This is a genomic window from Alloalcanivorax profundimaris, assembly GCF_015265435.1.
GTDB lineage: Bacteria > Pseudomonadota > Gammaproteobacteria > Pseudomonadales > Alcanivoracaceae > Alloalcanivorax > Alloalcanivorax profundimaris.
The window spans coordinates 337,144-381,542 of record NZ_JABJWH010000020.1; the positions used below are offsets into that span (position 1 = coordinate 337,144).

Sequence of the window (44,399 nt, forward strand, 5' to 3'; positions counted from 1 at the left end):
TCCTCGCCGGCCAGGGATTCGGCGGCGCGCAGGCCGGTCTGGCGGGCCAGCGCCTCCAGCTGGACCCGCTGCTCGGCGGCCAGGCGGGCGGAAAAGTGCTCCAGGAAGTAAACGCCGATCACCAGCGCCACCAGCAGCATCAGCGCCAGCTCCCACAGCAGCCGTTTCTCCCGCCGCAGCCGCGGACGCCCTTGTTCCCAAAGCTGTTGCCACAGGGCCATGCGCTGCCATCCTCGCTTGGTTCAATGGGCGCCGAGTATAACCCGCCCAGGCGCCCTCCGGCTTGGCCGGGGCCTCAACCCGCGCCGCTTTTCTGGTAATCTTGGACGCCGTTCCATTCTGCCACCCACGGCCCCCAAGGAGAGCCCCAGAGCGTGCGCGAGATCATTCTCATCCAAGTGTCCGGCAACGACCGTCCCGGACTCACCGCCGCCTTTACCCGTATTCTGGCCCGCTACCATCTCAATATCCTGGACATCGGCCAGGCGGTGATCCACGACACCCTGTCGCTGGGCATCCTGGTGGAAGTGCCGCCGGGGGCGGACGCCTCCTCCATGCTCAAGGACCTGCTGTTCGAGGCCCACAAGCGCGACACCTCGGTGCGCTTCCGGCCCATCGACGAGGATCGCTACGAGCAGTGGGTGTCCGGCCAGGGCAAGGACCGCCATATCATCACCCTGCTGTCGCGCAAGATCACCGCCGAGCAGCTCGGCGACGTGACCACGGTGGTGGCGGAAAACAACCTCAACATCGACAGCATCGCGCGGCTATCCGGCCGGGTGCGGCTGGAAGGCGAGAACGGTGACCCGGACGGGCGCGCCTGCGTGGAAATCTCGGTGCGCGGCGAGCCCCGCGACACCGCCGCCATGCGCGCCGCCTTCCTGGGCATCGCCAACGACCGCAATCTGGACATCGCCTTCCAGCGCGACAACGCCTTCCGCCGCAACCGCCGGCTGGTGGTGTTCGACATGGATTCCACCCTGATCCGCTCCGAGGTCATCGACGAGCTGGCGGTGGAGGCCGGCGTCGCCGAGCAGGTGAGCGCCATCACCGAGCGGGCCATGCGTGGGGAACTGGACTTCAACGAAAGCTTCCGTGCCCGGGTGGCCCTGCTCAAGGGGCTGGACGAGAGCGCCCTGGAGCGGGTGCGCGACCGCATCGAGCTCACCGAGGGCGCGCGCCGGCTGGTCAGCACCCTGAAGGCGCTGGGCTACCGCACCGCCATCCTGTCCGGCGGGTTCACCTGGTTCGGCCACTGGCTGCAGGGGCTGCTGGGCATCGACTACGTCTACGCCAACGAGTTGAAGATCGAGGACGGCCGGGTCACCGGCGAAGTGGCGGAACCGATCGTCAACGGCGACCGAAAGGCGGAGCTGTTGCGCGAGATCGCCTCCCGGGAAGGCATCGACATGGAACAGGTGATCGCCGTGGGCGACGGCGCCAACGACCTGCCCATGCTGGGAGCCGCCGGCCTCGGCATCGCCTTCCGCGCCAAGCCGCTGGTGAAGAAGAACGCCGAGCATTCCATTTCCACCCTGGGACTGGACGGCATTCTTTATCTGATCGGCGTGCGGGACAAGGACCAACAAGAACTACTTAAGTAGTGAATAGTTAACAGTGAACAGTTAACAGCTAAACCAAGCGCGGGCCCGCGGCCCGCGCGTGACTCTTGCGCTATTAACTGTTAACTGTTCACTCTTAACTGCTCTCTCCTCATCCTTCGGTGGTTTCCGCCACCTCCAGCCGGTCCATGGGCGCCTGCAGATAGTAGCCTTGCAGATAATCCACCCCGCCCAGGGTCCACAGGGTCTGCATCTGGGCGGCGGATTCCACGAAACCCACCAGGGTGCGCCGGCCGCTGCCCTGCACTTCCTGAATCAGCTCCGCGAAACGTTCGCGGCTTTCCGCCTTGCCCAGCTCCTGGGTGAACGAGCCCTCGAACTTCACCATGGTGGCGGGGATATGCTCGAACAGCTTGAACGGGTCCAGGCCGCCGCCGAAGCGGCTGATGGAGAGCCCGCAGCCCTGCTTGCGCATGGTCTCGGCGAAGGCGCCGGCCTGCTTGAGGTAATTGACCGCGTCACCCTCGGAGAACTGGAAGATCACCTGCTCACCGGACAGGCGCGCGGCGCGCATGGCCTTGGTGAGCCATTCCGCCAGCCCGCTCTCGCCCAGCGAATAGCCGCTCAGATTGACCAGCAGGGTGACCTTCTCGTCCTGGGCGGCGGCGGCGCGCATGGCGTTGAGCACCACCCAGCGATCCACCTTGCCGGCCATGCCCAGCTCCGCGGCCACCGGCATGAAGTCCGCCGCGGCCAGGTCGTCGCCCTGCTTCTGGGGCATGTGCACGAACACCTCGAAGATCTGCTCGCTTTCGTCGCGCAGACTCATCAGTGGCTGGTACTTGAGGCGGAAGCTGCCCTTCTCCAGGGCCTGGCGGATGCTCAGGGCGACCGCTTCGTTGGAGCCGGCGGCGACATCGTCCATGGGGTCGTGAATCTTGATGGCGTTGCCCTGCTCGTCGTTCTGCCGCTGGGCCTGATTGCAGCATTTGAGCGCCTTGGTGAGGATATCCTGGCTGCTGCGCGCGTCCTCCCGGGCGAAGGCCACGCCCAGGCTGGCGGTGATGTGCACGGTGCGCGCCGCCACCTCCGGCATCAGCGTTTCGATTCCGGCGCGCAGTTCCTCGGCCAGGGTCGCCGCCTCGTCGATGTCGGCCACCGGCTTGAGCACCGCGAAGTCCTCGCCGTCCACCCGCGCCAGCTTGCCGTCGGCGCAGTGGCCGCGCAGCCAGTCCGCCACCGCGCGCAGGGCGTCGTCGGCGCCCTCCATGCCGAGGCTGGACTGGTGGTGCTCGAAATCGTCCAGACGCAGGTACAGCACCGCCGCCAGTTCTCCCTGGCGGGCCGCGTCGCTGACCGCCTGATCCAGTTGCTCCATGAACCAGGAGCGACTGTAGAGCCCGGTCACCTGGTCGGTCTGGCTGATCTCGTGGAGCCGCTCCTGGAGGGCGTTTTCGTCCAGGCCGGTGGCGCGGATCACGATCTGGGTGCAGGCCTCGCCGTCGAAGGTGCTCGGCGAGAAAATGAAGTTGGCGCCGAACTCGCCGTTTTCGGTGTGCACGCCCCGGCATTCCAGTTCATTGGTCTGGCTTTCATCCTGGGCGCGGCTGCGCAGCAGCTTCTTGAGGCGGTCGTGGTCCTCGGCGGAGACCATGTCCATGATCGGCACGCCGGCCAGTTCGTCGGCGTCTTCGTAGCCGAACATGCGCGCGTAGTTTTCGTTGGCGTGGATGTGCATGCCGTCCAGCACGTAGGCGATGGCGTCGCGGCTCTGGTCCATCAGCAGGCGCAGGCGTTTCTCCGCCTCGTGGCGGCTGATCTCGGAATGCTGCAGCTCCTTGCGCAGGCGCAGGAACTCCATGAGCCGGTCCACGCACTGCATCAGCAGCTCGCGGTCGTCCTTGGGCGCCACCGCCCGGGCGCCGGCGTTGTAGGCTTCACGCACGATCTCGGCGTTGTAGTCATCGCTGAGCAGCACCACCGGCAGGGCCTTGCCGAGCCGGTTGATGTGCGCCATGGCGCCTTCGAAGGTGCCGTCGCCGAAACTCGGCCGGCACAGCATCAGTTCCCAAGCGCCGCCCTTGAGCGCGCGCACCAGCTCATCCTCGTTCAGCGCCAGTTGTGCCCGGGTCGCCCGCCCCGCGTTACGCAGGGCATTCATCAACTGTTCGGCTTCATCCTGGGAGTCATGGGCGATCAGCAAGCGAAGGGTATCGAGAGCGTATGTCATCGGCGCCGGTGCTCATCCGTTATTCGTAGAGCGTCCATTGTGCCTGACGGCGCTGCGTTCGCCAAAGACCTGGATCAATGCGCCGCCGGCCTGAGCGGTCAATCGGGACGCAAGGAGAAGCGCGCCACGTCCGGGGAGACAGCCACCCGGATGCCCAGCCGGGCCAGCCGGGGCGGCCCTTCCCAGATGGTCACCCGGGCGCCGGCGCGGAACCCGGCGGTGGGCACCAGCAGGGTTTCCGTGTCCATGTCCACGCCGGCGGGCACCAGCAGGGCCGGCACCGGCAGGGTGTCGCCATAGCCGTGGCTGAGCCGCACCGGCCGGGTGCCGGCGGGCCACAGCGCCACGCCCAACTGAGCGCCGTCGCCGTGGCGGGCCACCCAACGCACCTCGCCCACCCGCCAGGCGCCGGTGTCCGGGTCGCGCACCGCCACCGGGCCGCCGGTGCGCAGGGCCCGGGGGGTGGCGCCGGCCCAGGCCAGCCGGCAACCGCCCTCGGCCCGGTCCAGCCAGCGCACCGGGTGCGGGTCGAGCTCGCCGCCGGCGCGCTCCAGGCCGTCGTGGGCCGCTTTCAGGCCGACCAGCAAACCCGACTCGCCGCTGGCCGCGCGGCGCGGCCGGGCCCGGTCCGGGGCCGCCAGCCAGACCGCGCGCAGTTGGTTCAGCAGAATGTCGCCGAGCGGGCTAGCGGCGCCGTCGCCCGCCAGCGCCTCGGCCAGGGGGCGGGGGTCGAAATAGAGCTGGCCCGGCGGGTCGCCCCCGGCCACCGGGCGGGGGCCCTGGTCGCTTTCCGGGTCCACCCGGAAGCGCGCCTGACGGCGGTCGCCGTGCAACACCAGCCAGCGCGCCCAGTGCCCGGCGGCCCGGTACAGGGCGAGCAGCGCGGAGGGACGCAACCGGTTGGGCTGGGCGCTGGCCACCAGCAACAACCGGGCGTAGGTCAGGTGCACCGAGCCCTCGCGCCCGGGCAGCAGCGGGTCCGCCACGGTCACCGCCTGCAGGGCGTGGCGTTCGGCGGTGGCGTGCAGGCGGTGCAGGCGCCGCCACAGACCTTCCGGCACCGGGGTGTACAGCAGCCAGGCCAGGCACAGACGCTGGGCCAGGGCCTCGGCGGCGCGCTGCAGGGCGGTGGCGGCGGCCTGCCGTTCCGGGCGCCCCAGGCGCTCCTTGAGCAGCGCCACGGCCACCGCCTGGTAACCCAGGGCCAGCCCCTCGAACAGCGCCCGGGCATGGTCCGCCGCCGCGCGGCTGCGCGCCGGCGGCACCAGGGGCTGATTCAGGAAGTCGGCTTCCAGGGCCTGGGCCAGCTGGTGGACGCCGGGGCGGACCTCTTCCAGCAGCGCCAGGCGGCGGCGGGCATCCACCCGCAGAAGCGCCAGTTCCTCCAGGAGCCGCAGCAGCGGCAGAACGCCACGCGCCGGGTCGGCCATGGGCTCGCCGAGGGACAGCGTCGCCAACCAGGCGCGCAGGCGCCGGGGGCGGGCGCTGGCCAGGGACAGTTTTTCGATCGGTTTGCCGGCATCGGGCGGCAGCGCCCATGCCAGATCCGTTGGCCAAGCCTCGTGCATCGGTGTCTTCCCTCACCGACGGGCGGCGATTGCCCGTTATTTTTGCGAACTGAATCACAAAACCGTACGGGAAAACCGACTGATTGTAAATTAACCAGCCAGCACTGTTTTGGCCGCTTCGCCGGGCTCTTCCCGGGCCAGCCGGGGCACCAGAAAGCCCGGCAGACGAGCGCGCAGAGCGGCATGCAGGGCCCGGGCACGATGGTCGGGAACGGCGAAGTGGGCGGCCCCGGCCACCGCGTCCAGTTGGTGCAGGTAATACGGCAGCACCCCGGCGTCGTGGAGCCGGTCGGACAACGTCGCCAGGGTGTCCGCGTCGTCGTTGACGCCGGCCAGCAGCACCGCCTGGTTGAGCAGGGTGACCCCGGCCCGGCCCAGGGTCCGGCAGCGGGCCGCCAGATCGGCGTCGATCTCCCGGGGGTGGTTGGCGTGCAGCACCAGGGTGGCGCGCCAGCGCGGCGCCTCCAGCAGCGACAGCAGGCCGTCGTCGAGGCGCTCGGGGATCACCACCGGGGTGCGGCTGTGCAGCCGCAGCCGGTCGAGATGGGGAATCGCCGCCAGTTCTTCCAGCAGCGCCGCCAGCCGCTCATTGCCCAGGGTCAGGGGGTCGCCGCCGCTGAGGATCACCTCGCGAATGTCGTCGCGCTCGCGCAACCAGGCCAGGGCCTGCTTCCAGCGTCCGCCGGACAAATGGGTCTGGTAGGGGAAATGGCGGCGGAAGCAGTAACGGCAGTGCACCGCGCAGGCCCCGGTGACCACCAGCAGGGCGCGGCCATGGTACTTGTGCAGCAGCCCCGGCACCGGCGTGTGCTCGGCCTCCTCCAGGGGATCGGCGCCGTAACCGGGCACGGTTTCCCGCTCCCGACCGCTGGCCAGCACCTGGCGCAGCAAGGGGTCGTCCGGGTTGCCCGGCTCGATGCGGTCCAGATAGCGGCGCGGCACCCGCAGGGGGAAATCGCTGTCGGCGTCGACGCCATCGGGCAGCCGCGCCGGGTCCAGGCCCAGGTGCTCGCACAAGGCGGCTACGTCAGTGATCAGGTCCGCCTGCAGGCGGCGCCAATCGGGCACCTGCCAACCGTCGGCCTCCTGCGTTATCATGGCCAGCCTTTTCAACGCCATCCGGTAATTCCCGCAACAGTGGATCAGTGTCTATGGCCAGCTATTCTACCAATGAATTCAAGTCCGGCTTGAAGGTCATGCTCGACGGCGACCCGTGCGCCATTATCGAAAACGAGTTCGTGAAGCCCGGCAAGGGCCAGGCCTTCAACCGCGTGAAACTGCGCAACCTGAAGACCGGCAAGGTGGTCGAGCGCACCTTCAAGTCCGGCGACAGCCTGGAAGGCGCCGATGTGCTGGATATCACCATGCAGTACATCTACAACGACGGCGAATTCTGGCACTTCATGGACCCCAACACCTTCGACCAGAAGCCCGCCGGCAGCGACGCCGTGGGCGACGCCAAGCAGTGGCTGAAGGAAGAGGACATGTGCGAGATCACCCTCTACAACGGCGAGCCGCTGATCGTGAACCCGCCCAATTTCGTGGAGCTGGAGATCACCCAGACCGACCCCGGCCTCAAGGGCGATACCGCCGGCACCGGCGGCAAGCCGGCCACGCTGAGCACCGGCGCCGTGGTGCGCGTGCCCCTGTTCGTGCAGGAAGGCGAGGTGATCAAGGTGGACACCCGCACCGGCGAATACGTGGGCCGCATCAAGAACTGAGCCCGCCCATGAGCGATGCATCCTGGCTGCCCACCGCCGCCCACGATGCCCTGAAGGCGCGCGCCGACCTGCTACGGTCGGTGCGCGCCTTTTTCGATGGGCGCGGGGTCATGGAGGTAAGCACCCCGCTGCTGGCCGCCCACGGGGTCAGCGACGAGCACATCGATGCCATCGAGGTGCCCGGCCACGGCTGGCTGCAGACCTCGCCGGAATACCACATGAAACGGCTGCTGGCCGCCGGCAGCGGGCCGATCTATCAGATCGCCCGGGCCTTCCGCCACGGCGAGGCCGGCGCCCGCCACAATCCGGAATTCACCCTGCTGGAATGGTACCGCCCGGGCTTCGACCTGGAGGCCCTGGTGGACGAGTGTCTGGCGCTGCTGGGCCCGCTGTGCGGTGCCGGCGCCGAGCGCCGCCGCTTCCGCGAGCTGTTCGCGGCGGTCACCGGGCTGGACCCGCTGACCGCCCCGGCGGCGGATCTGGCCGCCCGGGCGGAACGGGCCGGCGCCCCGACCGGCCTGAGCGGGCCCCAGGCGGTGGACTATCTGATGGCCGTGGACGTGGAGCCGGCCCTGGACCCGGCGGTGCTCACCGTGGTCACGGATTTCCCCGGCTGGGCGGCGGCCCTGGCGCAAACCACCGAGGACGGGGACGGCGCCCGGGTGGCGCGGCGCTTCGAGATCTACCACCGGGGCCTGGAGCTGGCCAACGGTTACCAGGAGTTGCTGGACGCCGACGAACAGGCGCGCCGCTTCGAGCGGGACAATGAAAAGCGCCGGGCCGCCGGCAAACGCACCATGACGCCGGACCCGTACCTGCTGGCCGCGCTGGCGGCGGGGCTGCCGCCGTGCAGCGGCGTGGCGCTGGGGCTGGAGCGGCTGCAGATGGTGCTCAGCGGCGCCGAACGCATCGACCGGGTGTGGCCGTTTCCCGTTGAGCGTGCATGATGCGCTGGACGCCGGACGCTAAAACCCTGCACGGAAACGAATGGCGTGTTTGCTGTCAGGCAGCACCTTCCTGCCAGTAACGCCCCAGGAACTCCAGGCCCGGGTTGAGCGTCCGGCGTCAGGCGCCCACCGCCACCGCTTTCTCCACCTCCACCCGCTGGCAGTTGCCATCAATCAATTCCACGATACGTGGCTGCACCGACGGCGGCAGGTCGTGGCCCATGCCGTCGATGATGGTCAGCCGGGCACCGGGGATGGCCCGCGCCGAGGCCTTGCCGCCGGCGGGCCGGATCAGCGGATCGGCGCCACCGTGGACCACCTGCACCGGACACCGCACCGCCTTGAGCCGCTTGGTCAGGTTGCCGGTGGCCAGGATCGCCAGGAACTGGTTACGGATGCCACGCGGGTTGAGACCCCGCTCCCAACTGCGCCGGAACATGTTCTCCAATTCATCGCGGCCCTGGTCCAGGGTGCCGCCCAGCTTGGCCATCATGTCCAGGCCGAAGGCCACGTACTGATCCACGGTCTCGATTTCCGTGCGCGGCGCCACCAGGGTCTTCAGCGCCGAAGGGCGCGGCGGCGGCAGCAGCGGGCTGTTGGTGCTGGACATGATGGAGGTGGCGCTGAGCACCCGCTCCGGCCGGGTGGCCGCCGCCAGCTGCACGATCATGCCACCCATGGAGGCGCCCACCAGATGCGCCTTGGCGATGCCCAGGGCATCCAGCAGGCCCATGGTGTCGTCCACCAGGTCGTTCAGGGTGTAAGGGGCGTGAACCTTGAGGCCCACCAGATGGCGCAGCATCGCCTGCACCGGCCCGTACTTGAACGGCTTGCGGATGCGGGAGGACTTGCCGGCGTCCCGGTTGTCGAAGGCGATCACCCGGTAGCCCCGGTTCGCCAGGGCGTCGAGCAGCCCCTCGGGCCAGAACACCAACTGCGCCGACAGCCCCATGATGAACACCAGCGGTTCACCGTCTTCCGGGCCGCGGGTTTCGTAGAACAGTTCGATGCCGTTGCTGTGCACCGTGCCGGTGGCCATGGGCGTTTCCTTCTCTTGCCGGGGGAGTGAAATCAGTGGCCCAACATAGAAAAGCCCGGCGGCGCCCACAAGCGCCGCCGGGCATTCTGGCCCGTCGGGCCGGCCAAAATTGCCGCCGTACGCCTACAGCACTTCCACGATGGTGGCGTTGGCGGTGCCCAGCCCCTCGCAGATGGCGAGCAGGCCATAGCGGCCGCCGCGCCGCTTGAGCTCGTAAATCAGGGTGCCCATGAGCTTGGCGCCGGTGGCGCCCAGCGGATGGCCCAGGGCCTGGGCACCACCGTTCACGTTGAGGCGGTCGTAGTCCGCGTCCAGGGCGTTGCGCCAGGCCAGCGGCACCGAGCCGAACGCCTCGTTGACCTCGTAGAGATCCAGGTCCGCCAGGGTCATGCCGGCGCGCTGCAACACCTTCTCGGTGGCCGGGATCGGGCCTTCCAGCACCATGGTCGGGTCGGAGCCCACCACGGACAGGGCGTGCACCCGGGCCAGGGGCGTCAGCCCGTGCTCGCGCACCGCCCGTTCGCTGGCCACCAGCACCGCCGAGGCACCGTCGGTGATCTGGCTGGCGTTGGCGGCGCTGATGATGCCGTCCTCCGCCAGCGGTTGCAGGCCGCTGATGGCGTCCAGGTCGGCGTCCCAGCGGATGCCCTCATCCACGTCGTGGCGCAGGGTTTCGCCATTTTCCTGGGGCACGTCCAGGGGCAGGATCTCCTGCTTGAAGCGCCCGGCCTCGGTGGCGGCGGCGGCGCGGCGGTGGGATTCATAGGCGAAGCGGTCCAGGTCCGCCTTGCTGACGCCGTACTTCCTGGCCATGCGCTCGGCGCCGGTGAACTGGCTGAAATTCTCGCCCGGATAACGGCGGCCGATCTCGCCGCTGAACGGATTGCCCAGCTCCTTGGCCACGGTCACCGGCGAACCGATGGGCACCTGGCTCATGGACTCCACGCCACCGGCGATCACCAGGTCCTGGGTGCCGCTCATCACCGCCTGGGCGGCGAAGTGAATGGCCTGCTGGGAGGAACCGCACTGGCGGTCGATGGATACCCCGGGCACCGATTCCGGCAGCCGCGAGCTGAGCACGGAGGTGCGGGCGATGTTGAAGGTCTGCGGGCCGATCTGGCTCACGCAGCCGTAGATGACGTCGTCGATGCGGCCCGGCTCCACGCCGGTGCGGTCGAGCACCGCGTCGATCACCTTGCCGCCCAGATCCGCGGGGTGCACCCGGCTGAGCCGCCCATTGCGGCGGCCGCCGGCGGTGCGTACCGCTTCTACGATGTATGCCGTGGTCACGTCGAGTCCTCGCCTGACTGATAAACGGACCGTCAGGCTACGCCGGGGCCGGCGGGCGGCTCAATGACCGAACGGCTCAGCGCGCCTGACCGGGGAAGGCAGGCGCGCCGGAGCGGGTTACTCGCTGATCTCGGTAATGGAGAGCCGCGCGTTCTCGATCTGCTCGCGGGTGAACGGCACCCGGTGCCATTGCTTGCGCGAGTAGGCCTCGGTGTAGTCCGCGTAGTGCGGGCTGGTGGGGTCGGTGGACTCGCCATGGGAAAGCAGCGTGTAGGCCCGTACCGGTTCACCCTCGGGGAAGTCCACCACGTGCAGATAGGTGTTGCGCAGCACGGTGAAGTAGCCCTCGCCGCCCTCGCCGCCGTATTGCGGAATGTCGGTGCCGGCCTTGGCGTAGGTCTGCACCTCGCCCAGGGGAGCGTCCAGGGAGTCCGCCTGGTCGAAGGCCAGGAAGTTCTGGAAGGACTGGGTGTTCTCCAGGTTGATGTCGCGCAGGGTGATGCCCCAGGGCGGCAGGTTGGGGTTACCGAAATTGATCATGGGGCCGTATTCGGAGCGGTACAGGGTGCGGGTCTCGGGCACCAGGGAACCGTCCGGCTGTTTTTTCTGGATGGTGATTTCCACCGCCTCCAGGGCCTTCTCCTCGCCGTCCTTGCGATAATGCGTGGCGTCGACCATATCCAGCGCATAGGGCGTGAAGCGGCGCGCCGTGGACACGGTGTGCGCCCAGGCGATGTCGTTGTTGAAACCCAGCAGCACCATGGGCGCGCCCATGATGGAGACGCCGGACACGTTCAACTCGCCGGGGATGGTCATCTGCAGCTGGTAGAAGCGGTCCACGCCTTCCAGATACCAGTGCGGGTTGGCGAACAGCAGGCCGCCGCCGGATTCGGTGGCATCGCCGCCAAACGCCAGGGTGTTACTGCCGATGCCTTCCTCGCCGCCGACCCAGAAGCGGTGCTCATCATCGGCCTGTTCACCGCCGGCGCGCGTCAGGCTGGTGGCGCTGGCGGAAGGCGGTTGGGCGTTGACGATTTCCTCCAGCAGGTTGGAGCTGCTGGCGGCCAGGTTGAGGGCCACCAGGCGCCGGAACACGTCCTGCTCGGTGATCGGCGCCAGCCAGGGCTGGTCCCGACAGGTCAGGTGGCGGCCGGCGTGCTCGCCGCCCTTCACTTCCCGCACATAGCGGCTGAAACCGGCGGCGAACCCCCGCGACAGCTGACGCACGTCGGACGGTTGGGCATCGCGGAACGCGGCCACCTGGTCATCGTTGACCACGAAGCGGAAGAAGAAATCGGCCTCCCGGTTGGTCGGCGCGCCGAAGGTGCCCATGGGCGCCGCCAGGGCGTCCGGCCCGAAGTAGCGGGACCCGTCGCCCCGGAAGGTGACGTAGGCGGAGGCCAGCACGCACAGGTTGTCCTCGGCGATGGCGTAGCCGTGGCCGTAGCCGGCGCCGCCGTAGCCGTCGGCGGTGATGTGCGGAATGCCGTAGGTGGTGCGCTCGATGGTGGCGCTGTAGCCGTCGCCGTCCGGCGACGACGATGAGGAAGAGGAACTGTCGCCGCCGCAGGCGGCCAGGACCACGGCGACGCCAAGCACGGCGCCCCGCGACCACACGGAGGGTCGGAACAGGGTTTTCATGTAAATCTCCCGAGTTCTTGTTATTTCGGACACCGCCACGGGCATCCAGTCGGGAAAGCCTAGGCCAACAACGCCGCCGGCACTTGAACGCAGCGGCTATTACAGCATGCGCACGCCCATGCCACGGGCCACGAAGGACGGTGTCAGGCCGAAGAACTGCTTGAGGGTGCGGGTCAGGTGAGCGGCGTCGGAGAATCCCACATCGTGGGCCACCACGGACAGGGATTCGCCATGGGCGATCAGCTCCACCGCGCGGCGCATGCGCGCCCACAGGGTGTAGCTCTTGATGGAAATGCCCAGCTTGTCGGAGAACAGGTGGCGCAACCGGTGGGCGGACACCCCCACTTCGGCGGCCAGTTCCTCCAGGGTGCTGGTGAGCGGCAGCTCCTTCTTGATCTTCTGGGCGATGTGAATCACGCGCATGTCCATGGGCATGCGGATCGGCCGGTAGCCGCTCAGCGCCCGGGGCAAGGCGGTGGTGAGCCGGAACAGGCCGGCGGCGTCCAGGGTGCCTTCCGGGCGGCGCGCAGCGTGGCCGCCTCGATGCGCCCCGGGGTGACGATCACCGGCCGCACGGCCTGGCGGCCGAGCATGGCGGCCAGGCAGTGGTACTCGTAACTTTGCGGATCGAAATTCATGGATAACAGGGGCGCGCGGCTGGCGTCCAGGGAACGGGCGGTCTGGTTACCGATCAGCGCCGCCGGATAGTCGGTGACGCGGCCCTGCCCGTCGCCGAGACGGAAACCGGCCTCGCCCAGGGATACCAGCAGGGTAACGGTGTGCCGCTGGGTGAGCCCGGACACGATGCCCTCGGTGAGGTACAGGAAGCGGTCGTCCCACACATAGAGGCGATTCTGGTACGCCATGGCGCGTTTCCCGAGTCGTTGTTATTCGAATTTCGGTGACGGGCGGCGTTTCAGCGCAGACGGATACCGGCTGGCTCGATAACGATCTCGCCGTCCTTGTACAGTTTGCCGATGGCCTGTTTGAAGGCGTTCTTGCTGCAGCCGAAGGCGGCACGGATGTCGTCCGGCGGGCTCTTGTCGCCCAGGGGAAGAAAACCGTCTTCCCGACGCAAACGCTGCAGGACACGCTCCGCCACGCCTTCCCGCTTGGCGGCGCCGGGCGGATCCAGCGACAGGCTCAGCCGGTGATCGTCACGCAGACGTTTCACATAACCGGTGAGCCGCTGGCCGGGCTTAAGCGCGCGATCGGCCGTCACATCCAGCAGCCCCCAGTAGCGGTCCGCCACCGCCACCTTGTAGCCCAGCTCGGTGCGCTGCACCACCACCAGCGGCACCGCCTCGCCCTGGGCGAAGGCGTCGCAGGTGTCGTCCAGCCAGCGGTCCAGCCGGGCGCTGGCGAACAGGCGCCCGTCGCGGTCGCGCACCACGCGCACGGTCTGCCAGCGCCCCGGTTCCGGCCGGTTGCCCTGCTCCGCGAACGGCAGCAGCAGGTCCTTGGGCAAGCCCCAGTCCAGGAAGGCACCGACCCGGTTCACGGAGGCCACCCGCAGGCGGCCCACCTGGCCGGGCAGCAGGCGCGGCAGCCGCGCGCTGGCCCGGGGGCGCCCGTCGCCGTCCTCGTAGACGAACACCCGCAGGGACGCAGGCGGGGCGTCGTCGCCCAGTTCCCGCGCCGGCAGCAACAGCTCGCCCAGGGCGCCGCCGTCGAGCAGCAGGCCGGCGCGCACGCGGCGCAGCACCGGCAGCACCGCGACGGTGCCGATGGCGGGTTCCATGGTATCGGCGCTCACCACATCAGGTCGTCGGGAATCGGGTAGTCGGCGTAGGGATCGTCCCCGTCGTCGCCGTCGCCCTTCTCGTTGAGCAGCAGCACCACCTCCGGGTCGCGCTGGCGGATCTTGTCGGCGATTGCCGCCGGCACCAGTTCGTAGCCTTCGCCGAGCAGAACGATGGCGATCAGGCCCCGGGCCAACTGATCCTGCTGCTTGCCGGTGACGTTGAGCTTCTTGATCTTCTTGTCCTGCACGAACTGGTAGCTGTGATCGCCGTTGCCGCGCTCCAGGCGGTGGGTCTCGATCAGCTGGCGGATCTGCGCGGCGATTTCCCGCTCGCGCTGGCGCTCGTGGCGCTCCTGCTCCAGGGCGCGGTCCCGCTCGGCCTGCTCGGCGCGCTGGCGCCGGGCCCGTTCCGCCGGGTCCTCGAACTCGATTTCGCCACGCTTGGCGCGGTTGGCGTCCTCGCGTTTCGCCTGTTTGGCGCGGCGCGCCTTCTTTTTGTCCGCCAGCCCCGCTTTCATGAGCTGGTCTTGCAGTGAATTGGCCATCATGAATCCATGCATAGAGTTGCTAACGGCATGAGCATAAAGGAAAGCGTGCGCCTTTGCCCATCCGGGAAAAGCAAAGGTAAAACCGTTGTTAAGCGGCTTTGTCCGAGCCGGCGGCGGTGCAATACTGGCCGCCATTCGAATCAAAAGAAGGACCGGGAACCATGAAGCGTCTGACTCTGATCGCCGCCCTGGCGGCGGCCGCCCCCGCCACCCAGGCCGCGCCGCTGGTGGACATCTACGCCGGCGGCTACAGCTGGGACACGGAAACCACCGGCACCATCGCCTCCGGCAGCAGCGACATCGACATGGAGGACGACCTGGGCTTCGACGACACCGACCAGACGGTGCTGTTCGTCGGCGTGGAGCACGCCGTGCCGATTCTGCCCAATGTGCGCCTGCGCCATATGGACCTGTCCGATGACGGGCGCAACACCCTGATCGACCCGGTCACCTTCAACGGCGAAACCTTCACCGGCGACGTGGCCTCAGAGTACGACCTGGACATGCTCGACGGCACCTTCTACTGGACGCCCCTGGATAACGTGGTGAAGCTGGATCTGGGTGTGACGGTGCGGCGCATGGACGCGGAGGTGACCATCCGCTCCGACAGCTTCGGCAATGCCGCCACCGAGAAAGCGGACGAGACCTTCCCCATGGGGCACCTGGCGGTGCGCGCCAATCTGCCGCTCACCGGCGTCTACGTGGGCGGCGAAGTGAACGCCATCGAATACGACGGCAGCGGCATGCGGGATTACTCGGCGCGCGTCGGCTGGCGCTCGGACTTCCTGCTGGGCGTGGAAGCGGGCTATTCGCGCATGGAGATCGAACTGGACGACGTGGGTGGCCTGGATTCCGATCTGGAAATCGGCGGGCCCTACATCGCCGCCACCCTGGCGTTCTGACGCCGCGGTTGATCGCGACTAAAGCGGTACGCCGCCCGGTCGCTCCTACAGCAACCATGTAGGAGCGGCTTTAGCCGCGATAACGGCTTGAGCAAACGCCTACCGGTCGCTCTCCGTCTGCTCCATCAACGCCTGGATACGGGCGTCCTTCTCGGCCCACAGGCCACTGACCCACTTCTGTACCCGCGCACGAAACGCCCGATCCTCCTGGTAGTCACCCTGCCACAACCAGGGCTCCAGCTTGAGCGTGCGCACGTCCACGATCACCCGGGGCAGCTGGCCACTGAGCAGGGCCCAGAAGCCCGGCGGCTTGCCGTCCGGGTAGACCACGGTGACGTCCAGCAGCGCGTCCAGGTTCTCGCCCAGGGCCGCCAGCACGAAGGCCACGCCGCCGGCCTTGGGGCGCAGCAGATGGGCATAGGGCGAATTCTGGCGGGCTTGTTTTTCCGGTGTGCAGCGGGTGCCTTCCAGAAAATTCACCACCGTCACCGGCATATCACCGAACTTTTCGCAGGCCGCCTTGGTGATTTCCAGATCCTTGCCCTTCAGGTCGGGCCGCTTTTCCAACTGGCTTTTGGTGTAGCGCTTCATGAAGGGGTAATCCAGGGCCCAGAACGCCAGCCCCAGAAACGGCACCCAGATCAGCTCCTTCTTGAGAAAGAATTTGAAGTACGGGGTTTTGCGGTTGAAGGTCTGCACCAGGGCGGCGATGTCCACCCAGGACTGATGGTTGCTCACCACCAGGTAGGAGGTGTCGCCGCGCAGATCCTCGTCGCCGCGAATGTCCCACCGGGTGGGCGTCATCAGCGCGAAGATCGCCTTGCAGATCTCCGCCCAGGTCTCCGCGATCCACATCACCCAGGCGGAGAGGCGGGCCCTGTTGCCCGCCCCCGGCACCACCAGCTTGAGCAGGGCCACCAACATCATCGGCCCGATCAACACCAGGGTGTTCAACAACAACAGCAAGAAAGTAACGATACCGGTCAATAGGGCCCGCATCCGCCGACGCTCCTTTTCCTCACATCAAAGCGGATGATAGCCAAGATTCCGCTCACTCACCGCGCCGTTCCACCTCAAGCACGTCCACGTTCTGGAAGCCCCGCGGCAGCTTGGCCCCGCGCCGGCCCCGCTCACCCAGGTAGTGCTCCAGATCACCGGGTTTGAGGCTGAGATGGCGCTTGCCGGCGCGGATCACCAGCAGGTCGTCCGGGCCCAGCACCTGAACGTCCTGAACGAACTCGGCGCGCTCCGCCACCCGGGCGGACGGGATCGACATCATCTTGTTGCCCTTGCCGCGCGCCATTTCCGGCAGGTCGCGCACCGGGAACACCAGCAGCCGGCCCTCGTTGGAGACCAGCGCGATCAGATCGCGCTCCGCGTCGCGCACCGGCCGGGGCAGTTGCACCTTCGCGCCCTTGGGCACGGTGAGCACGTTCTTGCCGGATTTCTTGTTGGCCAGCAGATCGCCGTAGCGGACGATGAAGCCGTAGCCCGCGTCGGTGCTCATCAGGAAGGCGTCTTTTTCCTGGCCCATCACCGTCGCCATGAAGCTGGCGCCGGAGGGCGGATTCACCCGGCCCGACAACGGCTCGCCCTGGCCCCGGGCGCTGGGCAGGGTGTGCGCCGGCAGCGAATAGCTGCGCCCGGTGGAATCCAGGAAGCACACCGGCTGGTTGGACTTGCCCTGGGCGGAGGCCAGGTACTTGTCGCCGGCCTTGTAGTTGAGGCCGGCGGCGTCCACGTCGTGGCCCTTGGCGGCGCGAATCCAGCCCTTCTCGGAAAGCACCACGGTGACCGGATCGGCGCCCACCAGGTCCGCTTCGTCCAGAGCCTTGGCGTCGGCGCGCTCCACCAGCGGCGAGCGGCGGTCGTCGCCGTACTGCTCGGCGTCCTCTTCCAGCTCCTTGGCGATCAGCTTCTTCATCTTGGCGTTGGAGTCCAGGGTCGCCTGCAGGTGATCCCGTTCCGCGGACAGCTCGTCCTGCTCGCCTTTGATCTTCATTTCCTCGAGCTTGGCCAGGTGGCGCAGTTTCAGCTCGAGGATGGCTTCCGCCTGGCGGTCACTGAGCCCGAAGCGCTCCATCAGCACCGGCTTGGGGGCGTCCTCCCGGCGGATGATCTCGATCACCTCGTCGATGTTGAGGTAGGCGATCAGCAGGCCTTCCAGGATGTGCAGCCGCTCCAGCACCTTGTCGAGACGGTGCTGCAGGCGCCGGCGCACGGTGACCATGCGGAACTGCAGCCACTCGTTGAGAATCATGTCCAGGCTTTTCACCTGGGGCCGGCCGTCGATGCCGATCATGTTCAGATTGACCCGGTAGTTCTTTTCCAGGTCGGTGGTGGCGAACAGGTGGTTCATGAGCTGTTCCACGTCCACCCGGTTGGAGCGCGGGGTGATCACCAGGCGCGTCGGGTTTTCGTGGTCGGACTCGTCGCGCAGGTCGCTGACCATGGGCAGCTTTTTCTTCTGCATCTGGTCGGCGATCTGTTCCAGGACCTTGGCGCCGGACACCTGGTAGGGCAACGCCGTGATCACGATGTCGTTGTCCTCGCGCTCGTAAATGGCGCGCATCTTGAGCGCGCCGCGCCCTTCCGCGTACATACGGATGATGTCGTTGCGCGGCGTGATCACCTCCGCCTCGGTGGGGAAGTCCGGGCCCTGGATGTACTCCATCAGGTCGTCCAGGGAAGCGCCCGGGTCCTTGAGCAGGTGCACGCAGGCGCGCGCCACTTCACGCAGGTTGTGCGGCGGAATGTCCGTGCTCATGCCCACGGCGATGCCGGTGGTGCCGTTGAGCAGCACGTTGGGCAGCCGCGCCGGCAGCAGCTTGGGCTCGTCCATGGTGCCGTCGAAGTTGGGCACCCATTCCACCGTGCCCTGGCCCAGCTCGGAGAGCAGCACTTCCGCGTAGGGGGCCAGCTTGGATTCGGTGTAGCGCATCGCCGCGAACGATTTGGGATCGTCCGGGCTGCCCCAGTTGCCCTGGCCATCCACCAGCGGGTAGCGGTAACTGAACGGCTGGGCCATCAGCACCATCGCCTCGTAGCAGGCGGAATCGCCGTGCGGGTGGTACTTGCCGAGCACGTCGCCCACGGTACGCGCGGACTTCTTGTACTTGGCCGTGTTCTTCAGGCCCAGCTCGCTCATGGCGTACACGATGCGCCGCTGCACCGGCTTCAGGCCGTCGCCGATGTTGGGCAGGGCCCGGTCAAGGATCACGTACATGGAATAGTCCAGGTACGCTTTTTCGGTGTAGTCCCGCAGGGACAGGTCTTCGAAATCGTCAGCCATCTTTCATTCGCTTCGCTTATTGCTTCGCGGCCAACGCCGCGAATGATCAAACCTCGGCGAGGTTGCCCTTGGTTTCCAGCCAGTCGCGGCGGTCGGAGGCGCGCTTCTTGCTGAGCAGCATGTCCATCAGCTGGTGGGTGTCGTCGGCGCCGTCCACGCTGAGGCGCACCAGGCGGCGGGTGTCCCGGGCCATGGTGGTCTCGCGCAGCTGTAGCGGGCTCATTTCACCGAGCCCCTTGAAGCGGGTAACGCTGACCTTGCCGCGTTTTTTCTCCGCCTTGATGCGATCCAGCACGCCGGCCCGCTCTTCCTGGTCGAGGGCGTAGTAGACCTCCTTGCCCACGTCGATGCGGTACAGCGGCGGCATCGCCACATACACATGGCCGCCGCGCACCAGCGCCGGGAAGTGGCGCAGGAACAGGGCGCACAACAGGGTGGCGATGTGCAGGCCGTCGGAGTCCGCGTCGGCGAGGATGCACACCTTGCCGTAGCGCAGGCCGGTGAGGTCGTCGCTGCCCGGCTCGATGCCCAGGGCCACGGCGATGTCGTGGATTTCCTGGCTGCCCAGCACCTCCGCCGGATCCACTTCCCAGGTGTTCATGATCTTGCCGCGCAGCGGCATGATCGCCTGATAGGTGCGGTCACGGGCCTGCTTGGCGGAGCCGCCGGCGGAATCCCCTTCCACCAGGAAGATCTCGGTCTGCGCCGGGTCGTCGCTGGAGCAGTCCGCCAGCTTGCCGGGCAACGCCGGGCCGCTGACCACTTTCTTGCGGGTGACTTTCTTGGCGGCGCGCAGCCGCTTCTGGGCGTTGTTGATGCACAGCTCGGCCAGGCGCTCCGCCTCGTCGGTATGCTGGTTCAACCACAGGGAGAAGGCGTCCTTGACCACCCCGGACACGAACGGCGCGGTCTGCCGGGAGCTGAGCCGCTCCTTGGTCTGGCCGGCGAACATGGGGTCCTGCATCTTCACGCTGAGCACGTAGCAGGCCCGGTCCCAGATGTCCTCCGGGGTCAGCTTGACGCCACGGGGCAGCAGGTTGCGGAACTCGCAGAACTCGCGCATCGCTTCCAGCAGGCCGGAACGCAGGCCGTTGACGTGGGTGCCCCCCTGGGTGGTGGGGATCAGGTTTACATAGGATTCGGCGACCAGCTCGCCGCCCTCCGGCAACCACAGCACCGCCCAGTCCACGGCCTCGGTGTCGCCACTCATGGCGCCGTCGAACGGCACCTCGGGCACGCTTTCCCAGCCACGGGTGCTGTCCTGCAGATATTCCACCAGACCGTCGGCGAACTGCCAGGTTTCCGGCTCCTCGCCGCTCTGTTTGTTTTCCAGGGTCACGCTCAGCCCGGGACACAGCACCGCCTTGGCGCGCAGCAGGTGGCGCAAACGGGATACCGAAACCTTGGGCGAGTCGAAGTATTTCTCGTCCGGCCAGAAGCGCATCATGGTGCCGGTGTTGCGCTTGCCCACCGTGTCCACCACTTCCAGGTCGGCGGTCTTCTCGCCGCCGGCGAATTCAATGCGGTGCAGCTGGCCGTCCCGTTTCACGAACACTTCCAGCTTGCGCGACAGGGCATTGACCACCGACACGCCGACCCCGTGCAGGCCGCCGGAGAACTGGTAGTTCTTGTTGGAGAACTTGCCGCCGGCGTGCAGGGTGGCGAGGATCACTTCCACGCCGGGCTTCTTTTGCACCGGGTGCGGATCCACGGGCATGCCACGGCCGTCGTCCTCCACCTCGATGCCGCCATCGGCGAGCAGGGTCACGCGGATGCTCTTGGCGTGGCCTGCCAGGGCCTCGTCCACGGAGTTGTCGACCACTTCCTGGATCAGATGGTTGGGACGGCTGGTGTCGGTGTACATGCCCGGGCGTTTGCGCACCGGTTCCAGGCCCGAGAGGACCTCGATGTTCTCGGAGGTGTAGGCGTTGCTCATAGATTTCCTAAAAACGCTGGCCGTCCGGCGACGCCGGACGCATTACAGCTCTATTCCGCAAAAGCGCAACACTAGCGGAATAAAGGCGTCGAAGTCATCAAAGCCGTGGCTGCCGCCCAGTCCCCGGTAGAGGTGACAGTCGGCGTAGTATTCCCAGCCCTCGCGCCAGTCCAGGGACTCATCGCCGGTCTGGGCGAGCAGCAGCAGCTGTTCGGGTTTGCCCGGCTCCGGCACCGCGTAGTGGCGCAGTTGCTCCACCCAGGCCGGATCCAGCTCATAGGCTTCGCCGGTGTGATAGTTATGATTGATACCTGTGTATTTGTCCAGTAGTCGCCAGGGGCGCACCGCCGGATTCACCAGCACCGCGCGCAGATCGTGGTGCTCGGCCAGCCAGGTGGCGTAGAAACCGCCCAGGGACGAGCCCAGCAGCGCGCAGGGGCCGGCGGCAGCCAGGGTAGCTTCCAGCGTCGCCATGGCGCGGCGCGGTTCCGGCGGCAGCGCCGGGGTGTGCAGGCGGTCGCCGGCGCCGGCGCGCTCGAAGACGTCACGCAGCACGCCGGCCTTGAACGACGCCGGCGAACTGTTGAAGCCATGGATGTAGACGAGGGAGGGGGCGGGCTGGCTCATGGCGGCTCCATCTGGGCGGCGGGTTCGATGACGGGCTCCAAGGGTACCCGGCGCGTCGGCGGCGGCCAATGCCGGCGACGTGTTATAACCATTCGATGACCATCCGAAGGAACGGGAGGCCGACAACGCCATGATGACCCTGTTGCATCTGATTTCCGCGGTGGCCCTGCTGGTGTGGGGCACCCATATCGTGCGCACCGGCGTGCTGCGGGTGTACGGCGCGCGCCTGCGCCGCTGGCTGGGCGGGCGCCTGAACCGGCCGCTGGCGTTCGCCGCCGGCACCGGCGTCACCGCCCTGGTGCAGAGCAGCAACGCCACCGCCCTGCTGGCCAGCGGCTTCGTCGCCGACCGGCTGATGCCCCTGGCCACCGCCACCCGGGAAGTGCTGCGCATGGGCGACATCGTGGAGGGCATGCTGGCGGCCATTCTGGAGGCGCTGCGCAACGAGCGGGCCGGCTCGGCCCGGGACCTGGGCGACCAGGACGACGAACTGGACGAACTCTACACCGGCATCAAGCTGTACCTGGAGCTGATCGGCGACATGAAGCGCCTCAACTCCCTGTTCTGCGCGGTGGCGTTCTCCACCGTGGAGGAAGAGGACGGGGACGGGCCGGGGCTCAGTACCCTTTCACGGAGAAGTCGACCTTGAAGTCGATGCCTTCCACCCGGCTCACGGCGGTGTCGATGCGGCCGTCCGGGTACAGGTCCAGCCAACGATAGCCCGGGTTGGCGTCGTCCACGGCGAAGTCCTCGCTGCCGGGCTTGAACTGCACGCAGGTGCTGGGCACCGCCAGCAGACGCACGCCGTTGCGCTCGGCGTCGTACTCCTGGTGCACATGGCCCCAGAGAATGCCACGCACCCGGGGATGGGCGTCGATCACCTGGAAGAAGCGTTCCGCGCTGCCCACCAGCTGGGTATCCAGCCAGCGGCTGTTCATGGGCACCGGGTGGTGGTGCAGGCACACCAGAAGGTGCTCGCCGCAGGCCTCGTCCAGGGCCCGGTCCAGGAACGCCAGGTCCTCCTCGAACAGGTCGCCGGGCACCTCGCCGGGAATGGTGGAATCCAGCAGCACCAGGGTCCAGGGGCCGAGTTCCGCCACGCACGGGCTGATGCGCTGCTCGTGGGTCTTGAGCGCGTGCATCATGGGCGCCGGCTTGTCGTGGTTGCCCTCCAGCCAGTAGATGGGCGCGGGCAGGTCCGCCAGGGTTCGCTCCAGGCGCTGGTAGGATTCGAAGGAGCCGTCCTGGGACAGATCGCCGGTGGCCACCACCAGGTCCGGCGCGGCCTGTTCCTCGCGCACCCGTTCCAGCACCTTTTCCAGGCTGAACTGGGTGTTCAGGCCGAGCAGGCGGCCTTCCGGATCGGCGAAGAGGTGAAAATCGGACAGCTGCACCACGCGCAGCGGTTGCACCGGTTGCGTCAAAGCCCCGCTCCCGTCGTTGTCATGATCCCCCGCGTTCTCGTTTTGTCAGGTCGTCCGTCGAGCCGGGGGTCCCCAGGCGGCGTGCCGGCGCCCTCCCCTTGAGGCCGGCGGACATACGGTTATATCTAAGATAATGGCGGTTTGCCAGGAGCCGGTTCCCGTTTCAGGAACCACTGCGCACTCCGATCCGCGAACGCCCTCAATCCCCGGTGCCGGAACGGCGCCAGGGCTCGGCGGTGTCGTGCCCGTGATCGCGCACATGGCTGAGCCACTCCCCCAGGAAGCGGTTCCACTGCGCTTTCTCGTCGCGCTGGTGCATGTGCGAGTTGGGGTACGGGTAACGGGCCTGCACCCGCCGGAACGGGCTCGCCTCGGTGACCTCCGCCAGGCGGGCATCGTGGTAGAGCCGCACGGTAAGGCGCGGCGCCGGCATGGCGTCGTGCACCGCCTGGTCCTGCAGTCGCAGGGTGGTGGTATAGGGGGACCGCTCCAGCACCCGGATCGACACCGTGCGGCCGCGTTCACGGCCCAGGGTCAGGTCCAGGCTGTCGCGCTCGCCCAGGGCCCGCAGCAGCGGCTGCAGCCGCGCGTAGTTGGACTCGCACTGCGCCATCAGGGCGCGGAAGTCCAGGCGGTAGCGGCGCGAACCACTCACGGGCGCCACTCCCGGTCCAGCGCCTCGCGGTTCAGCAACAGCCACTGCAGGGTGATCAGCGAGGCGGCGTTGTCCACCCGGCCGCTTTGCAGCAGGGACTCGATGGCGGACACAGGCTGCACCACCACGCGGATGTCCTCGCCTTCGTCGGCGACCCCGTGGATGCCGCCGGCGCCGCTCAAATCCGCCTGGCCGACGAACACCTGCAGGCGCTCATTGGAGCCGCCGGGGCTGGGCATGTAGTGCGCCACGCGGCGCATGGCGCCGATCTCCACCCCGGCTTCCTCCAGGGCTTCCCGGCGCACCAGGTCGGCCACCGGCTCGCCGTCCTTGTCGGCGAGGCCGGCCACCAGTTCCAGGCACCAGGGGGTGTCGCGCCATTCCAGGGCACCGACGCGAAACTGCTCGACCAGCAGGATTTCGCCGCGCACCGGGTCGTAGGGCAGCACCGCCGCGGCCGGCGGCCGCACGAACAGCTCGCGCTTGACCGGCGCGCCCCAGCCGCCCTGGTAATGGCGGTGACGCAGGGTCAGGCGTTCAACACGAAAAAAACCCTGGAACGGCGTTTCCCGTTCCAGGATTTCCACGTCCTCGGCGGTGAATACCGGTTTCGGATCATTCATTGGCTTTGTGATAAATCTCCGCCCCTTTTTCACGAAATTCCCGGGACTTTTCCTCCATGCCGGCTTCCGCCTCCGCCACCTGGGCGCGGCCGTCGCCGTAGGTGTCCCGCACTTCCTGGCTGATCTTCATGGAGCAGAACTTGGGCCCGCACATGGAGCAGAAGTGCGCCACCTTGTGCGCCTGCTTGGGCAGGGTCTCGTCGTGGAAGGCCCGCGCCCGGTCCGGGTCCAGCCCCAGGTTGAACTGATCTTCCCAGCGGAACTCGAAGCGCGCCTTGGAAATGGCGTTGTCGCGCAGCTGGGCGCCGGGCACGCCCTTGCCCAGATCCGCGGCGTGGGCGGCGATCTTGTAGGTGATGATGCCTTCCTTCACGTCATCCCGGTTGGGCAGGCCGAGATGCTCCTTGGGCGTCACGTAGCAGAGCATGGCGGTGCCGTACCAACCGATCATGGCGGCGCCGATGGCGCTGCTGATGTGGTCGTAGCCGGGGGAGATATCCAGGGTCAGCGGGCCCAGGGTATAGAACGGCGCCTCGTCGCAATGCTTGATCTGCTCGTCCATGTTTTCCTTGATCATGTGCATGGGCACGTGGCCGGGGCCTTCGATCATCACCTGCACGTCGTGCTTCCAGGCGATCTTGGTGAGCTCGCCCAGGGTGCGCAGCTCGGAGAACTGCGCTTCGTCGTTGGCGTCGGCCACCGAGCCGGGGCGCAGGCCGTCACCGAGGCTGAAGGTGACGTCGTAGGCCTTCATGATCTCGCAGATTTCCTCGAAATGGGTGTAGAGGAAACTCTCCTTGTGGTGGGCCAGGCACCACTTGGCCATGATCGAACCGCCGCGCGAGACAATGCCGGTGACGCGCTTGGCGGTCATCGGCACGTAGCGCAGCAGCACGCCGGCGTGGATGGTGAAGTAGTCCACGCCCTGCTCGGCCTGCTCGATCAGGGTGTCGCGGTAGATCTCCCAGGTCAGGTCCTCGGCGACGCCGTTGACCTTTTCCAGGGCCTGGTAGATCGGCACGGTGCCGATCGGCACCGGCGAGTTGCGCAGAATCCACTCGCGGGTTTCGTGGATGTTCTGGCCGGTGGACAGGTCCATCACCGTGTCGCCGCCCCAGCGGGTGGCCCAGGTCATCTTGGACACTTCTTCCTCGATCGAGGAGGTGACCGCCGAGTTGCCGATGTTGGCGTTGATCTTGGTGAGGAAGTTACGGCCGATGATCATCGGCTCGATTTCCGGGTGATTCACGTTGGCGGGAATCACCGCGCGGCCACGGGCCACCTCGTCACGGACGAATTCCGGGGTGATCTCGGCGGGAATCGAGGCGCCGAAACTCTGCCCGGGATGCTGATCGGTGGGCAGGCCCGCGTCGCGGTGCTCACGCAGCTTCTGATTTTCCCGGATGGCGATGTATTCCATCTCCGGGGTGACGATACCCTGGCGGGCATAGTGCATCTGCGACAGGTTGCGGCCGGCCTTGGCGCGGCGCGGTGCGCGAATATGCGGGAAGCGCAGCCCCTCGGTGGCCAGGTCACGGGCGCGCCGGCGGCCGTATTCGCTGGTCAGGCCGTCCAGCTGCTCGCTGTCGCCGCGCTCCTCGATCCAGGCGGCGCGCACCGGCTCCAGGCCCTTGCGGATATCAATCTTCGCATCCGGGTCGGTATAGGGACCGGAGGTATCGTAAACCGCCAGGGGCGGGTTATCCTCGAACTTGCCGCCGGCCAGGGGCGTCGGATGTTGACGGATTTCACGCATCGGGACGCGGATGTCCTGCCGGCTGCCGGTCACATAAATTTTTCTTGAACCGGCGATGGGTTGGCAGGCTTCATCAATGGCGTTGGATACGGCGTGACGTTGCTCGTCTGGCACGGTCGGCCTCCAGGCAGTGGTGTAAGTGGGGAGGAAGGCGCCGCCGGTCGTTAAGGCCAGCATGACACTGGCCCAACACGGGCTGGGCGAACGCCAACACTATACGCCAGCGCCTCAAAGTCGAACAACCGCACCCGTGTGACCGGAACCGGTAGGCAACAGGAGTGTCAATCCCTTTTACTTGCCATTACCATACTGGCCAGTTCACCTTTAAAAAAACCGTTACCAACCATGGACAATGCAATGAAGCGGAGCCCGATAACGCCCCTGAGTCTGCTGCTGGCCACCCTGGCCGCGGGCGGCGCCCAGGCCGCGGACCTCACCAATGTCGCCAACGCCGCCTGGGATTACGACGGTACCTGGCGCGCCGACCGCCAGACCTGGGAAGCGGAGCAGGAAACCCTGGTACAGGGCCGCGCCGCCCTGCTGCCGACCATCGATGCCAGCCACCGCCATTCGGAAATCAACCAAACCTACGAATCGACGGGTGACCTGGAGATAGACGGTAGATCCCGTTCCACCTCGGTGACGCTAACGCAACCGCTGTTCCGCCTGGATGCCTTCTACGGCTACAAGGAAGCCAAGTCGCTGACCTCCGTAGCCCAGGCCGAGTTCTACCAGTCCCGCCAGGATTTCGTGCTGCGCGTGGCGCAGGGCTACTTCGGCGTGCTGCGCGCCTGGGACACCCTGGTGTCCGCCCAGGCCGAGGAGAAGGCGATCAGCCGGCAGCTGGAACAATCCCAGGAACGTTTCGATGTGGGCCTGGTGGCCAGCACCGATGTGGAAGAAGCGCGCGCCGCCTACGACCTGGCCCGGGTGAACCTGATCGTCGCCGAGCAGGAATTCGATATCGCCCGCGACCAGTTAGAAACACTCACTGGTCGTAAATGGGAGACGCTGGCGGAGTTGCGCGACGATCTGCCGATGGAGGGGCCGCAACCGTCAAAAATGAACGCCTGGATCGATAAGGCCGCGTACCAGAATCCGCAGATTCTCGCCGCCCGCTACAGCGCCAAAGCAGCGGGTTTTACGGCCGACCGACAACTGGGGGCCATGCTTCCAAAGGTTCAGTTGTTCGCTGAGTATCAACACAACCACAATACCGATCCAAGCGTCTCGGGGGGCGACCCCGGCAATCAACTCACGCAATTCTACTCGACGCAACCGGACACTAATTCAAAGACTATCGGCATTGAAGTAACCGTGCCGCTGTTCCGCGGTGGCGGCCTCAACAGCCAGCGCAAGCAGGCGGCCCTGCTCGCCGACGCCGCCGGCCAGCGGTACCAGCAGACGATCCGCGACATCAGCCAGCAGGCGCGCACCTTCTACCGCACCGTGGAAGCGGACGCCCTGCGCGTGGAAGCGCGCCGCCAGGCGATCCGCTCCACCCGCTCCGCCCTGGAAGCGACCCAGTCCGGCTACGAGGTGGGCACCCGCAACGTGGTCGACGTGCTCAACGCCCAGCAGGCGCTGTACGCCGCCCAGCGGGACTACGCCAACGCCCGCTACGACTACATCCTGGACACCCTGACGCTGAAGTCCGCCGCCGGCGAACTGGACGTGGAGGATCTGGTGGCGGTGAACGACTGGCTGTCCGGCCAGGAAACCCTGGACCTCTACAACCCGGACCTGGAAGGCCAGAGCGAAGCGCAGATGTTCAGCCCGCGCTGAAGCGCGCCCCGATTGGCGGCCACCACCCCGGCGGCCGCTTCCCCCCGACGCCGGCGCTCGCCGGCGTCGTCGTAGAGGGCGGCCAGCGCCGCCGCCAGTTCCTCTTCCCCGGACACCACCGTAAGCGCCCCCGCCTCGTCCAGCAGGGCGGCGATGGCGGTGAAGTTGTGCAGCGCCGGCCCGGTCAGCACCGGCGTACCCCAGGCGGCGGGTTCGAGCAGATTGTGGCCGCCCACCGGCACCAGGGAGCCGCCCACGAAGGCCAGATCGGCGGCGCCGAACAGCATCAGCAGCTCGCCCATGGTGTCCGCCAGGTAGACCGCCACGCCGTCGTCCACCGCCTCCTCCCGGCTGCGCCGGGCGAGGCCCAGGCCGGCGCGGCGGACCTGGCCGGCCACGTCGTCGAAGCGCTCCGGATGACGGGGCACCAAAATCAGCAGGGCATCCGGCCGCGCGGCCCGCAGCCGGCGGTGGGCGGCCAGCACGATCTCATCCTCTCCCGGGTGGGTGCTGGCGGCGATCCACACCGGCCGCTCGCCCCAGGGCGCGCGCAGGGCGGCGGCCCGGTCGCGCACCGCGTGGTCCAGGGTCAGGTCGAATTTGACGCTGCCGTTGACCACCAGTTGCGACCGGCTCGCCCCCAGGGCCTGGAAGCGGTCCGCCTCCGCCTCGGTCTGCACCGCCAGGGTGTCGAAGCGCGCCAGCATGGGCCGCACCAGGCGCGGCAGTTTGGCGTAGCCCCGGTAGCTTTTCTCCGAGAGCCGGCCGTTCATCAACAGCAGCTTCGCCCCCCGGGCCTTGGCGGCGGCGCACAGGTTGGGCCACAGCTCGGTTTCCAGGATCACCACCAGGCGCGGGTCGAAGGCGTTCAGGAAGCGCCGGTAGGCTCCGGGAAGCTCCCACGGGCAGTACACGTGGGTGACGCGGTCGCCGAACAGGGCGCGCACCCGCTCGGAGCCGGTGGGCGTGGTGGTGGTCACCACCAGGGGGGTATCCGGGTGAGCCGCCAGCAGGCCCTCGATGAGCGGCGCCGCCGCCAGGGTCTCGCCCACCGACACGGCGTGCACCCAGACGCTGCCGCTCAGGGTGCCGCGCCGGTAGCCCAGCGCCAGGCGCTCGCGCCAGCGTTGCCGGTAGGCGGGCGCGCGCCGGCCGCGCCACCAAAGACGCAGGAACAGCAGAGGCAGGGACAGGTACCAGAGCAGGGTGTACAGAGCGCGCATGTGCGATCCATCGAGAGCGGCGAAGAGAGCGGACCGGCTATGCTAGCATAGCCGCGCATTGAACCGAGGTAGAGCCATGACCGACAGCGCCCGGACGCCCACCCTGACACCGGACATTCTGATTTTCGGCGGCGGCATCGCCGGCCTGTGGTTGATCAACCGCCTGCGCGAACGCGGCTACCAGTGCCTGCTGCTGGAAACCGGCACCCTGGGCGGCGCCCAGACCCTGGCCAGCCAGGGCATCATCCACGGCGGCCTGAAATACGCCCTGGGCGGCGGCCTGTCCAGCGAGTCCGAGGCGATCGCCGGCATGCCGGACCGCTGGCGCGCCGCCATCGACGGCCGCGACAAGGTGGATCTGAGCGGCCTGCGGGTGCTCGCCGACACCCAGAACCTGTGGTCCACCGGCTCCGTGGCCAGCCGCATGACCAGCTTCTTCGCCAGCAAGATGCTGCGCGGGCGCATCGAGAAGCTGAAGCGCGACCAGTTCCCCTCGGCCCTGGCCAACCCGCGCTTCAAGGGCCAGGTCTACCGGCTCGACGACCTGGTGGTGGACACGGAAAGCCTGCTGCGGGTGCTGGTGGCGCCGGTGCGCGACCGGCTGCTGCGCTTCGACCCGGGCCGCGATCATCTGGAATGGGGCGACGACGGCCTGCGCGCGGCGCGCATCAACGGCGTGCGCATCGAGCCGCGCCTCACCGTGCTGGCCGCCGGCGAAGGCAACGCCGCCCTGCTTGCCGACGCCCAGAAAAGCCGCCTGTTCCCCCGCGAGGCGGCGCAAAGCCGGCCCCTGAAAATGGTACTGGTGAAGCACCGGCTGGGCCACCGCCTCTACGCCCACTGCGTGGGCGCCAGCAATAAGCCGCGCCTCACCGTCACCACCCATGAGCTGCCCGACGGCGACCTGGTCTGGTACCTGGGCGGCGAACTGGCGGAAAAAGGCGTGGAGCGCAGCGACGAACAGCAGATCGCCGCCGCCCGCGCCGAGCTGGATGCCCTGTTCCCGTGGCTGGATTTCGGCGACGCCCGCTTCGCCATTCTCGACGTGGCCCGCGCCGAGCCGCGCCAGCACGGCCTGGCCAAGCCGGACAACGCCTACGCCCGCCGCGACCGGGACCTGATCATCACCTGGCCCACCAAGCTGACCCTGGCCCCGGACCTGGGCGACCGGGTCGACGCCCTGGTGGACGAACACGGGCTGACGCCCGGCGCGCCCCTGGGCGAGGTGCCCGAGGCCCTGCCCCGGGCCCCGGTGGGCCAGCCCCAGTGGTACCGCGGCTTCGGAGAACAGGGATGAGCTTCCTGCGCGCGCTCGGCGACACCGGCCTGACAGTGAGCGCCCTGGGCCTGGGCACGGTGAAGATCGGCCGCGACCAGGGCGTCAAATACCCCACCGCCTTCACCATCCCCGACGACGACGCGGTGCGCCATCTGCTGGCCCGGGCCCGGGACCTGGGCATCAATCTGATCGATACCGCCCCGGCCTATGGCCGCAGCGAGCAACGGCTCGGCGAACTGCTCACCGACCGGCGCCACTGGGTGATCGTCTCCAAGGTCGGCGAGGAGTTCGATAATGGCGACAGCCACTTCGATTTCAGCCCGGAACACACCCGCGCCTCCGTGGAACGGAGCCTGCGCCGCCTGGGCACCGATTACCTGGACTGCGTGCTGGTGCATTCCGACGGCAACGATCTGGACGTGCTGCGCCAGGGCACCCTGGAGGTGCTCGACGATCTGAAACGGGAAGGCAAAATCCGCGCCACCGGGGTGTCCACCAAGACCGTGGAAGGTGGCCTGGAAACCCTGCGCCGCGCGGACATCGCCATGGTCACCTACAACCTGGCGGAGCGCGGCGAAAAGCCGGTGATCGACTACGCCGCCGAGCACGGCAAGGGCATCCTGATCAAGAAAGCCTTCGCCAGCGGCCACCTGGCCGCCGACCACCCGGATCCGGTGCAGGCCAGCCTGGACCTGGTGCTGGGCACGCCGGGCGTGGGCGCGGTGATCGCCGGCACGGTGAATCCGGCGCACCTGGAGGAGAACGTCGCCAAGGCCCGCCGCGCCTGCGGGGAGACATAGCCGCGCTTTGGTGCGGGCATGCCCCCCCCGAAGGCCGCGTCTCGGCGTGGTCCCCCTTCCGGGAACGTCGTGAATCCATCCCTGGAGACTCCCGGTTTGACATCCTGTCAAACAGGGTCCCGGAAGGGGGACCACGCCGAGACGCTCCGAGGTAGCGTCACGCGCGGCTTCGTAGGTGGGGATTGGGTAGGAGCTACCCTCGATCAACAAAAAAAGCCCCGCCGAAGCGGGGCCGAGACTCGTCAAACATCACCGTTGCCGGCGTCCCGAGCCTGACGAGGACACAAGGATCGAGCTCTCCCGATCAAGCGCCTGGGCGCTATCTCACAAACCCTCCGGCCGGCCCTGGTCGGGCTGACTGTAGTCGCACACGCCGTCGGGGAAGATGGCGTTGAGGCGGTTCACCTGGTCGGAAGTGGGCTGCCAGGTGCCGTAGGTGCCATCCTCCAAGGCCACCGACACCGGCTTCAACGCGCACTTGAACACATCGCCCTCGGTGGGCGCGCCGGCCACGATGCGCGAGGTGGAGTAAACCTGGAAGCGCGCGGTGCAGGCACCTTCCGGCCCGTCATCCAGGGCGCCGCTCCAGACATCATCACCACGGGCGATCAGGCTGCCGTCGGTCTCGAAGCAGGTGTCCACCGCCTGTTCCGGCTTGTTGCCGGCCACGCCCGCCTCCGGGTTGGCGCGCAGGTTGGCCATCCAGTCGTCGATCACTTCCAGGGCCAGGGGCACGGCGCTATAGTCCTCGTCCGGCCGGGCATCGGCGAACCAGATCACCTGGTTGTCCGCGTCGCCGTCGTAGTCCCGCATGCGCTGGCGCACCGCGAAGGACTGATGCACGTTGTGCATGTCCAGCTCGTGCTCCAGGTAGGGCCGGTAGTCGATGATCGGAATGCCCTCCGCCTTGCCGCGGAACACCATGCCGGATTCATAGGCGCCGTTCATGGCTTCCAGGTCGCCCTCGGTGCGCGGCGCCGGCGACGACGGGTCGCTGCCCAGGGTCATGTTGCGGCTGCTCCAGGGATCGAAGATGGACGGGTCGTTCATCACATCCTGCTCGCTGCCCAGGAACGGGAAACCTTCCTGCACCATGTCCTTCTGATCCTTCCAGCCGCCCACCCGGGCGTTCAGGTCGAGGAATTCCTCCGGGGTAATGCGGTGCGCGTTCAGGGATTCCAGGCCGTACTGCACGCCCACGTTGTCGAACAGGGTGTGCGGGTAGCCGTCACCGTCCACGCCATAGATGTTGCGCAGGTCGTCGTAGTGGCTCCAGTTCACCGTGGCCATCAAACCGGCCGGCTGCATTTGCTGCTGATTGTCCGCCTGGCCGTAATAGGGATTCATGGTCAGCGGCGTCAGGCCACGCCAGGATTCCACGCACTCCGTGGAGCCCGGCGCACCGCCGTAACCGAGCTGCTGCTTGGCGGCGTAGAGCGGATCTTCCACGTCGTCCTCGGCGTTGAGGCCCACCAGCCAGGTGCGGTTCTTGGTGGTCGCCCACTTGGGGTTGTCCTTGTCGGTGGCGTCCATGTAGTACTCAAGCAGTTCGCAGTCACCGATGTGGATGGTCTGGGTGACCATGTCCGGGTAGCTCTGCACCGGAATCGCCGCGTCGATCAGGCCGGGGTGGTTCTGCGCGTACACGTATTGCTGGATGGCACCGCCGGAGGCGCCCAGGCCCACGGTGTAAAGCGGCTCGCCGTATTCCTCCACGAACCGTTCCTTGACCATCAGCGCGGTCTCGCCGCCCACCTGCATGTTGTAGTGCTCGCTCATGCGGGTGCCGGTGGAGTAGATGATGGCGTAGCCCTGGCCGAGCACGTCGGGCTGCAGGGCGCGGCGGTTGTAGTCCATGCTGCCCTGGGTGTGGCCGATGCCCACGCCGCCCTGGAAGCGGTACATCAGACGGCCGTTCCACAGGCCGGTGTCCAGGGAACCGGGCTCCTCGCCGGCCTCGGCGAGCATGGCGATGGAGTAGATGAAGCGGTTGATGGTGCCGCGCTCCCAGCGCACCACGAAGTCCACTTCGCGGCCGTCCGACAGGGTGGTGGTGGCCATGTCCGCCGGCCGCGAGCCACCGTCCGGCAACGGCTGGTACTGGCCGCCGGTGGTCCGGTACCAGTATTCGGTGTACGGCTCGATGCCGCAGTCCCGGCTCAGGCCGATCTGTTGATTCTGATCGTCATAAACCGGAAAGCCCTCGTTGCCTTCGGTGTCCACCAGCGGCTGCTTGCCCAGCTCGGACACCGTGGTGCACACAAAGGGGTACTGATGCGGGCCGGAAAACATGGGCCCTTCCACCGGATGATTGGTGAGGGTCAGGCGGGCCAGGGTGCCGTGATCCGGGTGCCAGACCGTGAGTTCGTTGTCGCCCTCGTCCAGACCCCGGACCATCCCCTCGACGCCATCGCCGCTGGCCTGGAATCCTTCGCTGTCCAGGTCCTCGCCATTGAGGCGCAGGCGCGCGTCGCCCAGCAGGTCGGCGTCGCCGCGCACCGCCACCCGGGCGTCACCGCCGCTGACCCATTGCGGCTCGCTGGACACCACCCGCAGGCTGGCGGACGGCGCCGCCTGGGAAGAACCGGAACTGGAATCGCCGCCGCAGGCGGTGAGCAGACTGGCGACCGCCAACGCGAGCGCGCCGCCCGTTACGCGTACTGACATGTTGCTCTCCTCGATATTGTTGTTATCCGGGGCACGGCCCGGTTCCTTCAAGGTAGGAGCGACGCGGGAAGCAAAACAGATACAGTTTTCGGTAAGTGGCTGAGACAGTGGCGCCAGCGTCCCATGGCGTGGGACGCCTCGTTCAGGGCGCCAGGCCGTCCGGGGAGGCCGCCAGCCCGGCGGCGGTTTCCCCCAACCAGCACAGCGCCCGGCGCACCGGGGCGGTGAGCGGGCTGCCGGCGTTGAGGCGCAGGTAGTCGGCGTGCTTGCCGTCCAGGGAGAACACCGCGCCGGGGAACACATGGATGCCACGGGCGGCGGCGCGCTGGAACAGGGCCCGGGTATCCACCCGGCCCGGCAGGCGCACCCACAGCACGCAGCCGCCGGTGGGCCGGGTCAGCCGGGTCTCCGGCGGAAAGCAGCGGCGCACTTCCCGGGCCATGGCGTCCACCTGGCCGTGCAGATGGCCGCGCAGCTCGCGCAGGTGCTGGGCGTAAAAGCCGCTTTCCAGCAACCGGCCCATGACGATCTGGGAGATCGAGGTGGAGGTGATGGTGCTCAACTGCTTGAGCTCCCGGAAGCGTTTCTGGAAACGCCCGGCGGCCGCCCAGCCGATGCGCAGCCCCGGCATCAGGCTCTTGGAAAAACTGCTGCAATAGAGCACCAGGCCGCCGCGGTCGAACGCCTTGGCCGGCGGCGCTTCGCCCCGATAGACGGTGTCGCCCCAAACGTCGTTTTCGATCAGCGGCACCTGGTAACGCTCCGAGAGCGCCACCAGGGCCGCCTTGCGTTCGTCGCTCATGGTGAAACCGAGCGGGTTCTGGGCGTTGGGGGATACCAGGCAGGCGGCCACGCCGCCGCGCCGGAACACCTGCTCCAGGGCGCTCAGGCTGATGCCGTGGCGGGCATGGGTGGGCACCTCCACCACCTTGCGCTGGTGGGTTTCCAGCAGCAGCAGGGCGCCGTAATAGGTGGGCGATTCCACCACCACGGTGTCGCCGGGCCGGCTCACGCTGCGCAGCGCCAGGGACAAGGCCTCCATGGCGCCGCTGGTGACGATGATGTCCTCGGCGGTGACCGGCACCTCGTAGCACAGGCTGCGGCGGGCCAGGTGGTGGGTGAACAGGGGGCAGCCATTGGGATGCATGTAGTCCCAGGCGTCCAGGGCATGGTGGCGGGTGACGTCACGGATGGTCGCCATCACCCGGTCCACGGGCAGCACCTCCGGGCCCGGCAGGGCGATGCCCAGACGCACCATGGCCGGGTCGGCGTGCAATTCCATGTAATGCAGCACCTGCTCGCTGAGCGACACTTCCACCGGCAGCAGCGGGTAGCGGGAGCCGTCCGGCTCGGGAATATCGAGCACATCGGAGCTGCGCACATAGACCCCGGACTGGGGGCGGATGTCCAGGTAGCCCTCCGCCTCCAACTGGCGGTAGCTCTGCATCACGGTATTGACGCTGACCTTGAACAGGGCGCTCATGCGCCGCACCGAGGGCAGCTTCTGGCCCACGGCGAAGGACCCGGCGCCGATCTGCTCAAGCAGACGCCGGCTGATGCGTTCGTAGAGGAACCGGTCGTCGATCACCGGCGGCACCTTGTGTTGTTGTTATCGGTTTTCCTGATTCTGCCCTACCCGGCCCGGTTTGTAACCGCGCCCGGGCCTTTGTATTTCGGCGGCCGCCCCGATATTGCATACTGTGCGCCCTCGGCGGATCGCGGCTGACGCAGGCAAGGCAATGATCGACTGGACAGACATCGACACCGTGTTGCTGGATATGGACGGCACCCTGCTGGACCTGGCCTTCGACAACTGGTTCTGGCTGCGCCACGTGCCCGAGCAGTACGCGCTCAGCCGCGGCCTGGCGTACCCGGAGGCGGAGCGCCTGCTGCACGGATGGATCGCCAGCCACCTGGGCACCCTGAACTGGTACTGCCTGGATTTCTGGACCCGCGAACTGAACCTGAACATCGCCGGGCTGAAACGCGCGGCGGCCCATCGCATCAGCGTACGCCCCGGCGCCGAGGCGTTCCTGACGGCGCTGGCGGAGAGCCCGCGCCGGGTGATCATGGTCACCAACGCCCACCGCGAGGGTCTGGAACTGAAGCTGGAACGCACCGGCATCGACCGTTATTTCGACGCCCTGGTGTCCAGCCATGACTACGGCCACCCCAAGGAGGCCCAGGACTTCTGGCAGCGGCTGCGCGACCAGCATCCGTTCGACCCGGAACGGGCCCTGCTGGTGGACGATTCCCTGCCGGTGCTGCACTCCGGCCGTCGCTACGGCCTGGGGCACCTGGCCAGCATCCGCCAGCCGGATTCCAGCCTGCCGGCACGGGCCGATACCGATCCCTTCCCGGCCATCGACGACTTCCTGCGGGTGCTGCCATGAGCGATGGCACCCGGGTTGATTCCTGGCTATGGGCGGCCCGTTTCTTCAAGACCCGGGGCCAGGCCAAGCAGGCCATCGAGGGCGGCAAGGTGCAGGTGGACGGCAGCAAGGCCAAGCCCAGCAAGGCGGTGCAACCGGGCACCGTGCTCGATATCCGCAAGGGCGACGTTCAATGGACGGTGGTGGTGGAGGGGCTGAGCAACAAACGCGGCCCGGCCAGCGCCGCCCAGCAGTTATACCGGGAAACCGAGGACAGCATCGCCCTGCGCGAGCAGGGCGCCGAGCGCCGCCGGCTGGCGCGCCTGGCCGCCCCGGTGCCCGACCACAAACCCAGCAAGAAGGAGCGCCGCGACCTGGCGCGCTTCCGACGCGACCACGAAGGTGACCTGTGACCGACAACCCGGCAGCCGACCAAAAGCAACGCTTCCTGTTTCCCGATTCCGACATCCGTGGCGAGCTGGTGCGCCTGGACCGCAGCCTGGCCGAGGTACTGGGCGCCCACGACTACCCGATGGCGGTCCAGGGCCTGGTGGGCGAGGCGGTGGCCGCCGTGGCCCTGCTCACCGGCACCCTCAAGTTCGAAGGCCGGCTGAGCCTGCAGGCCCAGGGCCGGGGCCCGGTGTCCCTGCTGCTCGCCGAATGCACCCACGACGGCCAGCTGCGCGCCCTGGCGCGCCACGACGAGCGCGCCGCCGACTGCCCGCCCACGGTGGCGGGTCTGATCGGCGACGGCACCATGGTGATCACCATCACCCCGGATCGCGGCCGCCAGTACCAGGGCATCGTGCCCCTGGAAGGCGACACCCTGGCGCGCTGCCTGGAGGGCTATTTCCAGCAGTCCGAGCAGCTGCCCACGCGGCTGTGGCTGGCCGCCGGCAACGGCCGGGCGGCGGGCATGCTGCTGCAGCGCTTGCCGGACCGCGCCGCCGGCGCCGAGCACAACGCCGAACACTGGCAACACCTGGAAACCCTGGCCGACACCCTGACCATGGAGGAGTTGCTGGACCTGGACACCGAAACGGTGCTGCGCCGGCTGTTCCACGAAACCCCGCCCCGGCTGCCGGCGCCCCAGCCGCTGCGCTTCGGCTGCACCTGCTCCCGGGAGCGCACCCGCAACGCCCTGCTGTCGCTGGGCGCCGCCGAAATCCGCCAGCTCCTGGACGAGGACGGCGAAGCCACCCTGACCTGCGACTTCTGCCTGTCCCGGGAGCACTTCGACGCCGTGGATCTGGCCGAGCTGGCCCGCGAGGCGGAAGCCCGGTAACAGGACATGACAACGGCCCGGGCGGCGTCGCCAGCGGGCCGCTTTTCTGTCATAATCGCGCGCCTGTCAGCGTAGCCAGGCGGAAAGCCCAGGAAGAACCATGACCAATCCTATGACCTATAACGATCTCAGCCCGGCTCAGCTCGTCGAGCTGGCCATTCAGCGCAACGAAGGCCGCCTCTCCGATAGCGGCGCCCTGGTGGTGGAAACCGGCCACCGCACCGGCCGGTCCCCCATGGACCGTTTCATCGTCGATGAGCCCAGCACCAGCGAGCACATCCATTGGGGCCCCATCAACCGCCCGTTCGAGGCGGACAAATTCGACGCGCTGTGGGATCGGGTCGCGGCCTTCACCGCCGAGGACGACACCTTCGTGTCCCACCTGCACGTGGGCGCCGACACCGACCACTACCTGCCGGTGAAGGTCACCGCCCAGACCGCCTGGCACAATCTGTTCGCCAACACCCTGTTCATCCGCCCGGAGAAGTACAACCCGCGCGCCAAGGAAGAGTGGCAGATCCTGCACGCGGTGAACTTCCAGTGCGAACCGGAGCGCGACGGCACCAACTCCGACGGCTGCGTGATCTTCAACTTCGCCCAGCGCAAGATTCTGATCGCCGGCATGCGCTACGCCGGTGAAATGAAGAAGGCCATGTTCGCGGCGCAGAACTTCCTGCTGCCGGAAAAGGACGTGCTGCCCATGCACTGCTCCGCCAACGTCGGCGAGAACGGCGACGTGGCCCTGTTCTTCGGCCTCTCCGGCACCGGCAAGACCACCCTGTCCGCGGACCCGGCCCGTTACCTGATCGGTGACGACGAGCACGGCTGGGGCAAGGACGTGGTGTTCAACATCGAGGGCGGCTGCTACGCCAAGTGCATCGACCTGAGCCAGAAGAACGAACCGATCATCTGGGACGCGATCCGCTTCGGCGCGGTGCTGGAAAACGTGATCCTCAACGAGGAAACCCGGGTGCCGGACTACAATGATGTGTCCCTGACCGAGAACACCCGCGCCGCCTATCCGCTGGAAAACGTGGAAAAGCGCGTGATCGAGAACCACGCCGGCGAACCCAAGCACGTGATCTTCCTGACCTGCGACCTGACCGGCGTGCTGCCGCCGGTGTCGCGGCTCACCCACGAAGGCGCCGCCTACCACTTCCTGAGCGGCTACACCGCCCTGGTGGGCTCCACCGAGGTGGGCGCCGGCAAGGGCATCAAGAGCACCTTCTCCACCTGCTTCGGCGCGCCCTTCTTCCCGCGCCGCGCCGGCGAATACGCCGAGCTGCTGATCAAGCGGGTCAAGGAATTCGGCTCCAAGGTGTACCTGGTCAACACCGGCTGGACCGGCGGCCCCTACGGCGAGGGCGAGCGTTTCAGCATCCCCACCACCCGTGGCGTGATCGATGCCATTCTCAGCGGTGAGCTGGACGAGGCGGAGACCGAGCACCTGGACATCATCAACCTGGACGTGCCCAAGAGCGTGCCCGGGGTGGACGACAAGCTGCTCCAGCCCAAGGCCACCTGGGCCAACCCGGAAAACTACGAGGCCAGCGCCCGTGACCTGGCCCGCCAGTTCGCGGCCAACTTCTCCGAGAAGTACGCGGACGTCTCCGACGACATTCGCGCCGCCGGCCCCCAGGCCTGAGCCGCCGGCTCCGGCCCTGGAAAAAGCCCGCCCCTCGGCGGGCTTTTTCGTTTGCGACCCTCTGACCCACGGGTCAAAAGTCGAAAAACAGTCCCAAGGGACGATTTCACGCCTTTACCCCGCGGCGTTAGACTGGCCGCCGTGACGCAAGGAGTCCATTGATGAGCAAACCCAAGATTGTCGTGGTCGGCGGCGGCGCCGGCGGCCTGCCGCTGGTCACCCAGCTGGGCCGCAAGCTCGGCAAGTACGGCCGCGCCGACATCACCCTGGTGGACGCCAGCAGCATTCATGTGTGGAAGCCACGCTTCCACGAGGTGGCCACCGGTGCCATCGACGCGGACCTGGACGCGGTGGACTACCGCGCCCACGCGCGCCTTAACCATTACCGCTTCGAACCGGGCACCCTGACCCGGGTGGACAAGGCCCGCCGCGCCCTGGTGCTGGCGCCGATCACCGACGCCGACGGCGCGCAGGTGCTGCCGGAACGGGAGCTCGCCTACGACTACCTGGTGATCGCGGTGGGCAGCCAGAGCAACGACTTCGGCACCCCCGGGGTGCGCGAACACTGCCTGTTCATGGACACCCGCGCCCAGGCGGAACGCTTCCGCGAGCGCTTCATGAACACCTGCCTGCAGGCCAACTACCGCAACGACCCGGTGTCCGTGGCCATCGTCGGCGGCGGCGCCACCGGCGTGGAACTGGCCGCGGAGATCCACCACGCGGTGGCCATGCTCAAGCTCTACGGCCACGAGCACCTGGACCGCAAGCAACTCAAGGTGACCGTGGTGGAAGCCCTGCCGCGCATCCTGCCGGCGCTCTCCGAACGGGTTTCCGCCGCCGCCCGGGAACGCCTGGAAAGCCTGGGCGTGACCGTGCGCACCGGCGTCATGGTGGCCGAGGCCAACGAGCACGCCCTGATCACCAAGGACGGCGACACCCTGGATTCGGATCTGATGGTGTGGGCCGCCGGCGTCAAGGCGCCGGAATTCCTCGGCAAGCTGGAAGGCTTCCAGGTCAACAAGATCAACCAGATCGAAGTGGAGCCCACCCTGCAGGCCAAGGGCGACGAGCGGGTGTTCGTGATCGGCGACTGCGCCTTCTTCAAGCCGGAAGGCGCCGAGAAGCCGATTCCGCCGCGCGCTCAGTCCGCCCAGCAGATGGCCCACCACACCGCCAAGAACCTGCAGCGCCTGCTGATGAACCGGGACGCCAAGCCGTTCGAGTACCGCGACCACGGCTCCCTGGTTTCACTGTCCAATTACAGCTCCGTGGGCATGCTGATGGGCAACCTGAAGGGCGGCAACTTCTTCGTCGAGGGCTGGCTGGCGCGCATCATGTACGTGGGTCTGTACCGCATGCACCAGGCGGCCCTGTACGGCTGGCCGCGCACCCTGATGCTGCTGGCCGCCGGCCGCTTCAGCAAACTGGTGCGCCCGCGCCTGAAACTGCACTGACCCCCGCCACCCCGGCGGGCTGGCCAACGGGGACCCGCGATGAAAACAGTGGTGCGTGACTGGTTCGGCGTATTCCGCGAAGCGGTACGCTTCTGGATGGACGCCAACGCCATCAGTTACGCCGGCGCGCTGGCGTTCTTCACCCTGTTTTCCATCGCTCCGGTGGTGATTCTGGCGGTGCAGGTGATCGGCCTGGTGATGAGCACCGACGCGGCCATGGCCCAGATCATGGCGCAGCTCAACGACACCGTGGGCCCGGAGGCGGCGCAAACCGTCCGCGACGCGGTGGAACGCAGCCGCCTGGACAGCAGCGGCATCGTTCCCACTTTGATCGGCATCGGCGCCATGCTGGTGGGCGCCACCACGGTGTTCGGCCAGATGCAGCGCTCCCTGAACAACATCTGGGACCTGGCGCCGCGCCCCTCCCGCAACACCATCCTGGCGCTGCTCAAGAGCCGGCTGATGTCGCTCACCGTGGTGCTCTCCATCGGCTTCGTGCTGCTGGTGTCGCTGTTTCTCAGCGTGCTGGTGCAAAGCGTGATGGTGTTCGCCCGGGACTGGCTGCCGATCCCGGCGGGCCTGGCGGTGGGCCTGGAAAGCCTGGTGTCGGTGGCGGTGATCACGCTGCTGTTCGCCACCATCTTCAAGGTACTGCCCGATGCGGTGCTGCGCTGGCGGGACGTGCGCCTGGGGGCCCTGATCACCGCCCTGCTGTTCATCCTCGGCCGCTTCCTGATCGCCTTTTATCTGTCGCACACCGCCACCGCCTCCACCTACGGCGCCGCCGGCTCCCTGGTGCTGCTGTTGCTGTGGGTCTACTACTCGTCGCTGATTCTGCTGTTCGGCGCCGCCATCACCCGCGCCCACACCGAGGCCCGGGGCGTGCGGGTACAACCCAGCGCCAGCGCGGTACGCGTCTACCGCCGCTTCACCGAGAACCCGGCCGACGACCACCCAGCGGAGCCGCCGGCCTGAGCCCGGAGGCGCCAGTCACTACTTTCTTGGCGCTTTTGACAATGCCGGCCCGGCCCGCCAATCCGCTACAGTAGTCATTCAATAACAACGGAGAACAGCGCCATGGGCGATCAAGGGCTGGCCGGCAAGGCCATCGTGATAACCGGAGCGGGCTCGGGCATCGGCCGGGTCACCGCCGAACAGCTGGCCGCCGAAGGCGCCCGCCTGATGCTCGGCGACATCGACGTCGACGCCGCCGAATCCGCCGCCCGGACGATCCGCGCCGCCGGAGGCGAGGCCCGCGCCCAGCGGGTGGACGTGACCCGGGACGACCAGGTCGCCGCCCTGGTGGAGGCGACCCTGGACGCCTACGGCGGCCTGGACGGCGCCTTCAACAACGCCGGCATCGAGGAAGAAAACCACAAGGTGGCGGAGGTGGACGAGGCCCTGTTCGACCGGGTCATGGCCATCAACGTGAAGGGCGTGTGGCTGTGCATGAAGCACCAGACCGCCGCCATGGCCGCCCACGGCGGCGGCAGCATCGTCAACACCGCCTCCGTGGCCGGGCTGGTGGGCGCGCCGCGCAAGGCGGCCTACGCCGGCAGCAAGCACGCCGTGGTGGGCATGACCAAGAGCGTGGCCGCAGAGTACGCCCGCCAGGGCATCCGCGTGAACACCGTCTGCCCGGGCATCATCCGCACCGCCATGATGGAGCGCGCCATCGAGCAGGCGGCCCGGGCCGGCTACGCCAGCGAGGAAAAGCAACGCCAGTTCCACGCCGCCATGCACCCCCTGGGCCGGGTCGGCGAAGCCGGCGAAGTGGCCGAGGCGGTGCGGTGGCTGCTGTCCGGCGCGTCTTCCTTCGTCACCGGCCACCAGCTCGCCGTGGACGGCGGGCTCACCGCGCTTTAACCCCTTACCTTTCTTTTTCGGGAGAAACCGGATGCTGAAATTGCACGGCTTCGACGCCAGCAACTACGTGAACATGGTGAAATTCGTCCTGCTGGAGAAGGGCGTGCCCTTCGAGCAGGTCACCCTCTACCCGTCCCAGGAGGACACCGTCCTGGCGGTCAGCCCGATGGGCAAGGTGCCGGTGCTGGAAACCGACCAGGGCACCCTGTGCGAAACCAGCGTGATCCTGGAATACCTGGACGACACCACCGACGGCCCCGCCTTCTACCCGGCGGACCCGTTCCAGCGCGCCCGGATCAAGGAACTGGCCAAGCTGGTGGAGCTGTACATCGAGCTGCCCGCCCGCCGCTGCTACCCGGAAGTGTTCTTCGGCGGCCGGGTCAGCGACGAAACCAAGGAACAGACCCGCGAGGCCCTGCTCAAGGGCATCCGCGCGCTCAACCGGGTGGCGGACTTCTCGCCGTACCTGGCCGGCGACCAGCTCAGCGCCGCCGACGCCCTGTTCCTGTACAGCGCCGACCTGGCCAAGGCCGTGGCCGGCAAGCTGTTCGGGCTGGACCTGCTCGCCGAAGCGCCGGGCAGCGCCGAGCTGCTCAAGCAGCTGAATGAGCGCGACAGCGCCAAACGGGTGGCCGCCGACCGCGACGCCGCCATGGAAAAATTCCTCAAATACGCCCGCGGCGGCAAATAACACCCCGGCGGCCGCTTCACGCCCCCATGGCGGCGTGTCATGCTCCATGGCGACTCTCCCTTCGTTTCGAGGTCGCCATGCCGCTGACATTCCGCCTGTTTCCCGCCGCCCTGCTCACCACCCTCTTCACCACCACGGTCGCTGGCTGCGCCGGCGCCGACGCGCCCCTGACACCCCGGGAGGACGACGGCCTGACCGCCACCCCGCTGGTGGAGGGGCTCGCGCCCCCCTGGTCCCTGGCGTTCCTGCCGGACGGTGAATGGCTGATCACCGAGCGGCGCGGCACCCTGCGCCGGGTGGTGGACGGCGCTCTGCGAAGCGAACCGGTGACCGGCGTGCCCGAGGTGGTGGCCAAGGGCCAGGGCGGCCTGTTCGACGTGCTCCCGCACCCGGATTTCGCCGACAACCAGCGGCTCTACCTGAGCTACGCCAAACCCTGCGACGGCGGCGGCGCCACCACCGCCGTGGGCCAGGGCCGCTATCGGGACGGCGCCCTTGAGGACTTCCAGGACCTGTTCGTCGCCGAGAGCGCCTGCACCGACACCGCCAAGCACTTCGGCGGCCGCATCGTCATCGACGCCGATGGCTACCTGTTCCTCACCGTGGGCGACCGGGGTCAGCGCGAGCGCGCCCAGGACAACAGCGAGCACGGCGGCAGTGTGCTGCGCCTGCACGATGACGGCCGGATCCCCGAGGACAACCCGCTGGTGGGCAACACTGGCGCCCAACCGGAAATCTGGAGCTGGGGCCACCGCAATCCCCAAGGTCTGGCCCTGCACCCGGACACCGGCGAGCCCTGGCTCAACGAACACGGCCCCCGTGGCGGCGACGAGATCAACCGGGTGGAAGCCGGCGTCAACTACGGCTGGCCGGTGATCACCTACGGCAAGGAATACTACGGCCCCACCATCGGCGAGGAGAAGAAGGACGGCTACGCCCAGCCACTGCACTACTGGGTACCCTCCATCGCCCCCTCGGGCCTGGCCTTCGTGACCAGTGAGCGCTACCCGGACTGGCACGGCGACGCCCTGTCCGGCGCCCTCAAGCTCACCCACCTGAACCGGGTGCGCTTCGACGACACCCGGGCGGTGGAGGAAGTGCGCTACCTGGGCGAGCGGGACGAACGCATCCGCGATGCGCGCCAGGGTCCGGACGGCCACCTCTACCTGCTCACCGACAGCCCGGACGGCAAGCTGCTGCGTCTGAACCCGCCGGCGGACGGCTAGCCGCCCGGCGGGGTACCCAGAGCCCGCGCCAGGGCGTCGACGCCGGGACCCACGGCGCTATCGGGCAAAGCGCCGAACCCCAGCAACAGGCCCGGCGGCGCCTCCCCCTGGTAGAAATCGTCCAGGGCCAGCACGGTGGCGTCGGCGGTGGCCAGGCGGCGGCGCCAATCCGGGGCCGGATCGCGCAGCCGCACCGCCAAATGGATGCCGGCCAGGGCCGGCAAAGGACGCCACCGCTCAGGGTGCGCGGCCAGGGCCTCCCGCAAGGCATCACGCCGGCGCTGATAGATCCGTTGCATGCGCTGCAGATGGCGGGCGAAATCCCCCTGGCCGATCAGGTGCGCCAGGGCGCGTTGATTGAGATCGCCGCCGTACCCGTCCGCCAGCCGGCGGGCGCCGGTCAGAGCTTGGCGCAAACCTTCCGGCATCACCACATAGCCCAGCCGCAGGGCCGGATGCAGCACCTTGGAGAAAGTGCCGAGATAGGCCACCCGCTGATCCCGATCCAGGCTCTTGAGAGCTTCCAGGGGCCGCCCCTCGAAACGGTACTCGCCATCGTAGTCGTCCTCGACGATCAACCAGTCGTGGGGGGGGGGGGGGG

Annotated in this window: 40 protein-coding genes (1 of these 40 running past the window's edge); 17 read left to right on the plus strand and 23 right to left on the minus strand. The window is 67.8% G+C overall.

Annotated elements, in window-relative coordinates:
* On the minus strand, positions 1-221 hold the start of the coding sequence (locus HMJ39_RS11970; protein WP_194297490.1) for a hypothetical protein. The gene continues 976 nt to the left of window position 1, outside the view; the window shows 221 of its 1,197 coding nt (coding positions 1-221); its start codon is at positions 219-221; its stop codon lies beyond the left edge, outside the window.
* 153 nt (positions 222-374) lie between these two features.
* On the opposite strand from HMJ39_RS11970, the gene serB reads away from it, so the two are divergent.
* Positions 375-1,604 (plus strand): phosphoserine phosphatase SerB, encoded by a 1,230-nt coding sequence (gene serB / locus HMJ39_RS11975; protein WP_194297491.1) that lies wholly within the window; start codon positions 375-377, stop codon positions 1,602-1,604.
* Between the two features lie 109 nt (positions 1,605-1,713).
* On the opposite strand, the gene HMJ39_RS11980 is transcribed toward serB, so the two are convergent.
* From HMJ39_RS11980 to epmB, 3 genes are all read right to left on the minus strand, one after another.
* Positions 1,714-3,792: an EAL domain-containing protein gene (locus HMJ39_RS11980; protein ID WP_194297492.1), complete on the minus strand. Its 2,079-nt coding sequence runs from the start codon at positions 3,790-3,792 to the stop codon at positions 1,714-1,716.
* A 98-nt stretch (positions 3,793-3,890) separates the two neighbouring features.
* On the minus strand, positions 3,891-5,360 hold the full coding sequence (locus tag HMJ39_RS11985) for a hypothetical protein (protein ID WP_194297493.1): 1,470 nt from the start codon (positions 5,358-5,360) through the stop codon (positions 3,891-3,893).
* 90 nt (positions 5,361-5,450) lie between these two features.
* Entirely contained in the window at positions 5,451-6,458 is a 1,008-nt protein-coding gene (epmB, locus tag HMJ39_RS11990) for an EF-P beta-lysylation protein EpmB (protein ID WP_194297494.1), read from the minus strand.
* Positions 6,459-6,511: 53 nt separating this feature from the next.
* On the opposite strand from epmB, the gene efp reads away from it, so the two are divergent.
* On the plus strand, positions 6,512-7,081 hold the full coding sequence (gene efp, locus HMJ39_RS11995; RefSeq protein WP_161384596.1) for an elongation factor P: 570 nt from the start codon (positions 6,512-6,514) through the stop codon (positions 7,079-7,081).
* Positions 7,082-7,089: 8 nt separating this feature from the next.
* Positions 7,090-8,028, plus strand: a complete 939-nt coding sequence (epmA, locus tag HMJ39_RS12000; protein ID WP_194297495.1) for an EF-P lysine aminoacylase EpmA — start codon at positions 7,090-7,092, stop codon at positions 8,026-8,028.
* 118 nt (positions 8,029-8,146) lie between these two features.
* Here epmA and HMJ39_RS12005 read toward each other — a convergent pair whose 3' ends face one another.
* The 7 genes from HMJ39_RS12005 to HMJ39_RS12030 all read right to left on the minus strand — a co-directional run bounded on the left by HMJ39_RS12005 (position 8,147) and on the right by HMJ39_RS12030 (position 14,287).
* Positions 8,147-9,067 (minus strand): alpha/beta fold hydrolase, encoded by a 921-nt coding sequence (locus HMJ39_RS12005; RefSeq protein WP_194297496.1) that lies wholly within the window; start codon positions 9,065-9,067, stop codon positions 8,147-8,149.
* A gap of 123 nt (positions 9,068-9,190) precedes the next feature.
* The gene (locus HMJ39_RS12010) at positions 9,191-10,357 is read right to left on the minus strand and encodes an acetyl-CoA C-acetyltransferase (protein ID WP_194297497.1); all 1,167 of its coding nucleotides are present in this window, start codon (positions 10,355-10,357) and stop codon (positions 9,191-9,193) included.
* Between the two features lie 117 nt (positions 10,358-10,474).
* Positions 10,475-11,998, minus strand: a complete 1,524-nt coding sequence (locus HMJ39_RS12015; protein WP_194297498.1) for a penicillin acylase family protein — start codon at positions 11,996-11,998, stop codon at positions 10,475-10,477.
* Between the two features lie 99 nt (positions 11,999-12,097).
* Entirely contained in the window at positions 12,098-12,469 is a 372-nt protein-coding gene (locus HMJ39_RS18890; protein ID WP_228462309.1) for a helix-turn-helix transcriptional regulator, read from the minus strand.
* Positions 12,454-12,864: a hypothetical protein gene (locus HMJ39_RS18895; protein ID WP_228462310.1), complete on the minus strand. Its 411-nt coding sequence runs from the start codon at positions 12,862-12,864 to the stop codon at positions 12,454-12,456. Before HMJ39_RS18895 ends, HMJ39_RS18890 begins: the two co-directional genes overlap by 16 nt.
* A 50-nt stretch (positions 12,865-12,914) precedes the next feature.
* A complete protein-coding gene (locus HMJ39_RS12025) occupies positions 12,915-13,754 on the minus strand; it encodes a CvfB family protein (RefSeq protein ID WP_256244611.1) in 840 nt (279 codons plus the stop codon).
* On the minus strand, positions 13,751-14,287 hold the full coding sequence (locus HMJ39_RS12030; RefSeq protein WP_161384602.1) for a DUF2058 domain-containing protein: 537 nt from the start codon (positions 14,285-14,287) through the stop codon (positions 13,751-13,753). Before HMJ39_RS12030 ends, HMJ39_RS12025 begins: the two co-directional genes overlap by 4 nt.
* A gap of 164 nt (positions 14,288-14,451) precedes the next feature.
* Between HMJ39_RS12030 and HMJ39_RS12035 the strand changes: the two genes are divergently transcribed.
* Positions 14,452-15,192, plus strand: a complete 741-nt coding sequence (locus HMJ39_RS12035; RefSeq protein WP_194297499.1) for a TIGR04219 family outer membrane beta-barrel protein — start codon at positions 14,452-14,454, stop codon at positions 15,190-15,192.
* Positions 15,193-15,291: 99 nt separating this feature from the next.
* Here the strand turns inward: HMJ39_RS12035 and HMJ39_RS12040 are convergent, their stop codons facing one another.
* Genes HMJ39_RS12040 through HMJ39_RS12055 form a run of 4 tightly spaced genes read right to left on the minus strand, consistent with a single transcriptional unit; the run spans position 15,292 to position 21,047 of the window.
* Positions 15,292-16,191, minus strand: coding sequence for an acyltransferase (locus HMJ39_RS12040; RefSeq protein WP_194297500.1), 900 nt, complete (start codon positions 16,189-16,191; stop codon positions 15,292-15,294).
* A gap of 52 nt (positions 16,192-16,243) precedes the next feature.
* Positions 16,244-18,484: a DNA topoisomerase IV subunit A gene (gene parC, locus HMJ39_RS12045; RefSeq protein WP_194297501.1), complete on the minus strand. Its 2,241-nt coding sequence runs from the start codon at positions 18,482-18,484 to the stop codon at positions 16,244-16,246.
* 46 nt (positions 18,485-18,530) lie between these two features.
* Entirely contained in the window at positions 18,531-20,420 is a 1,890-nt protein-coding gene (parE, locus tag HMJ39_RS12050; RefSeq protein ID WP_194297502.1) for a DNA topoisomerase IV subunit B, read from the minus strand.
* Positions 20,421-20,462: 42 nt separating this feature from the next.
* Complete coding sequence (locus HMJ39_RS12055) at positions 20,463-21,047, minus strand: YqiA/YcfP family alpha/beta fold hydrolase (RefSeq protein WP_194297503.1); 585 nt, start codon at positions 21,045-21,047, stop codon at positions 20,463-20,465.
* A 130-nt stretch (positions 21,048-21,177) separates the two neighbouring features.
* Here HMJ39_RS12055 and HMJ39_RS12060 point away from each other — a divergent pair, with 130 nt between their 5' ends.
* On the plus strand, positions 21,178-21,696 hold the full coding sequence (locus tag HMJ39_RS12060) for a PhoU domain-containing protein (protein ID WP_194297504.1): 519 nt from the start codon (positions 21,178-21,180) through the stop codon (positions 21,694-21,696).
* Here the strand turns inward: HMJ39_RS12060 and cpdA are convergent.
* From cpdA to thiC, 4 genes are all read right to left on the minus strand, one after another.
* The gene (gene cpdA, locus HMJ39_RS12065; protein ID WP_194297505.1) at positions 21,665-22,471 is read right to left on the minus strand and encodes a 3',5'-cyclic-AMP phosphodiesterase; all 807 of its coding nucleotides are present in this window, start codon (positions 22,469-22,471) and stop codon (positions 21,665-21,667) included. The genes HMJ39_RS12060 and cpdA overlap by 32 nt on opposite strands.
* 199 nt (positions 22,472-22,670) lie before the next feature.
* Positions 22,671-23,126: a DUF1249 domain-containing protein gene (locus tag HMJ39_RS12070; RefSeq protein ID WP_194297506.1), complete on the minus strand. Its 456-nt coding sequence runs from the start codon at positions 23,124-23,126 to the stop codon at positions 22,671-22,673.
* Positions 23,123-23,749 (minus strand): NUDIX domain-containing protein, encoded by a 627-nt coding sequence (locus tag HMJ39_RS12075; RefSeq protein ID WP_161384610.1) that lies wholly within the window; start codon positions 23,747-23,749, stop codon positions 23,123-23,125. The genes HMJ39_RS12070 and HMJ39_RS12075 overlap by 4 nt, the downstream gene beginning before the upstream one ends.
* Positions 23,742-25,619, minus strand: a complete 1,878-nt coding sequence (gene thiC, locus HMJ39_RS12080; RefSeq protein WP_323370894.1) for a phosphomethylpyrimidine synthase ThiC — start codon at positions 25,617-25,619, stop codon at positions 23,742-23,744. The genes HMJ39_RS12075 and thiC overlap by 8 nt, the downstream gene beginning before the upstream one ends.
* 243 nt (positions 25,620-25,862) lie before the next feature.
* Here thiC and HMJ39_RS12085 point away from each other — a divergent pair, with 243 nt between their 5' ends.
* Positions 25,863-27,290: a TolC family outer membrane protein gene (locus tag HMJ39_RS12085; RefSeq protein ID WP_194297508.1), complete on the plus strand. Its 1,428-nt coding sequence runs from the start codon at positions 25,863-25,865 to the stop codon at positions 27,288-27,290.
* Here HMJ39_RS12085 and waaA read toward each other — a convergent pair.
* A complete protein-coding gene (waaA, locus tag HMJ39_RS12090; protein ID WP_138772730.1) occupies positions 27,236-28,513 on the minus strand; it encodes a lipid IV(A) 3-deoxy-D-manno-octulosonic acid transferase in 1,278 nt (425 codons plus the stop codon). The genes HMJ39_RS12085 and waaA overlap by 55 nt on opposite strands.
* Before the next feature lie 76 nt (positions 28,514-28,589).
* Between waaA and HMJ39_RS12095 the strand changes: the two genes are divergently transcribed.
* Both HMJ39_RS12095 and HMJ39_RS12100 read left to right on the plus strand, forming a co-directional pair.
* On the plus strand, positions 28,590-29,810 hold the full coding sequence (locus HMJ39_RS12095) for an FAD-dependent oxidoreductase (RefSeq protein WP_194297509.1): 1,221 nt from the start codon (positions 28,590-28,592) through the stop codon (positions 29,808-29,810).
* Positions 29,807-30,592, plus strand: a complete 786-nt coding sequence (locus tag HMJ39_RS12100; protein ID WP_194297510.1) for an aldo/keto reductase — start codon at positions 29,807-29,809, stop codon at positions 30,590-30,592. The genes HMJ39_RS12095 and HMJ39_RS12100 overlap by 4 nt, the downstream gene beginning before the upstream one ends.
* A gap of 324 nt (positions 30,593-30,916) precedes the next feature.
* Here the strand turns inward: HMJ39_RS12100 and HMJ39_RS12105 are convergent, their stop codons facing one another.
* On the minus strand, positions 30,917-33,259 hold the full coding sequence (locus HMJ39_RS12105; protein WP_194297511.1) for a DUF6351 family protein: 2,343 nt from the start codon (positions 33,257-33,259) through the stop codon (positions 30,917-30,919).
* Between the two features lie 142 nt (positions 33,260-33,401).
* A complete protein-coding gene (locus HMJ39_RS12110; RefSeq protein ID WP_194297512.1) occupies positions 33,402-34,847 on the minus strand; it encodes an aminotransferase-like domain-containing protein in 1,446 nt (481 codons plus the stop codon).
* 151 nt (positions 34,848-34,998) lie between these two features.
* On the opposite strand from HMJ39_RS12110, the gene yrfG reads away from it, so the two are divergent.
* The 9 genes from yrfG (at position 34,999) to HMJ39_RS12155 (ending at position 43,798) form a co-directional block, all read left to right on the plus strand.
* Complete coding sequence (yrfG, locus tag HMJ39_RS12115; protein WP_194297513.1) at positions 34,999-35,652, plus strand: GMP/IMP nucleotidase; 654 nt, start codon at positions 34,999-35,001, stop codon at positions 35,650-35,652.
* Entirely contained in the window at positions 35,649-36,044 is a 396-nt protein-coding gene (locus HMJ39_RS12120) for an RNA-binding S4 domain-containing protein (RefSeq protein ID WP_194297514.1), read from the plus strand. The genes yrfG and HMJ39_RS12120 overlap by 4 nt, the downstream gene beginning before the upstream one ends.
* Positions 36,041-36,916 (plus strand): Hsp33 family molecular chaperone HslO, encoded by an 876-nt coding sequence (gene hslO, locus HMJ39_RS12125; RefSeq protein WP_161384617.1) that lies wholly within the window; start codon positions 36,041-36,043, stop codon positions 36,914-36,916. Before HMJ39_RS12120 ends, hslO begins: the two co-directional genes overlap by 4 nt.
* Positions 36,917-37,016: 100 nt before the next feature.
* Entirely contained in the window at positions 37,017-38,561 is a 1,545-nt protein-coding gene (locus tag HMJ39_RS12130; protein WP_194297515.1) for a phosphoenolpyruvate carboxykinase, read from the plus strand.
* Positions 38,562-38,722: 161 nt separating this feature from the next.
* Positions 38,723-40,015, plus strand: a complete 1,293-nt coding sequence (locus HMJ39_RS12135; RefSeq protein WP_194297516.1) for an NAD(P)/FAD-dependent oxidoreductase — start codon at positions 38,723-38,725, stop codon at positions 40,013-40,015.
* Positions 40,016-40,054: 39 nt separating this feature from the next.
* Entirely contained in the window at positions 40,055-40,990 is a 936-nt protein-coding gene (locus HMJ39_RS12140) for a YihY/virulence factor BrkB family protein (protein WP_194297517.1), read from the plus strand.
* Positions 40,991-41,092: 102 nt separating this feature from the next.
* Positions 41,093-41,881, plus strand: coding sequence for a glucose 1-dehydrogenase (locus tag HMJ39_RS12145; RefSeq protein WP_194297518.1), 789 nt, complete (start codon positions 41,093-41,095; stop codon positions 41,879-41,881).
* A 31-nt stretch (positions 41,882-41,912) separates the two neighbouring features.
* Entirely contained in the window at positions 41,913-42,572 is a 660-nt protein-coding gene (locus tag HMJ39_RS12150) for a glutathione S-transferase family protein (protein WP_194297519.1), read from the plus strand.
* A gap of 77 nt (positions 42,573-42,649) precedes the next feature.
* Entirely contained in the window at positions 42,650-43,798 is a 1,149-nt protein-coding gene (locus HMJ39_RS12155; protein WP_194297520.1) for a PQQ-dependent sugar dehydrogenase, read from the plus strand.
* On the opposite strand, the gene HMJ39_RS18900 is transcribed toward HMJ39_RS12155, so the two are convergent.
* On the minus strand, positions 43,795-44,399 hold a 605-nt coding region (locus HMJ39_RS18900), incomplete at its 5' end, for an aminotransferase class I/II-fold pyridoxal phosphate-dependent enzyme (protein ID WP_228462311.1). The genes HMJ39_RS12155 and HMJ39_RS18900 overlap by 4 nt on opposite strands.

What these genes read in the sequence shown, in the direction of transcription:
- HMJ39_RS12105 (WP_194297511.1), bottom strand. Translation starts at nt 33,259, where the DNA reads ATGTCAGTACGCGTAACGGGCGGCGCGCTCGCGTTGGCGGTCGCCAGT.
- HMJ39_RS12005 (WP_194297496.1), bottom strand. Translation starts at nt 9,067, where the DNA reads ATGGCCACCGGCACGGTGCACAGCAACGGCATCGAACTGTTCTACGAA.
- HMJ39_RS12035 (WP_194297499.1), top strand. Translation starts at nt 14,452, where the DNA reads ATGAAGCGTCTGACTCTGATCGCCGCCCTGGCGGCGGCCGCCCCCGCC.
- HMJ39_RS12140 (WP_194297517.1), top strand. Translation starts at nt 40,055, where the DNA reads ATGAAAACAGTGGTGCGTGACTGGTTCGGCGTATTCCGCGAAGCGGTA.
- yrfG (WP_194297513.1), top strand. Translation starts at nt 34,999, where the DNA reads ATGATCGACTGGACAGACATCGACACCGTGTTGCTGGATATGGACGGC.
- HMJ39_RS12075 (WP_161384610.1), bottom strand. Translation starts at nt 23,749, where the DNA reads ATGAATGATCCGAAACCGGTATTCACCGCCGAGGACGTGGAAATCCTG.
- HMJ39_RS12085 (WP_194297508.1), top strand. Translation starts at nt 25,863, where the DNA reads ATGAAGCGGAGCCCGATAACGCCCCTGAGTCTGCTGCTGGCCACCCTG.
- epmB (WP_194297494.1), bottom strand. Translation starts at nt 6,458, where the DNA reads ATGATAACGCAGGAGGCCGACGGTTGGCAGGTGCCCGATTGGCGCCGC.
- HMJ39_RS12015 (WP_194297498.1), bottom strand. Translation starts at nt 11,998, where the DNA reads ATGAAAACCCTGTTCCGACCCTCCGTGTGGTCGCGGGGCGCCGTGCTT.
- parE (WP_194297502.1), bottom strand. Translation starts at nt 20,420, where the DNA reads ATGAGCAACGCCTACACCTCCGAGAACATCGAGGTCCTCTCGGGCCTG.
- HMJ39_RS12100 (WP_194297510.1), top strand. Translation starts at nt 29,807, where the DNA reads ATGAGCTTCCTGCGCGCGCTCGGCGACACCGGCCTGACAGTGAGCGCC.
- HMJ39_RS12055 (WP_194297503.1), bottom strand. Translation starts at nt 21,047, where the DNA reads ATGAGCCAGCCCGCCCCCTCCCTCGTCTACATCCATGGCTTCAACAGT.
- HMJ39_RS12060 (WP_194297504.1), top strand. Translation starts at nt 21,178, where the DNA reads ATGATGACCCTGTTGCATCTGATTTCCGCGGTGGCCCTGCTGGTGTGG.
- HMJ39_RS12040 (WP_194297500.1), bottom strand. Translation starts at nt 16,191, where the DNA reads ATGCGGGCCCTATTGACCGGTATCGTTACTTTCTTGCTGTTGTTGTTG.
- epmA (WP_194297495.1), top strand. Translation starts at nt 7,090, where the DNA reads ATGAGCGATGCATCCTGGCTGCCCACCGCCGCCCACGATGCCCTGAAG.
- HMJ39_RS12120 (WP_194297514.1), top strand. Translation starts at nt 35,649, where the DNA reads ATGAGCGATGGCACCCGGGTTGATTCCTGGCTATGGGCGGCCCGTTTC.
- HMJ39_RS12155 (WP_194297520.1), top strand. Translation starts at nt 42,650, where the DNA reads ATGCCGCTGACATTCCGCCTGTTTCCCGCCGCCCTGCTCACCACCCTC.
- HMJ39_RS11985 (WP_194297493.1), bottom strand. Translation starts at nt 5,360, where the DNA reads ATGCACGAGGCTTGGCCAACGGATCTGGCATGGGCGCTGCCGCCCGAT.
- parC (WP_194297501.1), bottom strand. Translation starts at nt 18,484, where the DNA reads ATGGCTGACGATTTCGAAGACCTGTCCCTGCGGGACTACACCGAAAAA.
- HMJ39_RS12150 (WP_194297519.1), top strand. Translation starts at nt 41,913, where the DNA reads ATGCTGAAATTGCACGGCTTCGACGCCAGCAACTACGTGAACATGGTG.
- HMJ39_RS12095 (WP_194297509.1), top strand. Translation starts at nt 28,590, where the DNA reads ATGACCGACAGCGCCCGGACGCCCACCCTGACACCGGACATTCTGATT.
- waaA (WP_138772730.1), bottom strand. Translation starts at nt 28,513, where the DNA reads ATGCGCGCTCTGTACACCCTGCTCTGGTACCTGTCCCTGCCTCTGCTG.
- efp (WP_161384596.1), top strand. Translation starts at nt 6,512, where the DNA reads ATGGCCAGCTATTCTACCAATGAATTCAAGTCCGGCTTGAAGGTCATG.
- HMJ39_RS11980 (WP_194297492.1), bottom strand. Translation starts at nt 3,792, where the DNA reads ATGACATACGCTCTCGATACCCTTCGCTTGCTGATCGCCCATGACTCC.
- HMJ39_RS12145 (WP_194297518.1), top strand. Translation starts at nt 41,093, where the DNA reads ATGGGCGATCAAGGGCTGGCCGGCAAGGCCATCGTGATAACCGGAGCG.
- HMJ39_RS12030 (WP_161384602.1), bottom strand. Translation starts at nt 14,287, where the DNA reads ATGGCCAATTCACTGCAAGACCAGCTCATGAAAGCGGGGCTGGCGGAC.
- HMJ39_RS12130 (WP_194297515.1), top strand. Translation starts at nt 37,017, where the DNA reads ATGACCAATCCTATGACCTATAACGATCTCAGCCCGGCTCAGCTCGTC.
- HMJ39_RS12135 (WP_194297516.1), top strand. Translation starts at nt 38,723, where the DNA reads ATGAGCAAACCCAAGATTGTCGTGGTCGGCGGCGGCGCCGGCGGCCTG.
- HMJ39_RS18895 (WP_228462310.1), bottom strand. Translation starts at nt 12,864, where the DNA reads ATGGCGTACCAGAATCGCCTCTATGTGTGGGACGACCGCTTCCTGTAC.